General features: G+C 57.0%; 47 protein-coding genes and 1 riboswitch (1 of these 48 running past the window's edge). Of the genes, 20 read left to right on the top strand and 27 right to left on the bottom strand.

Annotation, left to right across the window (positions count from 1 at the left end; translation table 11 throughout):
* Positions 1-219: the 3' portion of a PTS fructose transporter subunit IIBC gene (fruA, locus tag HFD94_RS13770; protein WP_062758575.1), read on the top strand. 1,494 nt of this gene lie to the left of the window's left edge; the window shows 219 of its 1,713 coding nt (coding positions 1,495-1,713); its start codon lies beyond the left edge, outside the window; the stop codon is at positions 217-219.
* A 639-nt stretch (positions 220-858) separates the two neighbouring features.
* Here fruA and nfo read toward each other — a convergent pair.
* Together nfo and HFD94_RS13760 are read right to left on the bottom strand one after the other, a co-directional pair.
* A complete protein-coding gene (gene nfo, locus HFD94_RS13765; RefSeq protein WP_167433214.1) occupies positions 859-1,704 on the bottom strand; it encodes a deoxyribonuclease IV in 846 nt (281 codons plus the stop codon).
* Between the two features lie 51 nt (positions 1,705-1,755).
* Positions 1,756-2,811, bottom strand: a complete 1,056-nt coding sequence (locus HFD94_RS13760; RefSeq protein ID WP_061902087.1) for a YeiH family protein — start codon at positions 2,809-2,811, stop codon at positions 1,756-1,758.
* Positions 2,812-2,917: 106 nt separating this feature from the next.
* Between HFD94_RS13760 and HFD94_RS13755 the strand changes: the two genes are divergently transcribed.
* The 5 genes from HFD94_RS13755 (at position 2,918) to HFD94_RS13735 (ending at position 7,825) form a co-directional block, all read left to right on the top strand.
* Positions 2,918-3,292 (top strand): YkvA family protein, encoded by a 375-nt coding sequence (locus tag HFD94_RS13755; RefSeq protein ID WP_031592072.1) that lies wholly within the window; start codon positions 2,918-2,920, stop codon positions 3,290-3,292.
* Positions 3,293-3,301: 9 nt separating this feature from the next.
* Positions 3,302-4,168 (top strand): DNA-binding transcriptional regulator YeiE, encoded by an 867-nt coding sequence (gene yieE, locus HFD94_RS13750; RefSeq protein WP_010248285.1) that lies wholly within the window; start codon positions 3,302-3,304, stop codon positions 4,166-4,168.
* A gap of 117 nt (positions 4,169-4,285) precedes the next feature.
* Positions 4,286-5,752, top strand: a complete 1,467-nt coding sequence (locus tag HFD94_RS13745) for an amino acid permease (protein ID WP_022625044.1) — start codon at positions 4,286-4,288, stop codon at positions 5,750-5,752.
* A gap of 208 nt (positions 5,753-5,960) precedes the next feature.
* A complete protein-coding gene (locus tag HFD94_RS13740; RefSeq protein WP_010248280.1) occupies positions 5,961-7,037 on the top strand; it encodes an iron ABC transporter permease in 1,077 nt (358 codons plus the stop codon).
* On the top strand, positions 7,037-7,825 hold the full coding sequence (locus HFD94_RS13735; RefSeq protein ID WP_167433251.1) for an ABC transporter ATP-binding protein: 789 nt from the start codon (positions 7,037-7,039) through the stop codon (positions 7,823-7,825). The genes HFD94_RS13740 and HFD94_RS13735 overlap by 1 nt, the downstream gene beginning before the upstream one ends.
* A 151-nt stretch (positions 7,826-7,976) precedes the next feature.
* Here the strand turns inward: HFD94_RS13735 and fghA are convergent, their stop codons facing one another.
* The 3 genes from fghA to HFD94_RS13720 form a co-directional block, all read right to left on the bottom strand.
* Positions 7,977-8,819 carry an S-formylglutathione hydrolase gene (gene fghA / locus HFD94_RS13730; RefSeq protein WP_083069094.1) on the bottom strand — a complete coding sequence of 281 codons (843 nt, stop codon included), beginning with the start codon at positions 8,817-8,819 and terminating at the stop codon, positions 7,977-7,979.
* Between the two features lie 12 nt (positions 8,820-8,831).
* Positions 8,832-9,956, bottom strand: a complete 1,125-nt coding sequence (locus tag HFD94_RS13725) for an S-(hydroxymethyl)glutathione dehydrogenase/class III alcohol dehydrogenase (protein WP_010248270.1) — start codon at positions 9,954-9,956, stop codon at positions 8,832-8,834.
* Positions 9,957-10,056: 100 nt separating this feature from the next.
* Positions 10,057-10,968, bottom strand: a complete 912-nt coding sequence (locus HFD94_RS13720) for a LysR family transcriptional regulator (RefSeq protein ID WP_167433213.1) — start codon at positions 10,966-10,968, stop codon at positions 10,057-10,059.
* 117 nt (positions 10,969-11,085) lie between these two features.
* On the opposite strand from HFD94_RS13720, the gene HFD94_RS13715 reads away from it, so the two are divergent.
* The 7 genes from HFD94_RS13715 to mglC all read left to right on the top strand — a co-directional run bounded on the left by HFD94_RS13715 (position 11,086) and on the right by mglC (position 19,328).
* Positions 11,086-12,213, top strand: coding sequence for a YbfB/YjiJ family MFS transporter (locus tag HFD94_RS13715; protein ID WP_129063010.1), 1,128 nt, complete (start codon positions 11,086-11,088; stop codon positions 12,211-12,213).
* Between the two features lie 125 nt (positions 12,214-12,338).
* A complete protein-coding gene (gene folE, locus HFD94_RS13710; RefSeq protein ID WP_010248259.1) occupies positions 12,339-13,004 on the top strand; it encodes a GTP cyclohydrolase I FolE in 666 nt (221 codons plus the stop codon).
* Between the two features lie 49 nt (positions 13,005-13,053).
* The gene (gene yeiB, locus HFD94_RS13705; protein ID WP_010248256.1) at positions 13,054-14,214 is read left to right on the top strand and encodes a DUF418 domain-containing protein YeiB; all 1,161 of its coding nucleotides are present in this window, start codon (positions 13,054-13,056) and stop codon (positions 14,212-14,214) included.
* 147 nt (positions 14,215-14,361) lie between these two features.
* Positions 14,362-15,402, top strand: a complete 1,041-nt coding sequence (galS, locus tag HFD94_RS13700; RefSeq protein ID WP_010248254.1) for an HTH-type transcriptional regulator GalS — start codon at positions 14,362-14,364, stop codon at positions 15,400-15,402.
* 311 nt (positions 15,403-15,713) lie between these two features.
* Positions 15,714-16,709 carry a galactose/glucose ABC transporter substrate-binding protein MglB gene (gene mglB, locus HFD94_RS13695; RefSeq protein ID WP_010248252.1) on the top strand — a complete coding sequence of 332 codons (996 nt, stop codon included), beginning with the start codon at positions 15,714-15,716 and terminating at the stop codon, positions 16,707-16,709.
* Positions 16,710-16,777: 68 nt separating this feature from the next.
* Positions 16,778-18,298 (top strand): galactose/methyl galactoside ABC transporter ATP-binding protein MglA, encoded by a 1,521-nt coding sequence (gene mglA, locus HFD94_RS13690; RefSeq protein WP_010248250.1) that lies wholly within the window; start codon positions 16,778-16,780, stop codon positions 18,296-18,298.
* Positions 18,299-18,317: 19 nt separating this feature from the next.
* Entirely contained in the window at positions 18,318-19,328 is a 1,011-nt protein-coding gene (gene mglC, locus HFD94_RS13685; RefSeq protein ID WP_010248248.1) for a galactose/methyl galactoside ABC transporter permease MglC, read from the top strand.
* A gap of 733 nt (positions 19,329-20,061) precedes the next feature.
* Here mglC and sanA read toward each other — a convergent pair.
* From sanA to metG, 6 genes are all read right to left on the bottom strand, one after another.
* Positions 20,062-20,781 carry an outer membrane permeability protein SanA gene (gene sanA / locus HFD94_RS13680; protein ID WP_010248246.1) on the bottom strand — a complete coding sequence of 240 codons (720 nt, stop codon included), beginning with the start codon at positions 20,779-20,781 and terminating at the stop codon, positions 20,062-20,064.
* A gap of 135 nt (positions 20,782-20,916) precedes the next feature.
* Positions 20,917-22,614 carry an NAD-dependent malic enzyme gene (locus HFD94_RS13675; RefSeq protein ID WP_010248245.1) on the bottom strand — a complete coding sequence of 566 codons (1,698 nt, stop codon included), beginning with the start codon at positions 22,612-22,614 and terminating at the stop codon, positions 20,917-20,919.
* 269 nt (positions 22,615-22,883) lie between these two features.
* Positions 22,884-23,774 carry a cytidine deaminase gene (gene cdd / locus HFD94_RS13670; RefSeq protein ID WP_167433212.1) on the bottom strand — a complete coding sequence of 297 codons (891 nt, stop codon included), beginning with the start codon at positions 23,772-23,774 and terminating at the stop codon, positions 22,884-22,886.
* A 120-nt stretch (positions 23,775-23,894) separates the two neighbouring features.
* Entirely contained in the window at positions 23,895-24,587 is a 693-nt protein-coding gene (locus tag HFD94_RS13665) for a CidB/LrgB family autolysis modulator (RefSeq protein ID WP_167433211.1), read from the bottom strand.
* Positions 24,580-24,972, bottom strand: a complete 393-nt coding sequence (locus tag HFD94_RS13660) for a CidA/LrgA family protein (protein ID WP_167433210.1) — start codon at positions 24,970-24,972, stop codon at positions 24,580-24,582. The genes HFD94_RS13665 and HFD94_RS13660 overlap by 8 nt, the downstream gene beginning before the upstream one ends.
* A gap of 233 nt (positions 24,973-25,205) precedes the next feature.
* Entirely contained in the window at positions 25,206-27,239 is a 2,034-nt protein-coding gene (gene metG, locus HFD94_RS13655; RefSeq protein WP_167433209.1) for a methionine--tRNA ligase, read from the bottom strand.
* A gap of 177 nt (positions 27,240-27,416) precedes the next feature.
* Here metG and apbC point away from each other — a divergent pair, with 177 nt between their 5' ends.
* Complete coding sequence (apbC, locus tag HFD94_RS13650; protein ID WP_010248231.1) at positions 27,417-28,529, top strand: iron-sulfur cluster carrier protein ApbC; 1,113 nt, start codon at positions 27,417-27,419, stop codon at positions 28,527-28,529.
* Here the strand turns inward: apbC and HFD94_RS13645 are convergent.
* Positions 28,526-28,981 (bottom strand): GNAT family N-acetyltransferase, encoded by a 456-nt coding sequence (locus HFD94_RS13645; protein ID WP_010248228.1) that lies wholly within the window; start codon positions 28,979-28,981, stop codon positions 28,526-28,528. The genes apbC and HFD94_RS13645 overlap by 4 nt on opposite strands.
* A 236-nt stretch (positions 28,982-29,217) precedes the next feature.
* Between HFD94_RS13645 and ahpC the strand changes: the two genes are divergently transcribed.
* Entirely contained in the window at positions 29,218-29,781 is a 564-nt protein-coding gene (ahpC, locus tag HFD94_RS13640) for an alkyl hydroperoxide reductase subunit C (protein WP_010248225.1), read from the top strand.
* 71 nt (positions 29,782-29,852) lie between these two features.
* On the top strand, positions 29,853-31,421 hold the full coding sequence (gene ahpF, locus HFD94_RS13635) for an alkyl hydroperoxide reductase subunit F (protein ID WP_010248223.1): 1,569 nt from the start codon (positions 29,853-29,855) through the stop codon (positions 31,419-31,421).
* 61 nt (positions 31,422-31,482) lie between these two features.
* Here ahpF and HFD94_RS13630 read toward each other — a convergent pair whose 3' ends face one another.
* Together HFD94_RS13630 and HFD94_RS13625 are read right to left on the bottom strand one after the other, a co-directional pair.
* Positions 31,483-32,442: an AEC family transporter gene (locus HFD94_RS13630; protein ID WP_163640025.1), complete on the bottom strand. Its 960-nt coding sequence runs from the start codon at positions 32,440-32,442 to the stop codon at positions 31,483-31,485.
* Positions 32,443-32,539: 97 nt separating this feature from the next.
* Positions 32,540-32,737, bottom strand: coding sequence for a hypothetical protein (locus HFD94_RS13625; RefSeq protein ID WP_010248217.1), 198 nt, complete (start codon positions 32,735-32,737; stop codon positions 32,540-32,542).
* Positions 32,738-33,044: 307 nt separating this feature from the next.
* Positions 33,045-33,145: riboswitch (TPP riboswitch) on the top strand.
* A gap of 34 nt (positions 33,146-33,179) precedes the next feature.
* Here HFD94_RS13625 and thiM point away from each other — a divergent pair.
* Both thiM and thiD read left to right on the top strand, forming a co-directional pair.
* Positions 33,180-33,977 carry a hydroxyethylthiazole kinase gene (gene thiM, locus HFD94_RS13620; RefSeq protein WP_089413997.1) on the top strand — a complete coding sequence of 266 codons (798 nt, stop codon included), beginning with the start codon at positions 33,180-33,182 and terminating at the stop codon, positions 33,975-33,977.
* Positions 33,964-34,764: a bifunctional hydroxymethylpyrimidine kinase/phosphomethylpyrimidine kinase gene (gene thiD, locus HFD94_RS13615; RefSeq protein ID WP_033778762.1), complete on the top strand. Its 801-nt coding sequence runs from the start codon at positions 33,964-33,966 to the stop codon at positions 34,762-34,764. The genes thiM and thiD overlap by 14 nt, the downstream gene beginning before the upstream one ends.
* A 52-nt stretch (positions 34,765-34,816) precedes the next feature.
* Here the strand turns inward: thiD and HFD94_RS13610 are convergent, their stop codons facing one another.
* The 13 genes from HFD94_RS13610 to HFD94_RS13550 form a co-directional block, all read right to left on the bottom strand.
* Positions 34,817-35,503 (bottom strand): GntR family transcriptional regulator, encoded by a 687-nt coding sequence (locus tag HFD94_RS13610; RefSeq protein WP_010248206.1) that lies wholly within the window; start codon positions 35,501-35,503, stop codon positions 34,817-34,819.
* A gap of 100 nt (positions 35,504-35,603) precedes the next feature.
* Entirely contained in the window at positions 35,604-37,064 is a 1,461-nt protein-coding gene (locus tag HFD94_RS13605; protein WP_167433208.1) for a mannitol dehydrogenase family protein, read from the bottom strand.
* Between the two features lie 67 nt (positions 37,065-37,131).
* On the bottom strand, positions 37,132-38,415 hold the full coding sequence (locus HFD94_RS13600) for an MFS transporter (RefSeq protein WP_010248200.1): 1,284 nt from the start codon (positions 38,413-38,415) through the stop codon (positions 37,132-37,134).
* Between the two features lie 82 nt (positions 38,416-38,497).
* Complete coding sequence (locus HFD94_RS13595) at positions 38,498-39,508, bottom strand: Zn-dependent oxidoreductase (RefSeq protein WP_033788256.1); 1,011 nt, start codon at positions 39,506-39,508, stop codon at positions 38,498-38,500.
* Between the two features lie 10 nt (positions 39,509-39,518).
* Positions 39,519-40,733 carry a D-mannonate dehydratase ManD gene (gene manD / locus HFD94_RS13590; protein WP_010670990.1) on the bottom strand — a complete coding sequence of 405 codons (1,215 nt, stop codon included), beginning with the start codon at positions 40,731-40,733 and terminating at the stop codon, positions 39,519-39,521.
* Positions 40,734-40,954: 221 nt separating this feature from the next.
* Positions 40,955-41,854: a lipid kinase YegS gene (gene yegS / locus HFD94_RS13585; RefSeq protein ID WP_033772226.1), complete on the bottom strand. Its 900-nt coding sequence runs from the start codon at positions 41,852-41,854 to the stop codon at positions 40,955-40,957.
* Between the two features lie 220 nt (positions 41,855-42,074).
* A complete protein-coding gene (gene yegQ / locus HFD94_RS13580; protein ID WP_033743970.1) occupies positions 42,075-43,457 on the bottom strand; it encodes a tRNA 5-hydroxyuridine modification protein YegQ in 1,383 nt (460 codons plus the stop codon).
* Positions 43,458-43,577: 120 nt separating this feature from the next.
* The gene (gene baeR / locus HFD94_RS13575) at positions 43,578-44,285 is read right to left on the bottom strand and encodes a two-component system response regulator BaeR (RefSeq protein WP_010248188.1); all 708 of its coding nucleotides are present in this window, start codon (positions 44,283-44,285) and stop codon (positions 43,578-43,580) included.
* 6 nt (positions 44,286-44,291) lie between these two features.
* Positions 44,292-45,680: a two-component system sensor histidine kinase BaeS gene (gene baeS / locus HFD94_RS13570; protein WP_167433207.1), complete on the bottom strand. Its 1,389-nt coding sequence runs from the start codon at positions 45,678-45,680 to the stop codon at positions 44,292-44,294.
* A complete protein-coding gene (locus HFD94_RS13565) occupies positions 45,677-47,083 on the bottom strand; it encodes an MFS transporter (protein ID WP_167433206.1) in 1,407 nt (468 codons plus the stop codon). Before HFD94_RS13565 ends, baeS begins: the two co-directional genes overlap by 4 nt.
* A gap of 52 nt (positions 47,084-47,135) precedes the next feature.
* Entirely contained in the window at positions 47,136-50,210 is a 3,075-nt protein-coding gene (mdtC, locus tag HFD94_RS13560; protein WP_167433205.1) for a multidrug efflux RND transporter permease subunit MdtC, read from the bottom strand.
* Positions 50,207-53,329, bottom strand: a complete 3,123-nt coding sequence (locus HFD94_RS13555) for an MdtB/MuxB family multidrug efflux RND transporter permease subunit (RefSeq protein ID WP_010248179.1) — start codon at positions 53,327-53,329, stop codon at positions 50,207-50,209. The genes mdtC and HFD94_RS13555 overlap by 4 nt, the downstream gene beginning before the upstream one ends.
* The gene (locus tag HFD94_RS13550) at positions 53,329-54,567 is read right to left on the bottom strand and encodes an MdtA/MuxA family multidrug efflux RND transporter periplasmic adaptor subunit (protein ID WP_033772217.1); all 1,239 of its coding nucleotides are present in this window, start codon (positions 54,565-54,567) and stop codon (positions 53,329-53,331) included. The genes HFD94_RS13555 and HFD94_RS13550 overlap by 1 nt, the downstream gene beginning before the upstream one ends.
* Before the next feature lie 240 nt (positions 54,568-54,807).
* Between HFD94_RS13550 and HFD94_RS13545 the strand changes: the two genes are divergently transcribed.
* Both HFD94_RS13545 and HFD94_RS13540 read left to right on the top strand, forming a co-directional pair.
* Positions 54,808-55,767: an aldo/keto reductase gene (locus tag HFD94_RS13545; RefSeq protein WP_122890127.1), complete on the top strand. Its 960-nt coding sequence runs from the start codon at positions 54,808-54,810 to the stop codon at positions 55,765-55,767.
* Positions 55,768-55,976: 209 nt separating this feature from the next.
* Positions 55,977-57,320: a carbohydrate porin gene (locus tag HFD94_RS13540; RefSeq protein ID WP_167433204.1), complete on the top strand. Its 1,344-nt coding sequence runs from the start codon at positions 55,977-55,979 to the stop codon at positions 57,318-57,320.
* Positions 57,321-57,671: the final 351 nt, after the last annotated feature.

The following is a 57,671-nucleotide window of genomic DNA, read 5'->3' as shown; positions in this document are numbered from 1 at the left end:
CTGCCTTGCTGTATCGTTGGCGGTGCAACCACCGGCGCGATCTCCATGGCAATTGGCGCAAAACTGATGGCTCCGCACGGTGGACTGTTCGTGCTGCTGATCCCTGGCGCGATTACCCCGGTTATCGGCTATCTGATGGCGATCATCATCGGTACTGCGATTGCGGGTCTGAGCTATGCGGTACTGAAACGTCCGGAAGAGCAGCTGGTGAAAGCCTGATTTGCTGAAGTGCATAATTTGCTGAAGTGAAAATAACAGGGAGCCGGATGGCTCCCTGTTTGCTTTTACAGACGGTTCCCGAAGTCAAAGCGACGGGAGCATACGACTGGAGTAAAGCATCGCGGGCCATGGACAAAAAGCCGGGAGCGTTTTTGAACAACGCAAAGCGTTGGCCCGGCTGCGGGCGCACCTCAGGGATGAGGTGCGTAATCGCCCGCGCTGCGCCTGCCAGGGATGGCGTTTTTTTGCGTCTTTACGGAAGGCGTATGCTCCCTGAGCCAGTGTTCTCTCTAAACGAAAAGGGAGCCATGCCAGCCAGTTAAGCGACAGGTGATAACGCAGTCTGGTGCCGCTCAGGGGCTGGCGGTCCTCGCGCCGCTGCGCGGTTCCTTCACTTCATTCGCCTGCCTGACGGACCGCCGGGGATGGCACATCCTGTGCCGCCCCGCCTTTCGCCCGCGTCCTGCGGGCTCTCCTGGCAGACTCATTCTGTTCAGCGCTTCGGATTGCCTGCTCCTGATCGCCACCGGCCCGCACTGCGGCTCGCTCGCACTGACAAAAAAGCGGCCACGTTTGACCGTGACAGCCTTTACAAATCTAATCTTAACTGACCAGCATTAAGCCAGCTGGCTCCCTTTTCTATCCCTGCTGTTCGGCTTTCAGCCAGGCAATCTCATCTTTCCAGATATCGGGATTAATGGTTTCCAGAATCAACGGGATGCTATCAAACCGCGGATCTTTCATCAGCCAGCTAAACGCTGTTTTGCCGATATTGCCTTCACCCAGGCTGTGATGGCGGTCAACGCGACTGTCGAAGGCGCTTTTGGCATCGTTAAGGTGCATGCCGCGCAGATAGTTAAAGCCGACAATGCGCTCAAATTCGGCGAAGGTCGCTTCGCAATCCGCTTCGGTACGCAGATCATAACCACCGGCAAACGCATGGCAGGTATCAATACAGACGCCGACACGCGATTTATCTTCAACATGCTCAATAATGGTGGCGAGATGCTCGAAGCGGAAACCCAGATTACTGCCCTGACCGGCGGTATTCTCAATGACGGCGGTCACGTTCTGGCTCTGGTCGAGGGCGATATTGATCGACTCCGCAATCCGCTTCAGACAGGCCTCCTCATCAATCTGATGCAGATGGCTGCCAGGATGGAAGTTCAGCAAAGTCAGGCCGAGCTGGTCGGCACGTCGCAGCTCATCAATAAAAGCCGCGCGGGATTTCTCCAGCGCCTCTTCAACCGGATGACCCAGGTTTATCAGGAAACTGTCGTGCGGCAGGATTTGCTGCGGACCGAATTTGTACGTCTCGCAGGCGGCGCGAAAAGCATCAATCACCTCAGTCGAGAGCGGGGCAGCCTTCCACTGACGTTGATTTTTAGTAAAGAGCGCGAAGGCGGTGGCTTCTATTTCATGGGCGCGGATCACTGCCTGATCCACGCCACCTGCCGCACTCACGTGTGCGCCAATATATTTCATGCCTTTCTCCTGGGGCTGTGCACGGATGAAACGGCATGATACCCGATGCCGCTAGCCCATGAAATGTTGCACCAGCAGATTGATTGCACCGCCGCCCGCGATTAACCAGACAAACACCAGCGCACCCAGCAGCAGCGGTTTAACGCCTGCCTCACGCAATGCCCCGAAACGGGTGGTCAATCCCAGCGCCGCCATCGCCATCGCCAGCAGCAGACCCGCCAGCTGATTCAGCGTCGCCACCACCATGGCAGGCAGCAGCTGCAGCGAGTTAAACAGTGCAACACCGATAAACAGCAGGGCGAACCAGGGAAATGTCACAGCCTGGCGCGCGTTGCTCCCTTGACGTTTACCGCGTATCACGGCGCTCAGGCAGAGCAGAAAGGGAGCCAGCATCATTACCCGCAGCATTTTGGCAATGACCGCGCTGTTCTCGGCTTCCGGGCTGATGCTGTGTCCGGCGGCCACCACCTGCGCCACTTCATGGATGGTTGAGCCGCTAAAAATCCCGAACTGTGCCGCACTGAGATCCGGGAACAGCTCATGCGCCAGCGGCCACAGCAGCGGATAGATAAAGATCGCCAGCGTGCCGAACAGCACCACAGTCGCGATAGCCACCGCAACTTTCGACGGCGCGGCTTTCACCACCGGCTCGGTCGCCAGTACAGCCGCAGCACCGCAGATACTGCTGCCCGCACCTATTAGCCAGACGGTATCGCGATCCAGCTTCAGCAGCCGCATGCCCAGCAGGCAGGTTATCAGGAAGGTACTGGTCAGGGTCAGCGCATCAATCAGGATGCCGCTGAAACCGACGTCAGCAATTTGTTGTAAAGTAATGCGAAAGCCAAACAGGATGATCCCCAGCCGCAGCAGTTTCTGCTTAGCCAGCAGCACGCCGTTGTCGCAGCGTGACGCCAGCGGCGAATAGATGCTGTTACCGACCAGGATGCCCAGCATAATCGCCAGAGTCAGTGAACCCAGCCCCAGCGCGGCAATCATCGGTTGCTGCGCCAGCCAGCTGGCTGCCCCGGCAATCACGGCGGTCAGCAGCAGACCCGGGATCCAGAGCGGAACGGGATGATGCGGTTTAGCGATGCTCAGTTCAGTCATGGTGGTCACTCCTCCTGGTTGAGACCCGATCATGACGGCGACTGGCTTAAAAGTGAAATTGATAATATATTTATAATTAACCAGAATAAACGATAAGGCAGCAATCATGATAGTTTCGCGTCTGCGCCGCTGGGCGACGCTGATCAAAAGAGATGTGTTTGTGCTGGGGTTTGCTTTCCGCGATCCCCGCACACCCTGGTGGAACAAGCTGGGGATGCTGGGGCTGGTCGCCTATGGCATCAGCCCGATCGATCTCATTCCTGATGTGATCCCCTTTGTCGGTCTGCTGGATGACGCGGTGATTATCCCGACGGGCGTCATGGTGCTGCTGCGTTTACTGCCGCGAGAGGTGCGCATCAGCAGCAGCGAGCGGGCGCAGTCTCAACGTTCGCGTGGCAAAAAGATTGCAGGCTGGCTGGTGGCGATAGGGCTGATCTGGCTGGCATTAATCATTTACCTGGTCAGGCAGTCACTGAGTTAAGAGGCAACGATGCACATTACGCTGCGGCAAATTGAAGTTTTCACCGAAGTGCTTAAGAGCGGTTCCACCACTCAGGCTTCGCAACTGCTGGCGCTGTCGCAGTCGGCGGTGAGTGCAGCGCTGGCCGATCTGGAGAGTCAGCTCGGCGTGCAACTGTTTGACCGGGTCGGCAAACGGCTGGTGCTGAATGAGCATGGACGGCTGCTCTATCCCCGTGCAGTAGGGCTGCTGGAGCAGGCGGGCGAAATCGAGCAGCTGTTTAAAGAGGATAACGGCGCGATCCGCATTTTTGCCAGTAGCACCATAGGGAACTATCTGCTGCCAGGCATGATGGCCGCTTATCGTCGCGATTTTCCCCGCCTGCCGCTGGAGCTGAGTGTCGGCAACAGTCAGGATGTGATTCAGGCGGTTTCCGATTTCCGCGTCGATGTCGGATTGATTGAAGGGCCGTGCCATATGACCGAGCTGGTCAGTGAACCCTGGCTCGAAGATGAGCTGGTGGTGTTTGCCGCGCCAGATGCGGCGATTCTGCAACAGCCGGTGACGCTGCAAACCCTGGCTGACGCCCCGTGGATCCTGCGCGAACGCGGCTCCGGCACCCGTGAAATTGTCGATTATCTGCTGCTGTCGCATCTGCCGAGTTTTCAGCTGGGCATGGAGCTGGGCAATTCCGAGGCGATTAAACATGCGGTGCGGCACGGCATGGGCATCAGCTGTCTTTCGCGCCGGGTGATTGCCGATCTGCTGGAGGCGGGCACGCTGGTTGAACTGACGATTCCGCTGCCGCGTCTTATCCGCACGCTCTATCGCATCCATCACCGGCAGAAGCATATTTCCAAAGCACTGACGCGGTTTTTTTCCTATTGTCGCGAGTAATTACTAATAATTCCGGCGCGATCATGAAGTTAACTAATAACAGGTTGGCATTCGCTATACAGAGGCGATCTGGCTGCTACAATCGCGCCTCATTTTTACCCAGCGTAGCGTTAACACATGCATAATGACTCAAATACAACACAACAACCTGCATTACGACGTGCGTTAAAAGCCCGTCACCTGACGATGATCGCCATCGGCGGCTCCATTGGTACCGGCCTGTTTGTCGCCTCCGGTGCCACCATCGCTCAGGCTGGCCCCGGCGGAGCACTGCTCTCCTATATCCTCATCGGCCTGATGGTCTACTTCCTGATGACCAGCCTCGGCGAACTGGCTGCGTTCATGCCGGTATCGGGTTCCTTCGCCACCTACGGCGCAAAATATGTCGAAGAGGGCTTTGGTTTCGCACTCGGCTGGAACTACTGGTACAACTGGGCGGTGACCATCGCGGTTGACCTGGTGGCGTCCCAGTTGGTGATGAACTACTGGTTCCCCGACACGCCTGGCTGGATCTGGAGCGCGCTGTTCCTGGGGCTGATGTTCCTGCTCAACTACATTTCGGTCAAAGGCTTTGGCGAGGCGGAATACTGGTTCTCGCTGATTAAAGTGGCCACCGTGATTATCTTTATCATCGTTGGCGTGCTGATGATCACCGGCATTATGCGCGGTGCTGAACATGCGGGCTGGCAGAACTGGCAGGTGGGCGACGCGCCGTTTGCGGGCGGCTTTGCGGCGATGATTGGGGTGGCGATGATTGTGGGATTCTCCTTCCAGGGCACCGAACTGATCGGTATCGCGGCGGGCGAATCTGAAGATCCGGCGAAAAATATTCCGCGCGCTGTGCGGCAGATTTTCTGGCGTATCCTGCTGTTCTATGTGTTCGCTATCCTGATTATCAGCCTGATCCTGCCATACACCGATCCGCAGTTGCTGCACAATGATATCGACGATATCAGCGTCAGCCCGTTCACCCTGGTGTTCCAGAATGCCGGTCTGCTCTCTGCCGCCGCCGTCATGAATGCGGTGATCCTGACGGCTGTGCTGTCAGCGGGTAACTCCGGGATGTATGCGTCAACGCGTATGCTTTATAACCTGGCCAGCGAAGGTAAAGCGCCACGGATTTTCGCGAAGCTCTCTAAAGGCGGCGTTCCGCGTAATGCCCTGTGGGCCACCACCGTGGTGGCCGGACTGTGCTTCCTGACCTCAAAATTTGGTAATCAGGAAGTCTATCTGTGGCTGCTGAATACTTCAGGCATGACCGGGTTTATCGCCTGGCTGGGTATTGCCATCAGTCACTATCGCTTTCGTCGGGGCTATGTCGCCCAGGGACGTGACCTGAACGATCTGCCTTACCGTTCCGGCTTCTTCCCGCTGGGTCCGATTTTCGCCTTTGTGCTCTGCCTGATCATCACGCTGGGTCAGAACTACCAGGCATTCCTCAACGACAGCATCGACTGGTACGGCGTGGCGGCAACCTACATCGGCATTCCGCTGTTCCTGATTATCTGGTTCGGCTACAAGCTGACGCGCGGCAGCCGTTTCGTGAAGTACAGCGAAATGGAGTTTCCGGTTCACAAAGATTAACTCTGCGTAATCGCCCGCACAAAACCCGCCAGGGATGGCGGGTTTTGCGTCTTTGCGAAAGGCGCAGGCTCCCTGAGCCATTCTCCTGCCTGCAACACCGTTTTTTACTGTTTTTTCACGTCTCGCTTATGTTCTCGAATTGATAATTATTATCACCTGCACTATTGTGGCTGCGTTTTCTGACGTGATAGCCACACAGGGTTCAAACATGACTACCGAAACTTCGCTGCTGGCGGGGGAAGAGACGCTTCACCACACCATGCAGAACTATCATCAGGTGCTGCGCCGCCGCTTAATCTGGATTGGCGTGCTGCTGCTGGCGATACTCGCCTCGCTGATCCTCGACTTCACGCTGGGTCCGGCGGGACTCTCACTTGAAACGCTGTGGAATACGCTGCTCAGCCCCGAGAGCGTCGATGCCGGCACGCGCGTCATTGTCTGGGACATTCGTCTGCCCTATGCGCTGATGGCGCTGGTAGTGGGCCTGTCGCTGGGGCTGGCGGGCGCAGAAATGCAGACCATCCTGAATAACCCGCTGGCCAGTCCGTTTACCCTCGGTGTCTCATCGGCGGCGGCGTTTGGTGCCGCGCTGGCCATCATCCTCGGCGTGGGTATTCCCGGCATTCCCGATCAGTGGTTAATTTCTGCCAACGCCTTTGTCTTTGCTCTGTTTGCCGCGCTGATGCTGGATGCCGTGACCCGCTGGACTCAGGTCTCTTCGGCGGGCGTGGTGCTGTTCGGTATCGCGCTGGTCTTCACCTTTAACGCTCTGGTATCCATGATGCAGTTCATCGCCAGCGAAGATACCCTGCAGGGCCTGGTGTTCTGGACCATGGGCAGCCTGGCGCGCGCCTCCTGGGAAAAGCTGGGCGTGCTGAGCGTGGCGCTGGCCATTCTGGTACCGTTTTCAATGATGAGCAGCTGGAAGCTGACGGCGCTGCGTCTGGGCGAAGACCGCGCGGTAAGCTTTGGCATTGATGTGCGTCGTCTGCGCCTGACTACGTTACTGCGCATCAGTATCCTCTCTGCCCTGGCGGTCGCGTTTGTCGGCCCGATCGGTTTCATTGGGCTGGTCGCACCCCATATCGCCCGCATGATGTTTGGTGAAGATCACCGTTTCTATCTGCCCGCCAGTGCGCTGGTCGGCGCGCTGGTGCTGTCGCTGGCGTCGGTCGCCTCGAAAAACCTGCTCCCCGGTGTAATCATCCCGGTTGGCATTGTCACCTCACTGATTGGCGTGCCGTTCTTCCTGAGTATTATTCTGCGTCATCGGGGGACGGTATGATGGAACAGGGTCTGACGTTACGCGGCTTCAGTGCCGGGTACCCAAAAAATAAAGTCATTGATAATCTTAATATCGCGCCGCTGCCGCGCGGCGAGATCACCGTGCTGCTGGGGCCGAATGGCTGTGGTAAATCGACGCTGCTGCGTTCACTGGCCGGGCTGAACAAAGGCCAGGGCGAGATGTGGCTCAACGGTGAGGATCTCATGACCCAGCCGTTTGCCCGGCGTGCGAAGAACGTGGTTTATCTGCCGCAGTCGCTGCCTGCGGGCGTGCATCTGCATGTGCTGGAGTCGATCATCGTGGCGCAGCGTGCCTCCGGTGGTCTGCACAGCGCCAGCAGCGAAGCGGAAATCATGCATCTGCTGGAGCAGCTGGGCATTGCCCATCTGGCGATGCGATATCTCGATCAGCTCTCCGGCGGACAGAAGCAGCTGGTCGGGCTGGCGCAGTCACTGATCCGTCGCCCTAAGCTGCTGCTGCTGGATGAACCGCTGAGCGCGCTGGATCTCAACTACCAGTTTCACGTGATGGATCTGGTGCGGCGCGAAACCGCTCAGCGTAACATCGTGACGGTGGTAGTGGTGCATGACATCAATATTGCACTGCGTCATGCGCAACATGCGCTGATGCTGAAGCAGGGCGCGCTGGTGGCGGAAGGGCAGCCGGATAAGGTGATCACGCCTGCCACTCTGGCAAAGGTGTATGGCGTCGATGGTCGTATCGAACACTGCTCGCGTGGTATCCCGCAGGTGATGATCGACGGGCTGACCGGCCCGGCACTGGTCTGATATTGAGGAGGCGTCCGGTAGGGCGCTGAGCATCACTGTTCTGAGAAAGGAATTTTTACAGGGCAGGCTGGCAGGACGCTGGCTCTGTGACAGAGCGTTAGCCAGCAGAGCAGGCATAAAAGTTCAGGGCCGCGATTGCGGCCCTGATTGTTTACGCCAGAAGATGCTGCGCATGGAAGCGCAGATGATCTTCCACAAAGCTGGCTATAAAGAAGTAGCTATGGTCATAACCCGGCTGAATGCGCAGCGTCAGCGGGAAACCCACCTCATTCGCGACCTCTTGTAACCGCTCCGGTTGCAGCTGATCGGCCAGGAACTGATCGCTGTCACCCTGATCGATCAGCATTGGCAGCCGATGCGACACCTCCGCCATCAGCTGGCAGCTGTCATATTCCCGCCACGTCGCACGATCGTCGCCCAGATAGGCCTGAAACGCTTTCTGGCCCCAGGGTACCTGCATCGGATTCACAATCGGTGCAAAAGCGGAAGCCGAGGCAAAGCGGTTACCCAGACGCAGCGCCAGCATCAGCGCGCCGTGTCCGCCCATCGAGTGACCCATAATCGACTGACGTTCACTGACCTTGAAGTTATCCGCAATCAGGGCGGGTAACTCGCTGCTCAGATAATCGAACATGCGGAAATGGCTGGCCCAGGGCTGTTGGGTGGCATTGAGATAAAATCCCGCGCCCTGACCCAGATCGTATCCTTCATCATTCGCAACCCCTTCGCCGCGCGGGCTGGTATCCGGCATAATCAGCACCAGACCCAGTTCCGCTGCAACCCGCTGTGCGCCGGCTTTGCTGGTGAAGTTCTCATCGTTGCAGGTCAGCCCGGCCAGAAACCAGACCACCGGCGGCGGCGCATCACCGTGCGGCCCAGGCAGATAGATGCTGAAGGTCATCGGGCAGTTCAGCAGCAAAGACTGATGACGCCAGCGCTGCTGCCAGCCGCCAAAAATACGGTGTTCTTCCAGTAGCTCCAGAGTGGATGCCATAACGCCTCCTGATTACTTGTTAAAATGCACGACCGAGCGAATCGATTTTCCTTCGTGCATCAAATCAAAGGCGTCGTTGATCTCTTCCAGCGGCATGGTGTGAGTGATGAAGTCGTTCAGCGCAAATTTACCGTCGAGGTAATCCTGCACAATGCCAGGCAACTGCGAACGGCCTTTGACGCCGCCAAACGCGGAACCGCGCCAGACGCGGCCGGTCACCAGCTGGAACGGACGGGTGGAGATCTCTTCACCGGCACCGGCGACGCCGATAATCACGGACTCGCCCCAGCCTTTGTGGCAGCACTCCAGCGCGGAACGCATCACGTTGACGTTACCAATACATTCAAACGAGAAATCCACGCCGCCGTCGGTCAGCTCGACAATTACATCCTGAATCGGCTTGTCGTAATCTTTCGGGTTGATCAGATCGGTGGCACCCAGTTTGCGTGCCAGATCGAATTTGCTGGTATTAAGGTCGATGGCAATGATGCGGCCCGCTTTCGCCATCTTCGCGCCGATGACCGCAGAGAGGCCAATGCCGCCGAGACCGAAAATCGCCACGGTGTCGCCTTCTTTCACTTTGGCGGTGTTCATCACCGCGCCCATGCCAGTAGTCACGCCACAGCCCAGCAGACAAACCTCTTCCAGCGGCGCTTCTTTACTGATTTTCGCCAGCGAGATCTCCGGGATTACCGTGTACTCAGAGAAGGTTGAGGTGCCCATATAGTGGAAAATGGGTTTGCCATCTTTAAAGAAGCGGGTGGTGCCATCCGGCATCAGGCCTTTACCCTGCGTGGTACGGATCGCCTGGCAGAGGTTAGTTTTGCCTGAAAGACAATATTTACATTTGCCACACTCCGGGGTGTAGAGCGGAATGACGTGGTCACCCACTTCAACGCTGGTCACGCCTTCGCCCACGGCTTCGACGATGCCGCCGCCTTCATGGCCAAGAATCGCCGGGAAAACGCCTTCCGGGTCGGTGCCGGACAGGGTGTAGGCGTCGGTATGACAGACGCCGGTCGCGACGATACGCACCAGCACTTCACCTTTCTGCGGTGGCATTAAATCAACTTCTTCGATTTTCAGCGGTTCGCCAGCAGCCCAGGCAACAGCGGCACGGGTTTTGATCATATTCATGCAATCCCTCTTCCAGTCAGATTGTGACGCGCAGTGGCGCCGGGTGGTCGTGATGATTCAAAGCCTGGTGGGTCAGGCTCTTAAACATAGCGTGGAACGCTTATTCCGCCGCCTGTAATGGGTAAATCAGCTCATCGTTGAGCGGACGATCGTCAAATTGTTCAATAATCAGGTACTTCAGTGCTTCAACATTCGGCGTAAAGGCGTCGCGTCGCCACATCAGCCAGGTGGCGGTGTCGCGATAAGCGGGAGGTAACGTATGCGCCTGCACCCGTGACCGATCCGCCATCTGCTTCAGCACCGAGGCCGGGATCATCGCTACGCCCGCACCGCCTGCCACGCAAGCCAGCATGGCGTGATAGGACTGAATCTCCATCACACTGTTGGGCGCGGTCTGGCTGTCCCGATACCAGCTCTCTAGCTTCACCCGGTAAGAGCAGCTGTTGCGAAAGGCAAACAGGGTATCGTCCTGCACGTCGCGCGCGGTGGCGATTGGCGCATGATCGAGGCCGGTGATCAGTATCATCTCTTCGCGAAAGGCGATGCAGCCATTGAGATCGTCATGGGAGACCGGGCCATCCACCAGCGCGGCCGCCAGGGTGCCTTCACGCACCCGATCGATGATTTCGCCCGAGGTGCCGGTAATCAGCGACAGCGCCACTTTGGGGAAGCGCTGGTGATAGGCGGCGAGCAGGCAGGGCAGACGCGTCGCCGCGGTGCTCTCCATTGAGCCCAGCGCAAAGTTGCCCGCCGGTTCACCGGTGCGGGTCATGCTCATCGCTTCTTCACTTAATGCCAGGATACGCTGCGCATAATTCAGAAAATTATGGCCCATTGGTGACAGGCGAATGCGCTGTTTCTCACGAATAAAGAGATCCACACCTAATTCTTCTTCCAGCTGGCGCAGCCGCGTGGTGAGATTAGAGGGGACGCGATGCAGCTGTTCTGCTGCGCGCGCCAGTGAACCCGTTTCGGCGACGGAACAGAACATACGCAGCTGAACTAAATCCATATCTTCTCTTCCTGTAAGTAAGTTGGTTAAAATTATTCACTTTCCGTGAGTTTAATCATCCTGCATGCTGTTAGCAAGTCAGAAGAGATCTCAGGGCAGAACAACAGGAGTTCAGCAATGGCGTTACGCGTCGCGCTCAGCGCGTTTTTAACCTTATTTGTCGCGATGGGCATTGGCCGGTTTGCCTTTACGCCCCAGGTGCCGCTGATGATTCAGGCACACCAACTGACACTCACCAGTGCCAGCCTGGTCGCGGCACTTAACTATCTTGGCTATCTGTGTGGCTCATTTGATGCCATGCGCGCGCACCGGCGGGTTGAGCTGCGATTGCAGGCGGGCGTATGGGGCGCGGTGATCCTGACCCTGCTCTCAGCATTGGCCAGCGGACCGTGGCTGCACGGCGCAATCCGCTTTCTGATTGGCTGGGCCAGCGGCTGGGCGATGGTGCTGGTGGCGGCCTGGAGCAATGAACAGCTGCATCGTCATGGCCGGGCAGGGCTGTCGGCGGCCGTTTTTGCCGGGCCGGGCTGCGGCATTTTTGTCAGCGGTCTGCTGGGGGTAGCGCTGCACACATTGCAGGTTTCTGCCGGTCTGGCCTGGGCCGCTTACGGTGCGCTGGCGCTGCTGCTGATTGCGCTGATTACCCGTAATCTGCCGCGTCGGGGCGAACTGCATCGCCCGGATCAGGCACCCGAGCCGCTGGTGCTGGATCGCAACCTTAAACGGCTGGTACTGAGTTACAGTCTGGCGGGCTTTGGCTACATTCTGCCCGCCACCTTTTTGTCGCAGATGGCCGCCACGCGGTTTCCTGACGGCATCTTCGCGCAGTTTGTCTGGCCGATTTTTGGCGGCGCGGCGATGATCGGCATCCTGCTGGGGATCCTGACGCGACGCTGGGGGCACAGCCACGTCCGCCTGGCACTGGTGCTGTGGGCGCAGGCGCTGGGCGTATTTGCCGCGGCGCTGCTGCCAGGCTTTAGCGGCCTGCTGGCCGGTGCGCTGCTGGTGGGGGGCGGTTTCCTCAGCGTGGTGCAGCTGTCGCTGCTCTGCGCCCGTGAGCTGGCACCCAATCATCTGCGCTACATGGCTGGTCTGCTGACCACCGGCTATGCTATCGGGCAGCTGGTCGGCCCGCTGCTCTCTTTTCTCTCCACAGCCTTGTTACATCGGCTGGAGCCTGCCCTGTGGGTTGCAGGGGTTAGCCTGGTCTGGGCCGGCCTGCTGGTGTGGCGGCGAACCGGGTGAAAAGCTTTCATCACCAATCTGATTGATTGCTGGATTCCCCGCAAAGAAAGTTTCACAATACGCGCCTGATTACAGGGCCCGCTGGCAAAAGCTGGCGGGCGCAACACCAGCCGGAGAAGAGTAAGATGAGCACCCTAAGTCAGGAAGCTGCCCTGGTTCACGAAGCGCTGCTGGCGCGTGGACTGGAAACGCCGTTACGTGCACCGACGCGCGATATAGATGACAACACACGTAAAAGTCTGATTGCCGGGCACATGACCGAGATTATGCAGCTGCTGAATCTGGATCTTGAAGATGATAGCCTGATGGAAACGCCGCATCGCATCGCCAAAATGTATGTGGATGAAGTCTTTTCCGGTCTCGACTACGCCAACTTCCCGAAAATCACCGTCATTGAGAATAAAATGAAGGTTGATGAGATGGTGACCGTGCGTGATATCACGCTGACCAGCACCTGTGAACACCACTTTGTGATCATCGATGGCAAAGCGACCGTCGCCTACATTCCCAAAGAAAAGGTGATTGGCCTGTCGAAAATCAACCGTATCGTGCAGTTCTTCGCCCAGCGCCCGCAGGTGCAGGAGCGTCTGACGCAGCAGGTTCTGGTCGCATTGCAGACGCTGCTGGGCACCAACAATGTGGCTGTTTCTATTGATGCGGTGCATTACTGCGTGAAAGCGCGTGGCGTAAAAGATGCCACCAGTGCCACCACGACGACCTCTCTGGGCGGCCTGTTCAAGTCCAGCCAGAATACCCGCCAGGAATTTTTGCGCGCGGTGCGCCATAGTTGAGTCTACGGCGGGCGCATAACGTTGCCCGCCTCAATGGTGCAGGTGCCGCATGCAACGCTATCACGCGCTGGATTTCATTCGTGGATGTGCCATTCTCGGCATTCTGCTGCTCAATATTGTCGGCTTTGGCCTGCCTTCTGCCGCCTACCTTAATCCGGCATGGCAGGGCAGCGTCAGCCTGTCCGATGTCTGGACATGGGCGATCTCTGACGCCTTTGCCCAGCTCAAATTCCTCACCCTGTTTGCGCTGCTGTTTGGCGCAGGTCTGCAAATGCAGCTGCCACGCGGCAGTCGCTGGCTGACTGCCCGGCTCTCACTGCTGGTGCTGATCGGTTTTCTGCACGGCGTCTTTCTCTGGGAGGGCGATATCCTGCTGGACTACGGCATTATCGGGCTGGTGGTCTGGCGGGTGGTGCGCGATGTCCCTTCCACCCGCAGCCTGATGAATACCGGCATTCTGCTCTACCTGGTGGGCTGTGGCGTTCTGCTGGTGTTTGGGTCAATCTCCGATCCTGAACCGACCCGATCCTGGCTGCCAGGTGCTGCCGATCTGCAATATGAACAGTACTGGAAACTGACCGGCGGCTGGGAAGCGATACAGAACCGGCTGGATCATCTCTCTTCAGGATTGATGGCGCTGGCGGCGCAGTATGGCTGGCAGCTGGCGGGCCTGATGATGATCGGTGGCGCACTGCTGCGCAGTGGCTGGTTGATCGGCGAGTTTTCAGCGCAACATTACCGTCAGGCGGCGGCGCTGCTGCTGACTATGGGGTTGTTAATTGCGGTGGCCGGTGTGGCAGCGCAATGGCTGTTACATTGGGAATTCCGCTGGACCGCTTTTTATCTGCAAGCCCCGCGCGATCTCGCCAGCCCGCTGATTAGCCTGGGCTATGCCGCGCTCTGTCTGGCTTACTGGCCGCAGATAGCGCGCTGGCGCATCAGCTATGCCATTCAGTGCGTGGGCCGCATGGCGCTGACCAACTATCTGCTGCAGTCGCTGATCTGCACCACGCTGTTCTATCGCTTCGGCTTCTATATGCACTTCACCCGGCTGGAGCTGGTGCTGATGGTGCCTGCGGTCTGGCTTATCAATATCCTCTTTTCACTCATCTGGTTACATTTCTTCGCACAGGGTCCGCTGGAGTGGCTGTGGCGGCGGCTCACGCTGATCTCAGCCGGTAAATCGCGCATCACTGACAACGCCAGATAATGACCGCCATCACAAAGGTTACAGAATTGTATGTAACCGTTTTCATTGATGTGACGCAATTCACGCTGTACGCCTCCTGCCCCTGACAAAATAGCGCCGGTGTTCAACCCGGCGTGATGCCTTATTTTTCCTTTGTGGAACTGCTGCATGATAACAATTCGTGATGTTGCCCGTCAGGCTGGCGTGTCGGTGGCGACCGTGTCGCGCGTCCTCAATCAGAGCAGCGCCGTCACCTCTGACACCCGCGACGCCGTGTTACAGGCGGTGGAAGCGCTGGGCTATCGCCCCAACGCCAATGCGCAGGCGCTGGCGACGCAGGTCAGTGACACCATTGGTGTGGTGGTGATGGATGTTTCGGATCCCTTCTTCGGTGCACTGGTTAAAGCGGTGGATACCGTGGCGCAGCGCGTGCACAAACATGTGTTAATCAGCAACTCCTGGCATCAGGAAGAGAAAGAGCGTCATGCCATTGAAGTGCTGATTCGTCAGCGTTGCAGCGCCCTGGTGGTACACGCGAAAACACTGCCTGACGCTGAGCTGGCGGATTTTATGCGCCACGTTCCGGGCATGGTGGTGATTAACCGCATCGTGCCCGGATTTGAACACCGCAGTGTCAGTCTGGATAACGTCACGGGTGCGTTGATGGCTTCACGAACCCTGCTACAGCAGGGGCATAGCCGCATTGGCTACCTTTGTTCAAGCCATCCCATCGAAGATGTGGCGCAGCGCCGTGAAGGGTGGATTCAGGCGATGGCAGAGCAGGGCATCCGGCCCCAGGAGAGCTGGATAGCCAGCGCAGAGCCCGATATGCAGGGCGGCGAAGCGGCGATGGTGGAGCTGCTGGGACGCAATCTCAACCTCAGTGCGGTGTTTGCCTATAACGACGGCATGGCGGCTGGTGCACTCACTGCGCTGAAAGACAACGGCATCCAGGTGCCACAGCATTTTTCTGTCATTGGCTTTGATGACATCCCCATTTCCCGTTACACCGATCCGCAGTTAACCACTGTGCGCTATCCCATTGTATCTATGGCAAAAATCGCCACTGAACTGGCGCTGCAGGGCGCAGCCGGACTGCTGGATGACACGGCAACGCACATCTTTATGCCAACGCTGGTGCGGCGTCATTCGGTGGCGCAGCGGCAAAATGTGGAGTCCGTCACTAATTCAGGCGATTCAGTCATGTAACCGTTTTCAATCTGTGATTACATTCACAGTTAATTAACATTGCTCTCACTATGATGGCAGCGTCTTACCGGACTGAAACATTATGTAACGCCAGTGTAACGGCATCAGTTGTGGTCTCAGTAGCCGGTTAAAGGGTTTATACCCTCTTCATGGAAGCATTCTGGCACAGGGAAGTCAGGTTTTAGACGGTGTTCAATGGCTTAACATTCTCATTACGTTAACCGACGCGCCGATCTGTTTTACCGATTGCTCTCCCGCCTGTATGGCGCGGTAGCGCTAAAAAGACCCTGCATAATAAAACCGGAGATACCATGAATAAGAAGGTTTTCACGCTTACAGCACTGGTTGCCAGCATGATGTTTGGTGCAACCGCTCACGCAGCTGACACCCGTATCGGCGTGACCATTTACAAATATGATGACAACTTCATGTCAATGGTGCGCAAAGACATCGAGAAAGAAGCGAAAGCGATCGGTGGCGTGCAGTTGCTGATGAATGATTCACAGAATGACCAGTCCAAACAGAACGATCAGATTGACGTGCTGATGGCAAAAGGCGTGAAAGCGCTGGCGATTAACCTGGTTGACCCGGCTGCGGCTGCGGTTGTAGTAGACAAAGCGCGTGCCAACGACGTGCCGGTGGTCTTCTTCAACAAAGAACCTAACGCCAAAGTGTTGGCCGGTTATGACAAAGCTTACTATGTCGGTACCGACTCTAAAGAGTCAGGCATCATTCAGGGTCAGCTGATTGAGAAGCACTGGAAAGCCACACCCGCGTGGGATCTGAACAAAGATGGTCAGATTCAGTTCGTGCTGCTGAAAGGCGAGCCGGGCCATCCTGATGCAGAAGCCCGTACCAAATATGTGATCGATACCCTGAACAAAGATGGTCTGAAAACCCAGCAGTTAGCGATGGATACTGCAATGTGGGATACCGCGCAGGCCAAAGATAAGATGGATGCGTGGCTGTCAGGCCCGAATGCCAAAAAAATCGAAGTGGTGATTGCCAACAACGATGCGATGGCGATGGGTGCGGTTGAAGCGCTGAAAGCGCACAACATGACCTCAATCCCGGTCTTTGGCGTCGATGCACTGCCAGAAGCGCTGGCGCTGGTGAAATCCGGTGCGCTGGCCGGTACCGTGCTGAACGATGCGGAAAACCAGGCGAAAGCAACGCTGGATATTGCCAACAATCTGGCTAACGGCAAAGCCGCCACCGACGGAACAAACTTCAAGATGGTTGATAAGATCGTCCGCGTTCCTTACGTGCCGGTTGATAAAGAAAATCTGTCTCAGTTCGTGAAATAAGATCGATTACGGGCGCGACCGCTGTCGCGCCTTTTTTATGTCACCACCGTTTTTTAGCCAGGTAAAATATGGCCAGTGATAATACGACCGCGCAGCGAGAATATCTGCTGGAAATGACGGATGTCTCAAAATCATTTCCCGGCGTTAAAGCGTTAGATAATGTGAATTTAAAAGTGCGGCCTCACTCTGTTCATGCATTAATGGGCGAGAACGGTGCCGGGAAATCCACCTTATTAAAATGCCTGTTTGGTATTTATAAAAAAGATACCGGCAGTATCCTGTTTCAGGGTAAAGAGATCGACTATAAAAGTTCCAAAGAGGCGCTGGAAAATGGCGTGTCGATGGTGCATCAGGAATTAAATCTGGTCCTGCAGCGTACCGTGATGGACAATATGTGGCTTGGGCGTTATCCGCGCAAAGGCTTCTTTGTCGATCAGGATAAAATGTACCGGGATACCAAAGCGATTTTTGACGAGCTGGATATCGATATCGATCCGCGCGACAAAGTTGCCAATCTTTCTGTATCGCAGATGCAGATGATTGAAATTGCCAAAGCGTTTTCCTACGACGCGAAAATTGTGATTATGGATGAGCCGACCTCCTCGTTAACCGAGAAAGAGGTTAATCACCTGTTCACGATTATTCGTAAGCTGAAAGATCGCGGCTGTGGCATTGTTTATATTTCGCACAAAATGGAAGAGATTTTCCAGCTGTGTGATGAGATCACTATCCTGCGTGATGGTCAGTGGATCACCTCTCAGCCGCTGGAAGGGCTGGATATGGATAAGATCATCTCCATGATGGTCGGCCGTTCACTGAACCAGCGTTTCCCTGACCGTACCAACGTGCCAGGCGAGACGATTCTTGAGGTGCGTCATCTGACGTCACTGCGTCAGCCATCGATTCGCGACATCTCATTTGATTTGCGTAAAGGGGAGATACTCGGCATTGCCGGGCTGGTGGGCGCCAAACGTACCGATATCGTCGAAACGCTGTTTGGCATTCGCGAAAAATCGGGCGGCACCATTAAACTGCATGGCAAACCGATTAATAATCACAGCGCCAATGAAGCCATTAACCACGGTTTTGCGCTGGTGACTGAAGAGCGTCGCTCAACCGGTATTTATGCTTTCCTCGACATTGGTTTTAACTCGCTTATTTCCAATATCAAAAAATATAAAAACAGTATGGGACTGCTGGATAATAAACGCATGAAGAGTGATACCCAATGGGTGATCGATTCTATGCGTGTAAAAACGCCAGGCCACCATACTCAGATTGGTTCGCTTTCGGGCGGTAACCAGCAAAAAGTGATTATTGGCCGCTGGTTATTGACCCAGCCTGAAATCCTGATGCTTGATGAACCCACTCGCGGTATTGATGTTGGTGCAAAATTCGAAATTTACCAGTTAATTGCTGAGCTGGCGAAAAGAGAAAAGGGCATCATTATTATCTCATCCGAAATGCCGGAGCTGTTAGGCATTACCGATCGTATTCTGGTAATGAGTAATGGTCTGGTAGCAGGCATAGTTGATACCAAAACGACCACGCAGAACGAAATATTGCGTTTAGCGTCATTACACCTTTAATGAAGCAAGGGCTGTTAACATGAAAGCGACTACAAAAAAGAATGCGCTAACCTGGTTAAAAGAGGGCGGCATTTATGTCGTGCTGCTGGTATTGCTGGCTATTATTATTTTCCAGGACCCCTCATTTTTAAGTTTAATGAACCTGAGTAATATTCTGACCCAATCTTCGGTGCGCATTATTATTGCACTGGGTGTGGCGGGTTTGATTGTGACCCAGGGTACTGACCTGTCAGCCGGACGTCAGGTCGGTCTGGCGGCGGTGGTCGCCGCGACGCTGCTGCAGGCGATGGATAACGCGAACAAGGTCTTCCCGACGCTGGATACGGTGCCGATTCCACTGGTTATTCTGACCGTGTGCATCATCGGCGGCGTGATTGGTCTGGTCAACGGTGTGATTATTGCTTACCTCAAGGTAACGCCATTTATCACCACGCTGGGCACCATGATCATCGTTTACGGTATCAACTCACTCTATTACGACTTTGTTGGCGCATCACCGATTGCCGGTTTTGATACAGGGTTCTCGAAATTTACCCAGGGCTTCTTACGCTTTGGTGATTTCAAGCTTTCGTTCATCACCTTCTACGCCGTGATTGCCATTATTTTCGTCTGGGTGCTGTGGAACAAAACCCGCTTCGGCAAGAACATTTTTGCTATCGGCGGTAACCCGGAAGCGGCGAAAGTCTCAGGCGTTAACGTCAACCTGAACCTGATCATGATTTATGCCCTGTCAGGTGTGTTCTACGCCTTCGGCGGGATGCTGGAAGCGGGGCGTATCGGTTCGGCCACCAACAACCTTGGCTTTATGTATGAGCTGGATGCGATTGCGGCCTGTGTGGTCGGCGGTGTCTCCTTCGCCGGTGGTGTGGGTAGCGTGGCGGGCGTAGTGACCGGTGTGTTGATCTTCACCGTCATCAACTATGGTCTGACCTATATCGGCGTTAACCCTTACTGGCAGTACATTATTAAAGGCGGCATCATCATCTTCGCCGTGGCGCTGGATTCCCTGAAATATTCCCGTAAGAAGTAAGTCCAACTCCACGCTAAAGAAGCGACCTTCGGGTCGCTTTTTTTATGGGGAGTCAAGGGGGAGCTGCTATGAGGTCGAGGCTGCGAAGGGAACACGGTCAGATCGGAAAGACGCTAAGGCCAGTAAATGATCTGCCCGTGTCATTCCCCCCGCAGAACGCTTTTTATAGCGGAGAGTGCTGGGGTCGTTGCTGTGAGATCGAGTATGCGTAGGGAACACGGTCAGATCGGAAAGACGCAAAACCTGTCATCCATGACATGCTCGGCCCGCGTCGTCCCTGACGCGGGACGCTTTCCTCTTCTGACCGTGTTCCCTGCGCGTTGAGCTGATTTATTGCTGTTGGATTCACCCTAATTCAGACTGATAAGCAGTCAGCTTAAAAATCGCTGCGGAATGGTCTTCTGTCAGACGGCGACAAAAGCTAAAGCGATAGGAGCATACGCCTGTAGCAAAGCGTTGGCCCGTTTACGGACGCACCTCAGGGATGGTGTGCGTACTAAAAACGCCAGGAGCGTTTTTGAACAACGCAAAGCGTTGGCCCGTTTACGGGCGCACCTCAGGGATGAGGTGCGTAATCGCCCACGCTGAGCCCGCCAGGTATAGAGGTCTTGCGTCTTTGCGGAAGGCGTATGCTCCCTGAGCCAGCATATTACCGTCAGCTCCTAGAGCCCTGCACGTTACTGCCAGACCTCGACACAGCAGTAACCAGCATAAAGAAGCCGCAGCGCGTGAGCTATTTCCGCAGCTTCTGTTCCAGCTCCAGCAGCTGCTCCGGCGTCACTGCCGGGTAACTCTGCGCATCTTCAGGGACATCGCGTACGGCGGGGATCGGCACCAGTGGGCCCAGGAAGCGGGGTTCGCGCTTTAGCAGGAAGAGATCCACCAGCGCGCCCAGCCGGGCACCTACCTCACGGAAGCGCACGCTAAGCATGTTCTTCGGTGAGGGCACCGCATAACACTGCGCCTGAATACCCAGCTGTAAGGCGATAAACAGCGCACGCTCACAATGGAAACGCTGCGTGATAATAATGAAGTCGTTGGTATCAAACACTTTGCGGGTGCGCACAATCGAATCGAGCGTGCGGAAACCGGCGTAGTCCAGCACGATATCAGCCGGATCGACACCGGCTTTGATGAGATCGCGGCGCATCGTCATCGGCTCGTTATAGCTTTGCAGCGCGTTATCACCGCTTAACAGCAGATAATTGACCTTGCCGCTGTTGTAGGCATTCAGCGCGCCCTGCATACGATAGAGGTAATACTGATTGATGACGCCGGTGCGATAATATTTCGCCGTACCCAGTACCACACCGACCTGACGATGTGGCAAAGAGGCGACATTTTCGTAGATAAAGGGCGCAGTTTTCCAGCTGATCCAGCGATCAAGGCCGAGCGCCGTTGCCATCATCAGTAAGATGATGAAAAGCAGACCAATGAAAACGCGTTTCAGCATGCGCCTGGAGACTCGATGTCAGAATAGTGAGATGGGACAAGGCTACTTGAGCTGTCACTGTGAAGCAAGTTACTGCCGGCTGGCTGTGCTCTTTTTGAACACTGCCGGATCGGATGCAATCCGGCAGTCTGAAGATTAAATCGAGGTACGACGATAATGACGGTACTGCGGCAGCCAGAAGTTGTTGGCGATAGCCTGTGACAACACATCTTCAGAGGTCACCACGGCGACACCCGCCAGCTGAGCAGCTTTACCCACTTCCATCGCAATGATTTTCGATACACCCTGGATATCTTTAATCTCAGGCAGCACCGGGCCTTCACCTTCATTCACCAGCGGAGAGCAGTCAGCGAGCGCGCGGCTGGCGGTCATCAGCATGGTATCAGTAACGCGGCTGGCACCCGAAGCAATCACACCCAGACCAATGCCCGGGAAAATGTAGGAGTTGTTGCACTGCGCAATCGGATAGGTTTTACCGTTCCAGCTCACCGGCGAGAACGGACTGCCGGTTGCGACCAGCGCGGCACCGTCAGTCCAGGCGATGATATCGGCTGGCGTCGCTTCCACACGTGATGTCGGGTTCGACAGTGGCATCACAATAGGGCGCTTACAGTGCTTGTGCATCTCGCGGATGATCTCTTCGGTGAACAGGCCCGGCTGGCCAGAGACACCAATCAGAATATCGGGCTGCGCATTGCGCACCACGTCCAGCAGCGAGATGGAATCATTGGTGACATCCCACTGCTGCAGGTTTTCGCTCTTCTGCACCAGCTTGCTCTGGAAATCGAGCAGGTTAGGCAGCTTGTCAGTGAGCAGACCAAAGCGATCCACCATCATTACGCGGCCACGCGCTTCCTCGTCACTCAGACCTTCGGATTTCATCTGTGCGATGATCTGTTCAGCGATACCACAACCCGCGGAACCGGCGCCCAGGAACACCACTTTCTGCTCGCACAGGCGGCTGCCGGCGGCGCGGCTGGCGGCAATCAGGGTGCCCACTGTCACGGCGGCAGTGCCCTGAATATCATCATTAAAGCAGCAGACTTCATCGCGGTAGCGGTTCAGCAGCGGCATGGCATTTTTCTGGGCGAAATCTTCAAACTGCAACAGCACTTTCGGCCAGCGGCGTTTAACGGCCTGAATAAAATCGTTCACGAACGCATCATACTCTTCGCCAGTGATGCGCGGATGACGCCAGCCCATATAGAGCGGATCGTTCAGCAACTGCTGGTTGTTGGTACCAACATCCAGCACCACCGGCAGGGTGTAAGCCGGACTGATGCCACCACAGGCGGTGTAGAGTGAAAGCTTACCAATCGGGATACCCATACCACCGATGCCCTGATCGCCGAGGCCCAGAATACGCTCGCCATCAGTCACCACGATCACCTTCACATTCTGCTTGGTGGCGTTTTGCAGCATATCTTCGATATGGTCGCGGTTAGGGTAGGAGATGAACACGCCACGCGCACGACGGTAGATTTCAGAGAAGTGTTCACAGGCTGCGCCGACGGTCGGGGTGTAGATGATGGGCATCATCTCTTCGAGATGGTTATCCAGCAGGCGGTAGAACAGCGTTTCGTTGGTGTCCTGGATGTTACGCAGGTAGACATGCTTATCGTTATTGTTTTTGAAGTCCTGGAACTGACGCCAGGCACGCTGCGCCTGCTCTTCAATCGATTCCACTGCTTCTGGCAGCAGACCGTTGAGGTTGAATTCGTTACGTTCTTCGATACTAAAGGCGCTGCCTTTGTTCAGCAGGGGAAATTCCAGCAAAATCGGGCCAGCATAAGGGATATACAGCGGGCGTTTACTTTCGTAGTCGAGTTCCATGCGGTAATGCTCCGGTTGCAGTGTTGTCTGGCGTCACGCCGGAAAGGTAGCGCCAGTTTTCTTACCCGTTATAGCTCAGACTGCAGGCCTGGCAGCGGCAGGGGAACCGCTGCTAAAACATTCACGACCGTGCTGCTATCCTGCAACCTGAATTATTCAGAGTAATTTGTAATCACGTGAATTCTGGCGCCAGATCCTATGAAATTTCCCGCAGAAGTACAGCGTTTGTTAATAAAAGCTCACAAAACTGTGGCCTCTCTGACAGCGGGTTATGCTTTGTACAGCGTCACCTGTAGCAGCTCACCGCAACCAAATGTCTTAAGCGTCGCGTGTGTGGCGGCGAACTGGCTTAGCGTGGCATTTTCCACTTCGGTTAATACCGCTTTTTTTATCTGACGAACATCGCCACCCTGCATGTTGAGCAGGACCAGCGCCGCCTGAAGGGGCGGGAAACTCGGGTTAAAGGCGGCATTTTCCGCATAGCGCCCGGTGACAATCGCGCCGGTTGCGGTCAGCAGCGCAACACCGGCGTGTGACTGGCTGTAAGGCGCGTGGCTGGCATTGGCAGCGGCAACCGCGGCCTGCACCAGTTCATCGCCTTCGGCTACATAGCCGTGATCCACGCTGTCCATCAGAAAGGTCGTGATGTCCAGATCGCGCGGTCCAAAGGCATCCGGCAGATAATCTGCCAGGGTGCTGATCGCGCGTTGTGGCAGGCTGATGCGAATGTTCGTACCGCTGTTCAGCTCGTTCATAAACTGACGGCAGTGACCGCACGGTGTGTAGTTAACGGTGATCGTCTCAAGCTGACTTTCGCCACGCAGCCACGCATGGGTAATGGCGCTCTGCTCGGCGTGAACCGTCTGTTGCAACGGCGTACCGATAAATTCCATGTTGGCCCCGAAGTACCAGTTGCCGCTGACGCCACGGGCGATAGCCCCGACGTTAAAATGCGACACGGTAGCAACGGCACAGGCCGCCGCCAGGGGCAGCAGCGCCAGCGCCAGAGCATCGGCATCCATCTGCGTCTGTTGCTGCAGTGAGGCGACCTGGTCGGCGCTCAGCACCGCCTGAAAGCCAGGATCGTCCAGCAGCGGAGCGAGTGCGGTTTGCAGCGTTGACGGCAATGCCTCAAAGGCAGAGAGGAAACGGGATTGCATGTGAGCCTCATTAGATTCAGCAGGGCGATGTGCCAGTCACCGGTTTATATGTGATCCACATCGCTCTGACAATGTAACCTGTGTTGCATGTTTCAACTTTGCGAGATCTCTCGCAAACTTTCAGCGAAACCAGTGCAGCAGCAGCGGAAAAATAAACGGCGCCAGCAGTGAGGTGATGATGCCGCAGATCACCAGCGCCAGTGAGCTGAATGCCCCTTCCTGATAGTCGAGTTCAGCGGCGCGCGCTGTGCCGAGTGCGTGCGACGCGTTACCTATCGCCAGTCCGCGCGCTGCCTTAGATTTCACGCCAAGCAGATTCAGCACGGTATGTCCGAACACCGCACCCAGTACTCCGGCAATCAGCACGCAGATGGCGCTGATGGCGGGAATGCCGTGCAGCGAACCGGAGACGGCCATCGCAATGGGCGTGGTAACGGATTTAGGAACAATGGTAGCGGCGATTTCAGGCGTGGCACCCATCCACAGAGCAATAGCGGTGCCAGAGGTCATGGCGGTCACACTGCCGATAAAGCAGACGCCAATAATCGATTTCCAGCGGGCTCGGATCTGGTGCATCTGCTCATACAGCGGCAGTGCCAGCGCGACAACTGCCGGTTGCAGCAGCTGATTAAGAATCTGACTGCCCGCGAAATAGCGCGAATAGGGCAGCTGCAACAGCAGCAGAATCGGGATAATAATCGCCATCGCGACCAGCAGCGGATTAAGCAGCGAGATTTTCAGCCGTATCGCCAGTTTGCGCGCCAGAAAAAATGCCGCCAGCGTCAGTGGCAGTGACCACCATATTTCACTCATCGCCTGACTCCACGGCCGGACGGCGACTATGAAGCTGGTGGGCGCTTACGCCGACAATAGAGAGAACCAGGAAGGTGCTGACGACGCAGGAGATCACGATAGGGCCAAACTGCGCGGTCAGAATATCGGTGTAGCTCATTACCCCGACGCTGATTGGCACAAATAGCAGCGCCATATAGCGAATCAGCAGATGGCAGCCCGGTTTAACCCAGCTGACAGGCAGGATCTGCGAGGCGAGCAGGGCAAACAGAATTAACATCCCAAGGATGCTGCCAGGCAGTTTGATGGGCAGCAGCGAGGCGATGCCGATTCCGGCGTATAAACAGAGATAAATGATGATAAAGGCGCGAAGATAGCGCCCGCAGACAGACAGCACGGTGAGCATGGCAGGCTCCTGTTTTCACTGAGCTTCATCATACGCATTAACCGCTTAGCGTGCTAGCGATCACATTTATGCAGCGGTGTGGCCGTAGCAGATACAGATTTTCAGGGGCGGGAGTGGAATGGAAGCGGTGCACATTCAGAGCGAGGAGTGATAGCCCTTCGCGCCCGTGATGAGGCACGAAGGGTTTAAGAACGGCACTGCGCTAAGCGGTTAAAGCCGCAGAATGCAGAGTGTTACTTAACGGGCATTCCCGGTACAGCACCGCTGTCGACGGACAGCACAAACAGATCTTTGCCGCCAGGACCCGCTGACAGCACCATGCCTTCAGAGATACCAAAGCGCATTTTACGCGGCGCGAGGTTGGCCACGATAATGGTCATTTTACCGACCAGCACAGAGGGATCGGGATAGGCGGCGCGGATACCCGAGAAGATCTGACGCTTTTCACCGCCAAGGTCGAGCTGCAGGCGCAGCAGCTTGTCTGAACCCTCAACCAGTTCAGCCTGCTCAATCAGCGCCACGCGCATATCAACTTTGGCGAAATCGTCGATGGTGATGGTGTCACCTACCGACGAATCTGCCAGCGGGCCGCTTGCGGCCGGTGCATCGGCGGCAGCGGCATCCTCTTTCGAGGCCTCAATCAGTCCTTCAACCTTTGCCATCTCAATGCGGCTGTAAAGCGCTTTGAATGGCGCAACCTGGTGGTCCAGCAGCGGTTGCGCGATAGCATCCCAGCTCAGTTCGCAGTTCAGGAAGCCTTCTGCACGGGCGCTCAGTGACGGCAGCACCGGCTTCAGCCAGGTCATCAGAATGCGGAACAGGTTAATGCCCATTGAGCAGATCGCCTGCAGATCGGCATCACGGCCTTCCTGCTTCGCCACCACCCACGGAGCCTGCTCATCGACATAGCGGTTCGCCAGGTCAGCCAGCGCCATGATCTCACGAATAGCCCGGCTGTATTCACGACCGGCCCAGGCTTCACCAATCTTCTCTGACGCGTCCACAAAGGTCTGATAGAGCGCCGGATCGGCCAGCTCAGCCGCCAGTTTGCCGTCAAAGCGTTTAGTGATAAAGCCCGCGTTACGTGACGCCAGGTTAACTACTTTGTTGACGATGTCGGCGTTTACGCGCTGGACGAAATCTTCCAGATTCAGATCGATATCGTCGATACGTGAAGAGAGTTTCGCCGCGTAGTAGTAACGCAGGCTGTCCGCATCCAGATGCTGCAGCCAGGTGCTGGCTTTAATAAAGGTGCCGCGCGACTTCGACATCTTGGCACCGTTGACGGTGACATAGCCGTGCACAAACAGGTTGTTCGGCTTGCGGAAGTTGCTGCCTTCCAGCATCGCTGGCCAGAACAGGCTGTGGAAATAGACAATATCTTTACCGATGAAGTGATAGAGCTCGGTAGTGGAGTCTTTACGCCAGAATTCATCGAAGTCGATGTCGCCGCGCTTGTCGCACAGGTTCTTGAACGAGCCCATGTAGCCGATAGGCGCATCCAGCCAGACATAAAAATATTTGCCTGGCGCATCCGGAATTTCAAAGCCGAAGTAGGGCGCGTCGCGGGAGATATCCCACTGCTGCAGGCCCGATTCGAACCACTCCTGCATTTTGTTCGCCACCTGATCCTGCAGCGCACCCGAGCGGGTCCAGGCCTGCAGCATGGCGCTGAAGGATGGCAGATCAAAGAAGAAGTGTTCAGAGTCGCGCAGAACCGGCGTCGCGCCAGAGACCACCGATTTTGGCTCGATCAGCTCGGTCGGGCTGTAGGTCGCGCCACACACTTCGCAGTTATCGCCATACTGATCGGCAGATTTACATTTCGGGCAGGTGCCTTTTACAAAACGGTCCGGCAGGAACATCCCTTTTTCCGGATCGTAAAGCTGGGAGATGGTGCGGTTTTTAATGAAACCGTTCTCTTTCAGACGGCCATAAATCAGCGCAGAAAGCTCACGGTTTTCGTCGCCGTGGGTCGAGTGATAGTTGTCATAGCTGACGTTGAAACCGGCAAAGTCGGCCTCATGCTCGCTTTTCATTTCTGCAATCATCTGCTCCGGTGCAATCCCTAACTGCTGAGCTTTCAGCATGATAGGCGTGCCGTGCGCATCATCGGCGCAGATGAAATAAACCTGATTGCCACGCATTCGCTGATAACGCACCCAAATGTCGGCCTGGATATGCTCGAGCATGTGGCCGAGATGGATTGATCCGTTCGCGTAAGGCAGTGCGCACGTTACCAGAATTTTTTTAGCGACTTGAGTCATAGTTTGCGTAGCTTTCTGTTGATTGAAAAAACGGGCTTAGATGGTAACTGAAGGCTTCTCCTGCGTAAACACAAGGGATTCACCCCCTGCGGTCACCGCAGATCCACGGGCATCTGATATCATTGACAATACATCGCTGAAACACAGCGTAAGCACAGCAGAAATAAGGAGTAGGGGATGACAGCACAATCCCGGGAACCGCAGACGCCAGAAGGCCTGCGCGCCATCGTGGCTGGCGTATTGAGAAGCTTTGAGCATCCGACCCTTAAGCAGAATCTCACCGCCCTGAAGGCGTTACATCACGTGGCACAGCTTGACGGTACGCTGCATGTGGAGCTGCTGATGCCGTTTGCCTGGGCCAGCGGATTCGACGTACTGAAAGAGCAGGTCAGCGCCGAACTGCTGCGTCAGACCGGCGCGGGTGCCATCGACTGGCGACTCAGCCATGACATTGCCACCCTGAAACGGGTGAAAAACCAGCCGGGCGTCAACGGCGTGAAAAATATTATTGCGGTCAGCTCTGGCAAAGGCGGCGTGGGTAAATCCAGCACCGCCGTGAACATGGCGCTGGCGCTGGCAGCAGAGGGGGCGCGGGTCGGCATTCTTGACGCCGACATTTATGGCCCGTCAGTGCCGAACATGCTTGGCACCCAGGATCAACGGCCTACCTCGCCGGATGGCACCCACATGGCGCCGATCATGGCGCACGGGCTGGCAACCAACTCTATTGGTTATCTGGTCACGGACGATAATGCGATGGTGTGGCGCGGGCCGATGGCCAGCAAAGCGCTGATGCAGTTGCTGAACGAGACGCTGTGGCCTGAGCTGGATTATCTGGTGCTGGATATGCCACCCGGTACCGGTGACATTCAGCTGACGCTGGCGCAGAACGTACCAGTCACCGGCGCGCTGGTGGTGACCACGCCGCAGGATATCGCCCTGATTGATGCCCGCAAAGGGCTGGTGATGTTTGAAAAGGTCAATGTGCCGGTACTTGGCGTGGTGGAAAACATGAGCCTGCATGTCTGCAGTCAGTGTGGCTTCCATGAGCCGATTTTCGGCACCGGCGGCGCACAAAAACTGGTAGAGGATTACCAGACGCAACTGCTGGCCCAACTGCCGCTGCACATTGACCTGCGCGAAGATCTCGATGAAGGTCAGCCGACAGTGATTCGCCGGCCCGATAGCGAGTTTACCGCGCTTTATCGCCAGCTGGCCGGACGCGTTGCTGCCCAGCTTTACTGGCAGGGCGAAGTCATCCCCGGCGACATCGCCTTCCGCGCGCTTTAAGCCCGACCCGACCCGCTGGCATATTGCGAGGCCAGCGGGTAGTGCATTAACACGTAGCCGCCATGTTCGCCTTCGCCCTGTGAAATCATCTTCCAGCCATGTTTCAGGTAAAAGGCCTGCGCCGCTTTATTCTTCTGCAGGCACTTCAGCGCACCGGTTGAGGTAAAGTGCGCCTCTGCCGCCTTAAGCAAAGCGCTGCCCACGCCGCGCCCCTGCCAGTCAGGATCGACATAGAGGCTGTGCAGGAAGTTATCGTTCTCCAGCAGGCCGGCAAATCCGACCCGCTGTCCATCAGCTTCCGCGACCAGCACGGTTTCACCCAGGATTACCCCATCAAAATCTTCCAGCTGCCACTCGCTGCCGTCCAGCCAGCGCCAGTTATGCCGACGCGCCGCCAGAAACAGCGTACGCAGAAAAGGACGATCGGCTTCAGTAAACGGACGAATCTCCACAAGTCAGCTCCCTTTTAATCCGGTCTTACAAAACTAGCAGCGATTCGCGGAGAGGGGCGGAAAAGATAAAGCGGGTTAAATGTCACGTAAATCGCTGTACACTGCCTGCCGGGCCAGAGAGCATCAGGCTCTTAGCGTTTGATAGCTTTCGTTAATCAAATTGATAACGACTGCATATTAGATGTTGGCCCGGAAATTATGTAACCTGCATCACATATTTTAACGGAGGCCACCAGATGTCTATTATCAATACCAAAATCAAGCCGTTCAAAAACGCAGCATTCAAAAACGGCGAATTCATCGACGTAACCGAGAAAGACGTTGAAGGTAAATGGAGTGTGTTCTTCTTCTATCCAGCTGACTTCACCTTCGTCTGCCCGACCGAGCTGGGCGACGTGGCTGATCACTACGAAGAGTTCCAGAAACTGGGCGTAGATATCTACTCCGTTTCTACCGATACCCACTTTACCCACAAAGCCTGGCACGGTTCTTCTGACACCATCGCGAAAATCCAGTACACGATGATCGGTGACCCGACTGGCGCGCTGACCCGTAACTTCGAAATCATGCGCGAAGACGAAGGTCTGGCTGACCGTGGTACCTTTATCGTTGACCCGGAAGGCGTTATCCAGGCAATCGAAATCACTGCTGAAGGCATTGGCCGTGACGCCTCTGACCTGCTGCGCAAAGTGAAAGCGGCTCAGTACGTGGCTTCTCACCCAGGTGAAGTGTGCCCGGCTAAATGGAAAGAAGGTGATGCAACACTGGCTCCGTCTCTGGACCTGGTTGGCAAAATCTAATTCCGCTTCGGCCTTTCGACCATTCTCCAATCGGGTGCTGCGGCACCCGATTTTTTGACCAGGATATCACTATGCTCGACACAAATCTGAAAACCCAGCTCAAGGCTTACCTTGAGAAATTAACCAAACCTGTTGAGTTGATTGCCACGCTGGACGAAGGTGCAAAATCAACCGAGATCCGTGAACTGTTGGTTGATATCGCCGGTTTGTCTGACAAAGTCAGCTTCCGCGAAGAGAACGATCGTCAGGTGCGTAAGCCCTCATTTCTGATCACCAACCCAGGTTCGAACAGCGGCCCGCGTTTTGCCGGTTCACCTCTGGGTCACGAATTTACCTCACTGGTGCTGGCACTGTTACAGACCGGTGGGCATCCGTCGAAAGAAGCACAAAGCCTGCTGGATCAGATTGCCGCGCTGGACAGCGACTTCCATTTCGAAACCTACTATTCACTCTCATGCCATAACTGCCCTGACGTCGTACAGGCGCTGAACCTGATGGCGGTGATTAACCCGCGCATCAGCCACACCGCTATCGACGGTGGCCTGTTCCAGAACGAGATTCAGGAACGTAACGTGATGGGCGTGCCAGCGGTTTACCTCAATGGTAAAGAGTTTGGTCAGGGTCGCATGAGCCTGGCGGAAATCGTCAGCAAAGTGGATACCAATGCCGACAAACGTGCAGCGGAAGAGCTGAACAAGCGTGACGCGTATGAAGTCCTGATTATCGGCAGCGGCCCGGCGGGCGCAGCGGCAGCCATCTACTCAGCACGTAAAGGTATCCGTACCGGCCTGCTGGGTGAGCGTTTTGGCGGCCAGGTGCTGGACACGGTCGATATCGAAAACTATATCTCCGTACCGAAAACCGAAGGGGCCAAACTGGCCGGTTCACTGCGCGCACACGTGGATGATTACAACGTAGACGTCATTGAAAGCCAGAGCGCCATCAAACTGATCCCGGCAGCGAAAGAGGGCGGAATGCACGCCATCGAAACCGCCTCCGGCGCAGTATTGAAATCACGCAGCATCATCCTGGCGACCGGCGCACGCTGGCGTAACATGGGTGTGCCGGGTGAAGAAGAGTATCGCACCAAAGGCGTGACCTACTGCCCACACTGCGATGGCCCGCTGTTTAAAGGCAAACGCACGGCGGTGATCGGCGGCGGTAACTCCGGCGTGGAAGCCGCTATTGACCTGGCCGGTATCGTTGAACACGTTACGCTGCTGGAGTTTGCCGGTGAGATGCGCGCCGATCAGGTGCTGCAGGATAAGCTGCGCAGCCTGAAGAACGTGGATGTGATTCTGAACGCGCAAACCACCGAAGTGAAAGGCGACGGCACCAAAGTTACCGGCCTGCACTATATCGATCGCACGACGCAGACCACTCATGAGCTGCCGCTCTCCGGTATCTTCGTTCAGATTGGTCTGTTGCCGAATACCCCATGGCTGGAAGGTGCGGTTGAGCGCAACAAAATGGGTGAGATCATCATCGATGGTAAATGCGAAACCAGCCTGAAAGGCGTGTTCGCCGCGGGCGACTGCACCACCGTACCGTACAAGCAGATCATCATCGCCAGCGGCGAAGGTGCTAAAGCCTCACTGAGTGCTTTTGACTATCTGATTCGTACCAAATCGGCTGAGTAACATTTAGTTAGCCAGACAATAGCCCTTCAGCACGCCTGCTGAGGGGCTTTTTTTTAGCCTGTTAATAGCCCGCCAGCGTCATCAGCATCATCCAGATTGGCGTCGTCACCGCCGCAAACACGGTAGAAAAGAGCATGCTCGCCGCCGCCGGGCCGGTAATGACATTGAACTTCTGCGACATCAGATAGACGTTAACCCCGACTGCCATCGATCCCAGCAGCACCACCACTTTACTCTCCAGCGGCGGCAGATCGGTCAGCCACGCGATAGCCCATACCGTCATCGGTTGCAGCACCAGCTTCAGCAGGCAGATGGTATAGCTCTCTTTTAAGCCATCCCGCACCCGATAGTGTGCCAGGCTCATGCCCAGCGTCACCAGCGACAGAGGTGCAGCCAGTGAGGCCAGCATCTTTAGCGGTTCAGCGGCCAGCAGCGGCAAGGGACGTTGCAGAAAGCTCCAGGCTGTACCGCTGAGAATACCGATGATCAGCGGATTCTTCAGCACGCCGAGCAGGGTGCGCCAGAGTCCTTCCAGCGAGAAGCTGCCCTGTTTTGCCCACTCGACCGAAACGGTCAGTAAGGTCCAGAGGATCAGGCTGTTAAACACCAGCACCAGCGCCACCGGGGGCAGGGCTTCTGGCCCCAGCAGTACCGTGGCCACTGGGATCCCCAGCATGACGTTGTTGGAAAAGATGCCGCCCAGCGCAAAAACCGACGCCGCTACGCCATCCAGATTAAACAGCCTTGTTGCCAGCAGTCGCCCCACGATAAACACCAGCAGGCAACTGCCGAAAAAGGCCAGCAACAGGCGCGCATCCACCGGCGGACTTTGCGAGAAGGTGCTCATTACCCGAAACAGCATGCAGGGCAGAGCAACGTTAAACACAAAGCGGTTCATCCCTTCACTGATGCTGGCGGGCCATTTCCCCATGCGCGTCAGGCAGTACCCCAGCAGGATCAGGATAAACAGCGGGGCTGACAGGTAAATTTGATGGCTTAAGCTTTCAAACAGCAGTGGCATAGAGAGAGTCTGGTCAGACGATGATTAGTTACCAGACTAACAAATTGCTAACTAACTGTTAACCTGTACTGTGTCCGGAATGACCGTTGCCGGGACGCTAACCTAACCAGCGGCGCGCCTGCCGATCGCTGATGTCGCGATAATAGACACGGTGAATAATTTCGCCACAGCCTGTGCAACGGGCGGAGATATAGGTGGAGAGGTACTGTCTGCCATTGGGTGCCACGGCACCCTTGCGTTCAATATTAATATCCTGCCATCGATGGCGGTGTGGAATAAGCGCTAAAAATCGCATCATACATCCTGAATAGTATGAAGTTCCGCTTCAGGAGTTTTCTAACTCCATGAAATAAAGTGTTTTTTACGATGATGCTGCGAGCAGGTTAATTATTATGGGGTAACCAGAGTCACTGCGGGAAATATTACCCATCCGGGTAATAAGCGGGGCTACCTATAAAGAGGTATCTCGTTAACCCGCAGCATTAAGCCTTTTTTTGCACCCTCAGGCGTTGATCGGGATCATGTGAATTGTTTCAGCTCTGATTATTTCCCAGGCGGGAGTCGCTTGCTTTCGCTGCGCGGCTTGCCTATGCTGCAAGCCGTAATACGACTCGGGGTGCCGCTTTCCACACGGAAAGGGCTGAGAAAAACCCGCTGACCTGAACTGGATAATGCCAGCGTAGGGAAGTCTGATGCCTGACCGCATTCGCCTTCTTGTTCGCCGGTTGGGAGCTACGATGACACATCAATCTCAACACCTTTCTGCCGCGCACTTCGCGCCCATTCTGCACGCTTTCCGGCGCCAGTCACCGCTGGTGCACTGTATGACCAATGACGTGGTCCAGAACTTCACCGCCAACGTGTTGCTGGCACTCCATGCCTCACCGGCGATGGTGATCGATGCCGCTGAGGCTGCCCAGTTCAGTAGCATGGCCGATGCACTGCTGATTAACGTGGGCACCTTAACCCGCGATCGCCAGCAGGCGATGCAGGCTGCCGTCACCGCGGCTAATCAGGCGGGCACGCCCTGGACACTCGATCCGGTTGCCGTCGGCGCGCTGACGCTGCGCAGTGACTTCTGCCAGCAGTTGTTAAACCAGCAACCGGCGGTGATTCGGGGGAATGCGTCAGAGATTCTGGCGCTGGCACAACAGGCCAGCGGCGGGCGCGGTGTCGACACGCTGCATCAGGCGGATGCAGCACTCGATGCGGCCCAACAGCTCGCGGAAACCTGGAGCACGCTGGTGGTCGTCACCGGTGAAGTGGACTACGCCACCGATGGTCAGCGACTCCTTGCTGTACACGGTGGAAGCCCCTTAATGACACAGGTAGTCGGGACCGGCTGCGCCCTCTCGGCAGTGGTGGCGGGTTTCAGCTCTCTGCCTGGCGATCGGCTGATGAATGTCGCGGCCGCCTGTCAGGTGATGGCGCTGGCGGGTGAAAAGGCGGCGGCGCAGGCTGCCGGACCCGGCAGCTTTGCCACGGCGTTTATTGATGCACTCTGGACGCTGGAGGGTAATCATGAAACGTATTAACGCTCTGACGATTGCGGGTACCGATCCCAGCGGCGGCGCAGGGATTCAGGCCGATCTCAAGACCTTCTCCGCTCTGGGAGCCTATGGCACCAGCGTCATCACCGCGCTGGTGGCACAGAACACCTGCGGCGTGCAGTCGGTTTATCGCATTACGCCTGACTTTGTGGCCGCCCAGCTCGATTCGGTGCTCAGTGATGTGCGCATCGACAGCGCAAAAATTGGCATGCTGTCAGAAACGGCTATCGTGGAGCAGGTTGCGGCCCGGCTGAGCAATGCGGCAATCCCGTTTATCGTGCTGGACACGGTCATGGTTGCGAAAAGTGGTGATGCGCTGCTCTCGCCAGACGCCGTAGCCAGTGTACGAGAGCTGTTATTGCCGCAGGTCTCGCTGATCACGCCTAATCTGCCGGAAGCGGCGGCGTTGCTGGATTGCGCCATTGCGGCAGATGAAGAGGAAATGCGCGAGCAGGGACGGGCATTGCTGGCACTGGGCTGTCAGGCCGTGCTGATGAAGGGCGGTCACCTTACGGCGGCGGAGAGCCCGGACTGGCTGATCACGCACTCAGCAGAGCAGCGATTCAGTACGCCGCGCGTGAATACCCGTCATACGCACGGCACCGGCTGTACGCTGTCGGCAGCCTTAGCCGCGTTGCGACCACGTCATGCTGACTGGGCAGAGACGATTGGGGAAGCCAAAAACTGGTTACAGCAGGCGCTGCTGCAGGCGGATTCGCTGGAGGTCGGGAAGGGTATCGGGCCGGTTCACCATTTTCATCAATGGTGGTAACGACGAAGGCCCGCATCGACCTGGTAATCAGGTGGTGCGGGCGGTTTCAGGTTCAGGGTGCTTCAAACCAGGCGCTGTTACGCTCGGCAATCGGGGTGATAGAGAAGATCATCTCCTGCAGATGACGACGCATTGCCGCTTCGGCTGCATCGGCGTCATGACGCTTCAGCGCCGCAAAAATCTCTTCATGCTGCTCAATCAGCTTGTCCGGTGGAGAGACTTCACTCAGCGTCAGAAACCGCACCCGGTCCATGGCCGCTTTGATGTTCTCCACCGTTTCCCAGGCCAGCTTACAGTCGATGCTTTCAGCAATCAGGCGATGAAACTCATCGTCCAGAGTGAGAAAAGCCTGGCTGTCATGCCGTTCAGCGGCCATGCGCTGCAGCTGCAGGTTATGCTCCAGCGCCATCAGAGCCGGATCATCAATCTCCAGTGCCGCACGGCGAACCACCGACACCTCGACTGCCTCCCTGATAAAACGGCCATCCGCCACCCGCTTAGCGGAGATTTTGCGCACGAAAGTGCCACGCTGCGGCAATACCTGTACCAGTCCGGCTTCGGCCAGCTTGATGAACGCTTCACGCACCGGCTGGCGTGAAACGTTGAAGCGCGCGGACACCTCTTTTTCCGAGAGCAGCGAGCCCGGCTGAATTGCGCAGGTGACGATATCTTTGCGCAGATACCGGTAAATCTGCTGATTTACCGGTTCGCTGGTAGTAATGGTATAGGCGATCGACATGCAGCAATATCCATATTACGGCTGGCAGGGGCCAGCGCGATGGGAAAGTGTCAGTCTAATCAGCGCGCTGCATCTGCGCCAGCGCTTTGTCACCAGGCTGTTATGCCTGACTCATACACTGTTGCACCGTCGCCCGCGCGCCCTGAGTCGTCAGTTGCTGGTAATACGTCGTCAGTCGGGCCACCAGATCGGCGTTCTGCGCTAAATCTTCGCCAAAGATGTCGCGCAGACCCAATAGCGCACGGACACGCGCTTCGCCTTCTTCGCTACCGGCAACCGTCTCTGCCAGCGTGGCTTTCAGCGGATCGCGGATCTCAATCGGTTGACCCTGTTCATCGACGCCACCGACATAGCGCATCCAGCCCGCCACGCCCAGCAGCAGCAGGTCGCAGCGGCTACCGCGCTGCAGATGCCAGCGCAGACTGTCGAGCATGCGTTGTGGCAATTTTTGCGATCCGTCAGTGGCGATTTGATATGTGCGATGTTTAATGGCACGGTTTTCGTAACGGGCGATCAGCGAATCGGCATAGGCGTTGAGATCCACGCCCTGGGTACGCAGCGTCGGCGCCTGCTCATCGATCATCAGTGAACGGGCGGCGGCGCGGAAATGGGGATCGGCCACGCAGTCGCTGATGTACTCATAACCGGCCAGAAAGCCGAGATAGGCCAGGAAAGAGTGGCTGCCATTCAGCATGCGCAGTTTCATCTCTTCATAGGGCAGAACGTCTCTGACCAGTTCTGCGCCCGCTTTTTCCCACGCCGGACGGCCATTGACGAAGTTATCTTCAATCACCCACTGAAAGAAGGGCTCCGCTTCAACCGCAACCGGGTCATCGGAACCCAGACGCGCGCCTAGTGCCGCAAACGCTGCATCGGTCATGGCCGGAACGATACGATCCACCATGGTGGAGGGGAAGGTTATGTGTTGCTGAATATAGTCTGCCAGGGCCGGATCCTGATGCTGTGCCAGTTGCACAACAACGTTGCGGGTCACGTGACCATTTTCCGGCATGTTGTCACAGGACATCACGCTAAAGGCGGGTAAGCTCTGATCTCGTCGGCGGCGAATCGCGGCCAGAATCAGACCGGGCAGCGAACGCGGCGAATGCGGATTCTGCAGGTCATGCACGATATCAGGGTGATCGGCATTTAAATTGCCACTGGCAGGCTGGTGGCAATAGCCTTTCTCGGTGACGGTCATGGAGACAATCGCCACCTCAGGCTGGCTCATGGCATTGATCACCGCCTCAATACCGTCACTTTTGCCGTGCAGTGCCTGAGTAATGACGCCAATCACCCGGGTATGCAATGAATCATCGGCCATCTCGGTGAGGGTATAAAGCAGCTGCTGCTCTCGCAGGGCCTCAATCAACGCGCCGCTGTTGAGGTTCACTTCACAATAACCCCAGTCGCTGCCCTGTTCAGCCAGCTTATCGCTGCAGAGCGCCTGATGGGCGCGGTGAAATGCACCAAAACCGATATGTACCATGCGGGTTTTTAACTGGCTGCGGTCGTAAGCGGGGCGCTTGACCTCCGCGGGCAGGCGATCAATCTGTAACATAGTCCATCCTTATGGCACACGGGGCGCAAAGCGCCCCGAAATCATACATCTGTTAACGAAACAACACTCAGACCGAAACCGGTTTATCCTGGGTTTTCGGACTGCGAATCACAAATAACACCAGGAAGGCACCCAGCGCGGCGACACAGCCCGCCAGGATAAAGGCGCTATCGAATTTACCGGTGTGATGAACAATAAACCCGGTGACGATGGGCCCGATGATGCCGGAGAGGCTACCCACCAGATGGATAAAGCCGCTGATGCTGCCGATACGGCTCTTGTGCACCACATCCTGAATAATCGCCCAGTAGATTGCGCCGGTGATATAGAGAAAGAAAATCGACACCGACATCATAATTACCGCAGGCACCACATCTTTTATCGTACCCGCCAGCGCCACACAAATTGCGGCGGCCAGCAGTGAGACCACCAGCACAATTTTGCGGGACAACAACAGCTTGCCGGTGATGTTAAAGATCTTATCGGAGATCCAGCCACCCAGCGCCAGGCCAACGAAACCGACGATCCACGGGATCATGGTGGTGATGCTCATCGATTTGATATCCAGGCCGTGCGCCTGCACCAGGTAGGCCGGGAACCAGCTCAGGAAGAAGAACAGAATGTAGTTGTAGCAGAAGAAGGCAAAAGCGGTGACCAGGATAATCGGCTGGCGCAGGTAGTAGCCAAACGGATGTGACGTTTCCGACAGATCAACTTCATCATTCGGGTTCGTTGCTTTCAGGCGATCAATCAGCAGACGTTCCTCTTCGCTGACGCGCTTGCTCTTCGCCGGATTGTCAGCGGCGAAGAAGAGCCAGAACGCCATCCACACCAGACCGATGCAGCAGACAATCACGAACGCCGGACGCCAGCCATAGGCGAGCGCCAGATAACCAATGATCGGGCCAGCGACCGCACCACCTAAAGGTGATCCGGCACTCAGTAAGCCCATGGCCGTCGCGGCCTGTTTTTTCGGGAACCAGCCGTTAATCGCTTTGTTGGCCGAGGAGCAGATCGGGCCTTCAGCCATGCCGAACAGCACACGCAGGATCAGCAGTGACCAGAAGCCGGTGGCCAGTGCGGTCATGCCGCAGAAAATGGACCAGGCACCTACCGCCACGGCCAGCACGATTTTAGGGCCATAGCGGTCAGTGGCAAGGCCGCCAAGGAAGTTAAACAGGGCATAGCCAAAGAAAAAGCTGCCGAAGATCATGCCAAACTGCTCAGCATTGATCGCCAGATCTTTTTCCACCAGCGGCACCGTCAGCGACAGGGCGACACGATCGAGGTAGTTAATCATGTAAACCAGGAACAGCAGCAAAACGAGGGTCCAGCGCAGATTCTTGAACATACAAACTCCGTGATCTGTTTTATCTTTATAGTCATGCCGGCGGGTACGCACCGGCTGAGGAGACCTGGTGTTCAGCGGATAATTAACCCATCTGAAGTATGACTTTGCAGCAGGTGCGCGGATCTTTTTCAAACAGGGTCATCGCACGCTCAATCTCCTGCAGCGGGAAGTAGTGCGTGACCAGTTTCTCTGGCTGGATTAACCCTTTTTCCATCCATTCGATCACCTGGGGGAAACGATTGCTGTTAAGACGTGAGGTAAACAGCGACAGCTCCTTGCTGGTCAGGCTCTGCTGAGTAATGCTGCACGGCTCGCCGGAGAAACCCAGCAGGCCAATGCGCGCGGCCGGTGAGGCGAGGGCAGCTGCTTCAGCCAGAATGGTGGGATGGCAGGCCGCGTCGATAATCAGCGTAGGCTGCACGCCCTCAAGCTGTGCCGCCAGCGGGATTTCGCTGTTATCGAACAGTTGATCCGCACCGCTCTGCTCTGCAAGTGCCAGCCTTTCCGGCAGGCGATCCACCACCATCACCTTTTTAACCTTATAGACGCCCTTCAGCACCTGAATCGCAGTGAGCCCCATCGGACCGGCACCGTAAATCAGCGCCACATCGTCTGGCTGCGGTTTGAGAAACGCGGTGATATTGGCGGCGATAGTGAAAGGCTCAACCAGACTGGCGAGCCGATCGGGGATGCTGTCCGGCAGGGAAAAGGCATTTTTTGCCGGAGCCAGCGCAAACTCGCTGAAGCCGCCATCACGGTGCACGCCAATCACCTGCAGTGTGGTACAAACATTGGGACGGCCCACCGAGCAGGGATAGCAGCTGCCGCAGCTCACCACCGGATCCACCGCCACGCGGTCGCCCAGCCGGGCCGGATCAACACCGTCGCCCACCGCGTCAATGACGCCGAAAAATTCGTGACCAATTACCCGTGGATATTTCGCGAACGGGTTATGCCCGTGCCAGATATGCACATCAGAGCCGCAGATACTGGCATAAGCCACTTTGACCCGGACTTCGCCCGCCGCAGGTTGTGGCAGTGGACGTTCAGCCACCACCAGTTCACCCGGCTGTTCAATAACAACGCTTTTCATCAGCTTCTCCTTACCAGTTCCACAGGGTGCCATCTTCAAGACGGGCGACCGGGAGATAGGCAGGTTCATAGGGATATTTCGACGCCAGTTTCTCGTTGAATTCAATGCCGAGACCGGGTTTGTCGCCTGGATGCATGTAGCCCTGGTCAAAGGTCCAGTTAGCATCAAACAGCTCCATCATCTGTTCGGAGAAGCCCATGTACTCCTGCACACCGAAGTTCGGCACCCAGAGGTCAAAGTGCAGTGCAGCCGCCATGCAGACAGGGGAGAGATCAGAAGGACCGTGCGAGCCGGTGCGCACCTGATAGAGCGAGGCAAAATCAGCGATACGCCGCATACCGGTAATGCCGCCCGCATGCGTAATGGTGGTGCGGATGTAGTCGATCAGCTGTTCTTCAATCAGCTGCTTACAATCCCAGATGCTGTTGAACACTTCACCCACGGCAATCGGCGTAACGGTATGCTGGCGGATCAGGCGGAAGCACTCCTGATTCTCAGCAGGCGTCGGATCTTCCATCCAGAACAGGCGATAATCTTCCACGCTCTTGCCAAAACGCGCCGCTTCAATCGGCGTCAGGCGATGATGCATGTCATGCAGCAAGTGCTCGTCGAAACCAAACTTGTCACGGATGGCGGCGAACAGTTTCGGGGTGAAATCGAGGTATTTCTCGGTTGACCAGAGCTGCTCTTCGGGCCAGTTACCTTTGGTTGCAGGCTCATAGGCCAGACCTTTGCCTTTCGCCATGCCGTAAGTGGTTTTCATGCCCGGAACGCCGCACTGCGCGCGAATCGCTTTGAAGCCCAGCTCTTTGTGCTTCGCGTAGTCATCCATCACTTCATCAATGGAGTGACCGGTGGTGTGGCAATAGACCATCACGCCGGTACGGGATGCACCACCCAGCAGCTGATACACCGGCATATTGGCGGCTTTGCCTTTGATATCCCACAGTGCCATATCGACGGCCGAGATAGCGGACATGGTGACCGGGCCACGACGCCAGTAAGCGCCCTTGTAGAAATATTGCCAGATGTCTTCGATCTGATGCGCATCGCGGCCAATCAGCTGCGGGCAGACGTGATCTTTCAGGTAGGAGGCGACCGGTAATTCACGGCCATTCAGCGTTGCGTCGCCAATGCCGGTCAGACCCTGATCGGTGGTGATCTTTACGGTGACAAAGTTTCTGCCTGCGCAGGTTACAAATACTTCTGCCTTAACAATTTTCATCCTGGTTGCCTTAAGTCAGCGTTCAATGATGAAAAAGTACGCTCTTTAATACTACCATACAAGTTAGGGTGGCAGAGTTGTGAACGGAATCACAGAGTGTTTACATTGCCTGAAAACGCCCGTTAAGGCGTGATAAAGCGAGGCAGCAGGAGGAATGTTACGGAGAAAATGGGCGCTAATGGGAGCAGAAGAAAAAAGGGGCTTTCGCCCCTGATGTCGGTTCAGGCAAGCAGCGCGCACTGCGGCGGCAGGCGGCAGCTCAGCGCGCCCGCCATCACCTCAATCACGAATTCGCGCCCGGAAAGCGGCTCGCCATCGAGGTTAAAGGTCATCTCATGCGGAGAACGGATCGTCAGTGACTCCAGTTGCGTGGTGACGATGCCGGGATTGTCATCGTCGCCGGTCAGCGAGTGCAGCAGGGTAGGCAGCAACTCCTGCGCGGTAACAACACTGACGTCAAGTCTGCCATCGTTGATCAGGGCAGAAGGGCATAACCGCTGACCGCCGCCCGCCTGACGACCATTACCGATACCGATCACCAGCGCATCACCCTGCCAGGCGAAATCGGGGCCGCTGATCTCGCAGGTATCCGGTTTCAGCGTATCCATGCGCATCAGGCCGTGAATAAAGTAGGAGACGCCACCCAGCGCCGACTTCAGCTTTTCCGGGGTTTCAGTCGTGATACGGGTGCCAAATCCGCCGGTCGCCATATTGATGAAGTAGTGGCTCTGATTTACCCTGGCCAGATCGATGGCACTGGCTTTGCCCTGAATCGCCAGTCGCAGTGCCGGTTCCATCTCTTCCGGGATGCCGACGCTGGTGGCAAAATCGTTGGCGGTACCCAGCGGCAGGATGCCCAGCACCGGGCGATGATCCGCTTCAGAAGAAGCCAGCGCAGTCGCAATTTCATTGATGGTGCCATCGCCACCACCGGCCACCACGGTCGCGGCCTGCAGCGCAATGGCCTCTTTAACGTACCGATCGCCGTCACCTTTTTCAAACGTGACACGCACCGCAATGTCGAAGCCTTCTTCACGCAGGGTCGTAATAGCTTCGCGCAGATCATCATTACCCGCGCCTTTCCCATTCAGGATGAGCAGCGTAAGCGGTTTATTATCCATTTTGCGTTCCTTGAAGATCTACAGAGTAAGAAGGGATTTATAACACAGCTGCCAGCAGTAAATTATTGGCGAAAGAGAGAAAAAAGAAAACCCGCACGGGGGAGCCGGGCGGGTAAATGAGGTGGTTCCTGGTAAATCTGCCGTTTGTTGTTACTCGTTAGCAGCAGGCGGGACTATAAAGCAGCACCGCGCAAGGGTCTGTGATCCTGTTCTGATTTCCTCAAAATGTTTCCGTTGGTAAACGATTATGAGGGTCCCGGGTATCTTCACCATGATCAAAGTTGCGCAGCAGCAGTGCAAAACGCAGATCCACCTCCTCTGGCACCCGCAGCCAGACGCGATGGCCATCGCCCGGCGCAACTTCAGTGGGCTCACCACGTGCATTCTGCAGCGCGTCCAGCTGGCAATTCAGGTTCCCCTGAGGCGTCATGATCTCCACGCTGTCGTGCAGCATAAACTTATTCTTCACCGCCACTTCAGCCCATTCGCCCCGGCGTTCGCCGGTGAATTCGCCGACAAACTGCTGGCGGTCGGACACCGAAAAGCCCTGCTGATAATTCTGGTAGCTGTCGTGAGTGTGGCGGCGCAGGAAACCTTCGGTATAGCCACGATGTGCCAGGCCTTCCAGGGTTAACAGCAGTGAGGGATCAAACGGCTTACCGGCAGCGGCATCATCAATCGCCCGGCGATAAACCTGGGCGGTGCGGGCGCAGTAGTAGTAGGACTTGGTGCGTCCCTCGATCTTCAGCGAATGAACGCCCATCTCGCTGAGCCGCTCCACGTGCGCGACCGCGCGAAGATCCCGCGAGTTCATGATGTAGGTGCCGTGCTCATCTTCGAACGCGCTCATCACCTCGCCGGGCTTCATCTTCTCTTCCAGCAGAAACACCTTGTCGGTGGGCTGACCAACGCCCAGCGTTGGCGTCACATCCTGTACGGCGACAGGCGTGTGGATACCTACGATATTCCCCACCTCATCCTGCTGACCCTCCGCCACTTTATACTCCCAGCGGCAGGCGTTGGTGCAGGTTCCCTGATTCGGGTCGCGTTTGTTCATATAGCCGGAGAGCAGGCAACGACCGGAGTAGGCCATGCAGAGCGCGCCATGGACAAAGACTTCCAGCTCCATCTCCGGGACCTGCTGGCGGATCTCGGCGATCTCCTCCAGCGACAGCTCGCGTGACAGAATCACCCGGCTCAGCCCCATCTGCTGCCAGAACTTTACCGTGGCCCAGTTGACCGCATTGGCCTGCACCGACAGATGAACCGGCATCGTCGGGAAAGCGTCGCGCACCAGCATGATCAGGCCGGGATCGGACATGATCAGCGCGTCGGGCTGCATCGCCACTACCGGCGCTAAGTCACGAATAAAGGTTTTCAGCTTGGCGTTGTGCGGCGCAATGTTCACCACCACGTAGAATTTTTTACCCAGCGCGTGCGCTTCACTGATGCCCAGTGCGAGGTTTTCGTGGGTGAATTCGTTGTTGCGCACCCGCAGGCTGTAGCGCGGCTGGCCGGCATAGACGGCATCGGCACCATAAGCAAACGCGTAACGCATGTTCTTCAGGGTGCCAGCGGGGGAAAGCAGTTCGGGTTTCATGATTTTCTCACTGATGTCAGGTCAGCATGTCGCCTCAGGCGGCAGGTGCAGGGCAGTTAAGCCCTGCAAAAGGTGCGGAATTGTAGGCAGTGAGAAAAGGGAAGTAAATTGATCGGGATCAAACTAGATCAAATGACAGGCATCGGCTTCCCAGCGATAGCCCATGCCGTAGACGGCGCGGATAAAAGGTTGCTCGCTGTCGAGAGTCTCCAGCTTGCGCCGCAGGTTCTTTATATGGCTGTCGATGGTGCGGTCCGTGACCACGCGGTAATCATCATAGAGATGGTTAAGCAGCTGTTCGCGTGAAAAGACCTTGCCCGGCTCCAGCGACAGCGTTTTCAGCAGACGGAACTCCGCCGGCGTGAGATCCAGCGGCTTGTCGCGCCAGCTGGCGAAGAAGCGGCTCTCATCGACGCGAAGTAACGAGGCGCTTTGCGGCTCTTCCGCCGACCGTTTTACCCGGCGCAGAATCGTTTTAACTCGCGCCACCACTTCACGCGGGCTGAAGGGTTTACAGATGTAGTCATCCGCGCCCAGCTCCAGCCCCAGCAGCCGATCGATCTCCTCGGTGCGGGCGGTGACCATAATAATCGGCAGTTCGGAATGACGACGGATTTCACGGCACAGCGTTAAACCGTCGGTGCCTGGCAGCATCAAATCCAGCAGCATCAGGTCGGGTGGCGTCTGGCGCACATACTCCAGCACCGCGTTGCCGTCGGCGATGTGATGGGTACGGTAGTTCGAGGCATGCAGATAATCGATCATCAGCTGCGCCAGTTTCGGCTCATCTTCGACCACCAGAATCAGCGGGTCGTGGTTTTCCAGGCTCATAAGCGTCTACACAAGGGGAACATAGCGCAAGTGTAGCGCGATTTTCAGTCCACCTAAATCAGAGTGCGCCGCATGAATATCGCCGCCATGCGCGTCAGCGATATTTTTACAGATGGCCAGGCCCAGGCCCGAGCCACCGCTGGCGCGATTGCGCGAGCCTTCGGTGCGGAAGAAGCGCTCAAAAATCTGGGCCTGATGTTCCCCATCCACGCCCGGTGCGCTGTCATCAAACTCGATGCGCCAGTTGGGTGCCTCATAGTTCAGCGTCACTTCAACCCGGCCCCCGCTGTCGGTGTAGCGCAGGCTGTTCTCCAGCAGATTAGTGAACAACTGCATCAGGCGGTCGGGATCGCCAAAGAAGGGGGCGTTATCGGGCAGATTGAGTTTCAGCGTCAGCCCGTGTGCACGATAGCGTTCGGCAAAGCTGCCTGCCGTCACTTCCAGCAGCTGCACCAGATCGGTTGCCTGTTTGCGGTAGGCAAGGGCGCCCTCATCGGACAGCGACAGCTGATGCAGATCGTCGACCAGCTTGGTCAGCACCACCACTTCGCTCTGTAGCGAGGCGATCGCTTCCGGCGTCAGTTTGCGAACTCCATCCTGCATCGCTTCCAGTTCACCGCGCAGGATCGCCAGTGGTGTGCGTAACTCATGGGAGATATCGGCCATAAAGGCGCGGCGCATGCTCTCATTTTTCTCCAGCGAGCTGGCAAGGAGGTTAAAGTCCCTGGCCAGTTGGCCCAGCTCATCCCGGCTGCTGACCTCAACGCGGGTAGCAAAATTACCGGCCGCCAGATGATGGGTGCCGTCGACCAGTCGTTTGACCGGAGCCAGCAGACCGCGCCCCATCAGCCAGGTCGCCAGCGCCGCCAGCAGCGTAGACAGCCCGACGATAATCCAGCTGGTGCGGCGCTGCTGCTGATCAAAGTTAATGTCGGTGCTGCGCGTCAGCCGCTCCGGCGGCGAGCCGATGACCCAGCCGACCACTTTATTATTGATGGTGGTGATATTGCGTCGCGTGCCTTCGGGCGGCACCGGCGATTTTGGCCCGGCCAGCACTTTATATTGCTGATCGAGGATCCAGAACTGGGTGCGCCAGCCGTGCGGCGGCAGCTGACTGTTACTGTCGGGATTCTGCTCCAGCGAGCGCAGCATGGTGAACACCAGCCGATCGTTGTGGCGCAAAAAATCCCAGTTGCCGTGCTGCTCATACTGATCGGCCAGGGCATCGCTGAGCAGATTTAACCGCTGCTCGTTGCCGCGCTTAATGTAGTCGACAAAGCCATGCTCGAAACTGAGGCGAACCCCCCAGTGCATGGTAATCAGCACCAGCATGCAGGTGGCGAAAATCGCCATAAACAGTTTGGCCCCGATGCCCAGGCGCAGGTTATCTCTCATTTTTTTCTCCGGCGTCGCAAATCAACGTTGGTACTCACCTGTGGCGGCACGCGCCAGAACACCAGCGCGGGCAGGATGATAATCAGCGACATGCAAAGGTAGGTATAAATAAACATCTGATGTTCCGCCGTGCTGTTCGCTGCGCTCTCCTGAGCAAATGCCCCCAGCAGCAGCCCGGCCACGGTAACGCCAATACTCATCGACAGCTGCATAATCATCGACAGCAGGCTGTTGCCGCTGGACGCCAGCTCATCGGGCAGCTCCTTCAGCGTCAGGGTATTCATTGAGGAGAAACGAATGGCGTTGACCATGCCCTGCAGAAACAGCACCAGTGGCAGCAGCCAGACCCAGCCCAGAATTGCCACCAGCGGGAACAGCAGGACCACCAGCGCCAGCGCCACGGTCGACATCACCAGCACGTTGCGGTAGCCATAAAGATTGACGATGCGCACCACAATGCGTTTCATCCCCATATTCCCCAGCACCATCGGAATCATCATCAGACCGGCGTGAAACGGGCTGTAACCCATGCCGAGCTGCAGAAAGATAGGCGTCATAAAGGGCAGCATGCCGCTGCCGATGCGGCCGGTAAAACTGCCGAGCAGGCCGATAGAGTAGATGCGATTATCAAACAGCTTCAGGCTGAACAGCGCATTATCATTGCTGCGCGCATGCATCAGGTAGAACAGCAGAGAGAACATACCAATGAGGATCATGGCACCCAGCAGCAGCGGAGAGCCGCCACTGCTGCGCTGACCATCCAGCGCCAGCGTCAGGGTTGCCATTCCGGCGGCCAGCAGGATAAAACCGCCGAAATCAAAGCGCCGCGTCTGCATGCTGTAGTTGGGCATCAGCATCAGGGTGGCGATAGCGCCTGCAATGCCGACCGGGATATTGATCAGAAAGATCCAGTGCCAGCTGGCGTACTCCACCAGCACACCGCCCAGCGCCGGACCCAGCAGCGGGCCAATCTGGCCGGGCAGAGTGACAAACGTCATGGCGGACATATACTGCTCGCGCGGCACGATTTTCATCACCGTCAGGCGACCCACCGGCACCATCATGGCCCCGCCAATCCCCTGAACCACCCGCGACAACACCAGCTGATCCAGCGTGGCGGAGAGGGCGCACAGCAGTGATCCCAGGCTGAACAGTACAATCGCGCAGAAGAAAATGTTGCGCACGCCAAAACGATCGGCCAGCCAGCCGCTGACCGGCAGCATGACGGCGACCGTCAGCACGTAATAGACGATGACCGAGTGCATGTGCAGCGGGCTGACACCCAGATCGTGCGCCATCGATGGGATCGCGGTATTCACGATGGTGGTATCCAGCGTCTGCATAAAGAAGCCGATGGCAACAATCCACAGTTGCCAGCGGACGTTAGTGCTTTGCGTACTCATCGATCCCCCCCGATAAAGGCGTCACGTCCGATGCCTGCTGCCGCCATACCTGTTACGGCTGCTGCGCGGCGGCCAGCGGGCGTTTTTTACGGCGCAATTTATCCATCATTAAATAGACCACCGGCGTGGTGTAGAGCGTCAGCAACTGGCTCATCACCAGCCCGCCGGCAATGGTAATCCCCAGCGGCTGACGCAGCTCTGCGCCGTCGCCGCTGGTCAGCACCAGCGGCAGCGCGCCAAACAGCGCCGCCAGCGTCGTCATCATAATCGGCCGGAAGCGCAACAGGCACGCCTGGAAAATCGCTTCCCGCGCGCTGAGCTGGCCGTTGCGCTCTGCCTCCAGCGCAAAATCGACCATCATGATGGCGTTCTTTTTCACGATTCCGATCAGCAGCAGAATACCGATCAGCGCAATCAGGCTGAAGGGCGTATCGAACAGCTCTAGCGCCAGCAGCGCACCGACACCCGCCGAGGGTAGGGTAGAGAGGATCGTCAGCGGATGGACATAGCTCTCATAGAGGATCCCCAGCACGATATAGACTGCCGCAATCGCCGCCAGCATCAGCCAGAGCTGATTGCTTTGTGACTGCTGAAACACCTGCGCCGTACCGGCAAAGCTGCCGCGCACGCTGGAGGGCACGCCAATCGCGGTCATGGTGCGTTCAATTGCCTCCGACGCCTGCGACAGCGACACCCCTTCCGGCAGGTTAAATGAGATGGTCGAGGCGGCAGACAGCCCTTCATGATTGACCGAGAGCGGCGCATTCGCGGGCTGCCAGTGGGCGAACCACGACAGCGGAATCGCTTTACCTTCCCTGTTTATCACGAACATCTGCGACAGGGCGCTGATATCCTGGGTGTAGCGCGGATCGACCTCCATCACCACTTTGTACTGGTTAAGCGGCTGATAGATGGTGGAGATCTGACGCTGACCAAAGGCGTTATTCAGCAGGGCATTGGCCTGAGAGACATCGATGCCAAGCCGCGCCATGCTTTCCCGGTCATAGGTCAGCGCCATCTCGCTGCCTTTATCCTGCTGATCGGAGTTCACATCCGCCAGCTGCGGCAGGGCAGAGAACGCCTGACGGATTTTTGGCTCCCACTCACGCAGGGCGTTAAGGTCGTCCGACAGCAGGGAATATTGATAACCGGCATTCGATTCCCGACCGCCGACGCGCAGATCCTGCACCGCATTCAGATAGAGACTCGCCCCGGGTTCTTTCGCCAGCTTATTGCGCAGGCGGGCGATAATCTCCACTGCGCTCTCTTTCCGCTCCGACAGCGGCTTCAGCGAGATAAACATAGAGCCGCTGTTGGTACGCATCCCGCCGGTGAAGCCCACCACGCTCTCTACCGCCGGATCGGCCCCGACAATCTCCATAAAATCCTGCAGCTTACTGCGCATCGCCTGAAACGAAATGCTCTGGTCGGCAGAGATGAAACCGGAAAGTCGTCCGGTATCCTGCTCCGGCATAAAGGTTTTCGGAATATGGACAAACAGCCAGCCGGTCAGGACGATGGTGGCGAAAAACAGCACCATCACCCAGCGCGCATGGTTCAGTACCACGCTAAGCGAGCGGCCATAGCCCTGCTGGATCGCCATCAGTAACCGGCCCGCGCCGCGCTGACGCGGCTGACTGCGCGGCGCGTGCGGCTTCAGCAGATAGGCGCACATCACCGGCGTCAGGGTGACCGAGATAAACAGCGAGATTACGATAGCCACCGACAGCGTAATGGCAAATTCTGAGAAGAAGCGGCCAATCAGTCCGCCGATCATCAGCAGCGGCAGGAACACGGCAATCAGTGACAGGCTCATCGACAACACGGTAAAACCGACTTCCCGCACCCCTTTCAGCGCGGCGGCCAGCGGCTTCATGCCCGCTTCCACGTGTCGGGCAATGTTCTCCAGCACCACAATCGCATCATCCACCACAAAGCCGGTGGCGATGGTCAGCGCCATCAGCGACAGGTTATTCAGGCTGAAGCCGCACAGGTACATCGCGGCAAAGGTGCCGATCAGCGAAACCGGCACCGCAACGGCCGGGATCAGCGTGGCGCGGCCCGATCGCAGGAAAACAAACACCACCAGAATCACCAGCGCCACGGCGATCACCAGCGACTGCTCCACCTCATGCAGCGAGGCGCGAATGGTGGGTGAACGATCCTGAGCGATCTGCAGATCGATGGCGGCCGGGATCACCTCATGCAGCAGCGGCATTTCGGCGCGGATGCGGTCCACCGTATCGATAACGTTGGCTTCAGGCGTTTTGCGGATCAGCAGCAGCACCGCCGGTTTACCGCGCGACATCCCTGCGTTGCGTACGTCCTGCACTGAATCTTCGACTGTCGCCACATCCGACAGCCTGACCGCCGCGCCGTTGTTGTAATGCACTATCAGCGGCTGATACTCACTGGCGGTTTGCAGCGCGTCATTGGTACGCAACTGCCAGCGCTGCTGCGAATCATCCAGTGCGCCCTGCGGCCGTCGCTGATTGGCGTTGGAAATGGCGGTGCGCACCGCATCCAGCGAGACGCCCTGATTAAACAGCGCCTGTGGATTCAGGGCCACGCGGACCGCAGGCAGCGAGCTGCCGCCCACGGTGACGTCGCCCACGCCCTCAATCTGTGACAGTTTCTGCGCCAGCTGGGTCGAGGCGTAATCGTAGAGCTGACCCGGATTATAGGTATCCGAAGTCAGCGTCATGATCATAATCGGCGCATCTGAAGGGTTCACTTTGCGATAGGTCGGGCGCGACGGCATCCCGGTAGGCAGCAGGCTTTGCGCCGCGTTAATCGCGGCCTGGACATCGCGCGCGGCTCCGTTGATGTCGCGATCAAAATCAAATACCAGAATGATGCGGGTGCTGCCCAGCGAACTGGTGGAGGTCATTTCACTCACGCCCGCGATGCGTCCCAGCGAGCGCTCCAGCGGCGTGGCCACCGACGACGCCATGATCTCCGGCGCGGCACCCGGCAGCGAAGCCGAGATAACGATCACCGGAAAATCAACCTGCGGCAGCGGCGCCACCGGCAGCAGCCGGAAACCCAGCATCCCCGCCAGTGCGATGGCCAGCGTCAGCAGCGTGGTGGCGACGGGTCGGTTGATGAACAGGGCAAAGAACTTCACTCTGCGGCCTCCGTGCGGGCAAAGCGGCGGCGGGTGGCGTGCGCCAGTCGATCAAACAGCAGGTAGATCACCGGGGTGGTAAACAGGGTCAGCACCTGGCTCAGAATCAGCCCGCCGACCATGGCAATCCCCAGCGGATGACGCAGTTCGGCACCGACGCCGGTGCTGAGCATCAGCGGCAGCGCGCCGAGCAGGGCGGCCAGCGTGGTCATCAGAATCGGGCGGAAGCGCAGCAGGCAGGCCTGATAAATGGCATCAACAGGCTTCATACCTTGTTCACGTTCGGCCGCCAGCGCAAAGTCGATCATCATGATGGCGTTCTTTTTCACGATGCCGATCAGCAGGATGATGCCGATTATCGCCACGATATCCAGCTCATTGCCGCTGAGCATCAGTGCCAGCAGCGCGCCGACACCCGCCGTGGGCAGCGTTGAGAGAATCGTGATGGGGTGAATAAAGCTCTCATAAAGCACGCCCAGCACGATGTACATCGCCACAATGGCCGCCACAATCAGCCAGACGGTGCTGCTCAGCGCCGCCTCAAACGCCAGCGTGCTGCCCTGGAACTGCGTCATCAGCTCTGCGGGCATGCCAAGCTCGGCTTCAGCCTGCGACACCGCTTTCACCGCATCTTCCAGCGAATAGCCGTCAGCCACGTTGAAGGAGAAGGTCGCCGACGGGAACTGGTCGAGATGATTAATGCTGAGCGGCGTGTTGCGCTGTTCAATGCGGGCAATGGCGCTCAGTGGTACGCTGCCGCCATCGCTGCTGTTAAGGCGAATCGCCTCCAGGCTCTCCATGCCTGGAGTGGCACTATTGTCCTGCTCCAGCACCACCCGATACTGGTTCGCCTGGGTATAAATGGTGGAGATGAGCCGCTGACCGAAGGCGTTGTACAGCGCGTTATCGACATCCGCCATGCTGATGCCGAGGCGGCTGGCGCTGTCGCGGTCCACTTTGACATAGGCTTCCAGTCCCTGATCCTGCCAGTCACTGCTGACATCGCGCAGCTGTGGCAGGGTGCTGAGCCGGGTCAGCAGCGCCGGAACCCAGGTGCTGAGTGAAGACAGTGAACCCGATTGCAGCGTGAACTGATAGGGCGTGCGGCTCGCCTGGGTATCGATGGTGAGATCCTGCACCGCCTGCAGCCACAGCTGCACGCCCGGTACCTCACTGACCTGCTGTTGCAGACGCTGCTGAATAGCAGGAATGCGGTCGTCGCGTTGATCCAGCGGTTTGAGGTTGATCTGCAGACGCGCGCTATTCAGCGAGGCATTGGTGCCATCCACGCCGACAAACGAAGTCATGCTCTCCACCGCCGGATCTTTCATGATGATGGAGGCGACGTCGCGGGTGCGCTGCGCCATGCTGGCATAGGAGACCGACTGCGGTGCCTGCAGCGTGCCCTGAATAATGCTGTTGTCCTGCTGCGGGAAAAAGCCTTTCGGGATGATCATCCACAGCACCAGCGTCAGCACCAGGGTGCCAAGCGCCACCGACAGCGTGAGCCAGGGATGATTAAGTACCCGTTTCAGGCCGCGGCCATAGGCGGCCACGATACGATCAAACATCGCTTCGCTGGCCCGCGAAAAGCGGTTCTGTTTGCGCAGCGACTCCGCGCTCAGCATCCTGGCGCACATCATCGGCGTCAGGGTCAGTGAGACCACCGCTGAAATCAGAATCGCCACCGCCAGCGTCACGGCAAATTCGCGGAACAGACGGCCGATCACGTCGCCCATAAACAGCAGCGGGATCAGGACCGCAATCAGCGAGAAGGTGAGGGAGATGATGGTAAAGCCGATCTCGCCGGCACCTTTCAGCGCGGCGGTCAGCGGCTTTTCCCCTTTCTCGATATAGCGTGAGATGTTCTCAATCACCACGATGGCATCATCGACCACAAAGCCGGTGGCGATGGTCAGCGCCATCAGCGTCAGGTTGTTAATTGAAAAGCCGAGGAAGTACATCGCCGCGAAGGTGCCGATCAGCGACAGAGGCACCGCAACCGCCGGGATCAGCGTGGCGGGCACGTTGCGCAGAAACAGATAGATAATCATCACCACCAGCGCCATCGCCAGCATCAGCTCATACTGCGTGTCGTTGACCGAAGCACGAATATTGGTGGTGCGGTCGGTGAGCAGCTTTACCTCTACCGACTTCGGCAGGGCTGCGGTCAGGGCGGGCAACATGGCACGGATATTATCTGCTGTGGCGATGATATTGGCACCAGGCTGACGCTGAACGTTGAGCACAATCGCCGCATCGCGGTTGGCCCAGGCACCGAGCCAGCTGTTTTCTGCTCCCTGTTCTATGGTCGCCACGTCGCCAAGGCGCACCGGTGCGCCGTTTTTGTAGCTGATAATCAGCTGGCGATAATCCTCCGCTGATTTCATCTGGTCATTGGCTGACAGGGTAACTGAGCGGGTCGGACCATCCAGGCTGCCTTTGGCGGAGTTAACGTTGGCATTGCTGATGGCGGTCCGCACTGTTTCGCTGGTCAGACCCAGCGCAGCCAGCGCCTGCGCATTCATTTTCACCCGCACCGCCGGACGCTGACCGCCCGATAGCGTCACCAGTCCGACGCCGCTGACCTGAGAGATTTTCTGCGCCACCCGCGTTTCCACCATGTCCTGCACCTGCGTCAGCGGCATGCTGCGCGTGGTGACGGCAAGCGTCATGATCGGTGGATCGGCAGGATTCACTTTGCTGTAGACCGGCGGATTAGGCAGGTCGTTGGGCAGCAGGTTAGTGGCGGAGTTAATGGCAGCCTGCACCTCCTGCTCTGCCACATCCAGCGGCAGCGTAAGCTGGAACTGCAGCGTCACCACCGAGGCACCGCCGGAGCTTTGCGACGCCATCTGTTTCAGGCCAGACATCTGACCAAACTGGCGCTCAAGCGGCGCGGTGATGGAGGAGGTGACCACATCCGGGCTGGCACCCGGATAGAGCGTGACGACCTGGATCGTCGGATAGTCGACTTCCGGCAGCGCCGAGACCGGCAGGAAGCGGTAGCCCAGCACCCCGGCCAGCAGGATCGCAATCATCAACAGCGTGGTGGCGACCGGCCGCAGGATAAACTGGCGTGACGGTCCGCCACTATGATCGGGAGGCATGACCTGCATTACTCACGCTCTCCTTTTGACGGCAGGGTGGCGCGGGTAGCGCGCGGTGCGTTGCTCTGCGGCGCGACCACCTCGACTTTTGCGCCTTCCGTGAGGCGATCCAGCCCATCGGTCACGACGCGTTCTCCCGCCTCCAGACCGGCGCTGACCACCACTTTCTCGCTATCCTGCAAGCCGGCAATCACGCTTTTCTTGCTGACCTTGTTGTCACTGTTAACCACCCAGACAAAGTTGCCTTCGTTGCCCATCTGCAGCGCGGCAGGTGGGATAACAATCGCATCCTGCAGGGTGTTGACCTTCAGCCGCACATTCACGAACTGATTGGGGAACAGCGTGTCGTCCTGATTATCAAAACGCGCTTTGATTTTGATGGTGCCGGTGGTGACATCAATCTGGTTATCAAGGCTTAGTAGTTTGCCGCTGGCGATCAGATTCTGATTACTGCGATCCCAGGCCTCCACCAGCAGCGATTCACCGCTTTTCTGCGCCTTGAGAATGGAACTGATGCTGTTCTCAGCCAGGGTAAAAACCACATCAATCGGGTGCGTCTGGGTGATCACCACGATACCGGTGGTGTCGCCGCTGGTGACGTAGTTGCCGACGTCCACCTGTTTCAGCCCGACCCGGCCGGCAATCGGCGCAGTGATCCGGCTGTAGGTAAGATTGAGCTGCGCACTGGCGACGCTTCCTTCATCCGCTTTCAGCGTGCCGAGCGTTTCACTGACCAGTGAGCGCTGGGTATCCAGCTCCTGTTGCGACACCAGCGAGGTTTTTGCCAGCTTCTCGAAGCGCGCCAGGTCACGACGGGCGTTGGCCAGCGTCGCCTGATCTTTTGCCAACTGGCCCTGCGCCTGCGTTAACGCCACCTGATAAGGCCGCGGGTCGACTTCTGCCAGTAGCTCGCCCGCTTTCACCTGCTGCCCTTCGGTGAAGTGGATTGCCAGCAGATCGCCATTGACCCGGCTGCGCACCGTGGCCGTGTTAGCCGCGGTCACCGTACCCAGTCCACTCAGATAGTGCGGCACGCTCTGGCTGGTAGCCGTAGCGGCCTGAACCGGCGCGAGGGGACGACGGGCACCGTCACCGCCGCCTTTGCCGCCACGTGGCGCAGGTGCGTCACTCTGACTGCTGCTCTGCGGCTGGGCATGGCGCTGCCAGGCATAATAGCCGCCAGCGGCCACGGCGATCAGGGCCAGCACGATAAGGGTTTTCTTCATAACAGGATGTCGGGTGCTCATGATTGTTGGTGCTCTCCAGCAGTGACGTAGTCCCAGGCGCAGGCATCAAATGGGTAGCCTGCAAACGACAGAGTGTAGCCGCCTCTGACGGGCAGAAGTTGAAGGAAATAAGGATATCTGTCAGGGCGGGGTAATTATGCCTGTTCTTTCATTAATCGCATCACAATCGTCATAAAGCCGTGAAATCACTTTGCTATGCTGAAAGACAGACGGTTTTTTCAGGCAAATAAGGAGCAGGAAATGAGTCAGAATCAAACCCGGCAGTTGGGTGACAGTGGTATCGCGGTGCCGTTGCTGACGTTTGGCGGCAACGTGTTTGGCTGGACAGTGGATCAAACCACCTCCTTTTCGCTGCTGGATGCGCTGGTGGATCGAGGCCTGTGGTTTATCGATACCGCCGACGTCTATTCCCGCTGGGCACCGGGCAATAAAGGCGGTGAATCGGAAACCATTATGGGTGAATGGCTGAAAAAAAGCGGCAAACGCGACCAGATCGTGCTGGCAACCAAGGTTGGCATGGAATTGTCGCCGGAGAAAACCGGCCTGAAACCGCAATATATCCGTCAGGCAGTTGAAGATTCACTTCGCCGGTTGCAGACCGACTATATCGATCTCTACCAGGCGCACCGCGACGATCAGGATACGCCGCTGGCGGAAACCCTGAGCGCCTTTGACAGCCTCATCAGAGAGGGCAAAGTGCGGGCGATTGGTGCTTCCAATTACAGCGCGGCACGGCTGCAGGAGGCGTTGCAGGTCAGTGAAACGCAGGGGCTGGCGCGCTATGAAACCCTGCAACCTGAATACAACCTTTATGACCGCCAGCCCTATGAATCGGAGCTGGAGCCGGTGGTGATGGCGCAGGGTCTGGGCGTTATTAACTACTATTCACTCGCCAGCGGCTTTCTCAGTGGCAAATACCGCGAGGCGGCGGATGCCGGTAAAAGCGCGCGCGGTCAGGGTGTCGTAGATAAATACCTTAACCCGCGCGGTTTGCGGATCCTTGACACACTGGATGCTATCAGCGAAGCGCATCAGGTGACGCCGACGCAGGTGGCGCTGGCCTGGCTGATCGCCCGTCCCGGTATCACCGCACCGATTGTCAGTGCCACCTCGCTGAAACAGCTCGACGATCTGACTGGCGCGATGCAGCTGACGCTGACCCCGGCGCAGATTGAACAACTGAATCAGGCAAGCCAGTAAACACAAGGGGCGATAGCGCCCCTTTTTACGCTGCACCTGTCAAAAAAGACGCACCCCGCCCAGAGAATAACCAATCAGCGATCCCGATCACAAATGCGTGAATAAACGGATGTTACGGGAAATTATGCGCACGTATTTACAAAAAACAGAGGTTATCCAGCACTATCCTCTGCGCGTCATTTTCCGTAACTTACATAAGAATAAGCAAGATGAAAAACAGAAAAGCAGTGCAGCGTTTCCCGCTGTGCCGTGTGGCAACCGGCACCCTGATCCTGGCCATGTTTTCCGCGCAGGCGTTGGCCGCTGACGCCCTGAGCCCGGACTCCGAATGGATGTTTGGTGACTGGGGCGGTTACCGAACGCAGCTGCAGGACGACGGCATTAAGTTTGACGTTAACTACACCATGGAAAGCGCCGCGAATTTAGGCGGCGGGGCAGATACCAATACCACCATGCGCTACAGCGATCAGTGGTCGTTTGGCACCAATTTCGATCTGCAGAAGTTGCTGGACTGGCAGGATGCCGAGTTCCAGATGACCGTGACCAGTCGTAACGGACAGAATCTTTCTGAACAGGTCGCGGATCAACGCACCGGTATGCTCTCCTCGGTGCAGGAGGTTTACGGTCGCGGCCAGACCTGGCGTCTGACCCAGTTCTGGTTGCGCAAAGGATTGTTTAACGATGTGGTCGATGTGAAAGCCGGGCGGGTGACGGTAGGGGAAGACTTCGATAACTTCGATGGCAATCTGTTCCAGAACCTGGCGCTGGGCAGCGGGCAGGCGGGTAACTGGCGCGGCGATCGCTGGTTTAACTGGCCGGTCTCGCAGTGGGGCGGCCGGGTGAAATTCAATATCACGCCGGACGTTTTCTTCCAGGTCGGTTTCTATAATCAGAACAGCGCTAACTACGATCGCGGTGATGGTTTCCGTCTGGATACCAGCAATTCAGAAGGGAATCTGGTGCCGGTCGAACTGGGCTGGAAACCAACCTTCGGGCCGGAGAAATTACCGGGTAACTACCGCATCGGCTATTACTATTCCTCAGTGGATGGCGATGTTTATGGCAGCTGGCGCAACGGCGGCTATCAGGATCAGGCCCATTCCTATGGCGGCTATCTGCTGTTACAGCAACAGCTGACCGCGCAGGATGGCGATGTGAATCGCGGTCTGGGCGTGCGGGTGCAGGCGGTGATGAACGATCACAAGACCTCAAAGACCGACAACTACCAGTCTATTGCGTTTACCTGGACAGGCCCGTTTGATGCCCGTCCTCAGGATGAGATCGGCGTGGGCGCATCACGTGTTCATGTGAACAGCGACTATACCCGCTCACTGCGTCAGCAGAATCAGGCTAATGGCGAGAGCCGCTTTGACAGCCCGACCTATCTGCCGATTCAGGAAGGTTCAGAGTACAACTATGAGGTTTACTACAACGCCAAAGTAACTAACTGGATGTCACTGCGACCTAACCTGCAGTATGTGGTTGCACCAGGCGCAGTCAGTGAAGTGAAAGATGCGTTTATCGGCGGTATCAGCGCCAATATTGCATTCTGATCCTACGTTAAAAGCGGCACCGGGACGTGCCGTTTGGGACGGAAACAGCGAGCATACGCCTTCCGCAAAACCGCCATCCCTGGCCCGCGATGCTTTGCTCCAGGCCGTATGCTCCCATCGCTTTAAGTTTGTGAGCCGTCTGTACGGCGCATGTTAGTGCGCTAACATTGCAGACACTGAGCCTGCTCTCTGTTATCCGCAAAAAAAACGGCACTCACCAGTGTAATGCCAGTCAGTTAAGCGACGGGTGATAACGCAGTCTGGTGCCGCTCATGGGCTGGCGGTCCTCGCGCCGCTGCGCGGTTCCTTCACTTCATTCGCCTGCCTGACGGACCGCCGGGGATGGCACAT

The organism is Pantoea sp. EKM20T, assembly GCF_011800485.1.
In the GTDB taxonomy this organism is placed as follows: domain Bacteria; phylum Pseudomonadota; class Gammaproteobacteria; order Enterobacterales; family Enterobacteriaceae; genus Pantoea; species Pantoea agglomerans.
Note: the sequence above shows the minus strand (reverse complement) of the source record. Positions and strands in the feature narration are given on the sequence as shown.

Bases quoted from the DNA above. Each gene is read 5' to 3' on its own strand.
- nfo (WP_167433214.1), bottom strand. From the start codon at position 1,704: ATGAAATATATTGGCGCACACGTGAGTGCGGCAGGTGGCGTGGATCAG.
- HFD94_RS13760 (WP_061902087.1), bottom strand. From the start codon at position 2,811: ATGACTGAACTGAGCATCGCTAAACCGCATCATCCCGTTCCGCTCTGG.
- HFD94_RS13755 (WP_031592072.1), top strand. From the start codon at position 2,918: ATGATAGTTTCGCGTCTGCGCCGCTGGGCGACGCTGATCAAAAGAGAT.
- yieE (WP_010248285.1), top strand. From the start codon at position 3,302: ATGCACATTACGCTGCGGCAAATTGAAGTTTTCACCGAAGTGCTTAAG.
- HFD94_RS13745 (WP_022625044.1), top strand. From the start codon at position 4,286: ATGCATAATGACTCAAATACAACACAACAACCTGCATTACGACGTGCG.
- HFD94_RS13740 (WP_010248280.1), top strand. From the start codon at position 5,961: ATGACTACCGAAACTTCGCTGCTGGCGGGGGAAGAGACGCTTCACCAC.
- HFD94_RS13735 (WP_167433251.1), top strand. From the start codon at position 7,037: ATGGAACAGGGTCTGACGTTACGCGGCTTCAGTGCCGGGTACCCAAAA.
- fghA (WP_083069094.1), bottom strand. From the start codon at position 8,819: ATGGCATCCACTCTGGAGCTACTGGAAGAACACCGTATTTTTGGCGGC.
- HFD94_RS13725 (WP_010248270.1), bottom strand. From the start codon at position 9,956: ATGAATATGATCAAAACCCGTGCCGCTGTTGCCTGGGCTGCTGGCGAA.
- HFD94_RS13720 (WP_167433213.1), bottom strand. From the start codon at position 10,968: ATGGATTTAGTTCAGCTGCGTATGTTCTGTTCCGTCGCCGAAACGGGT.
- HFD94_RS13715 (WP_129063010.1), top strand. From the start codon at position 11,086: ATGGCGTTACGCGTCGCGCTCAGCGCGTTTTTAACCTTATTTGTCGCG.
- folE (WP_010248259.1), top strand. From the start codon at position 12,339: ATGAGCACCCTAAGTCAGGAAGCTGCCCTGGTTCACGAAGCGCTGCTG.
- yeiB (WP_010248256.1), top strand. From the start codon at position 13,054: ATGCAACGCTATCACGCGCTGGATTTCATTCGTGGATGTGCCATTCTC.
- galS (WP_010248254.1), top strand. From the start codon at position 14,362: ATGATAACAATTCGTGATGTTGCCCGTCAGGCTGGCGTGTCGGTGGCG.
- mglB (WP_010248252.1), top strand. From the start codon at position 15,714: ATGAATAAGAAGGTTTTCACGCTTACAGCACTGGTTGCCAGCATGATG.
- mglA (WP_010248250.1), top strand. From the start codon at position 16,778: ATGGCCAGTGATAATACGACCGCGCAGCGAGAATATCTGCTGGAAATG.
- mglC (WP_010248248.1), top strand. From the start codon at position 18,318: ATGAAAGCGACTACAAAAAAGAATGCGCTAACCTGGTTAAAAGAGGGC.
- sanA (WP_010248246.1), bottom strand. From the start codon at position 20,781: ATGCTGAAACGCGTTTTCATTGGTCTGCTTTTCATCATCTTACTGATG.
- HFD94_RS13675 (WP_010248245.1), bottom strand. From the start codon at position 22,614: ATGGAACTCGACTACGAAAGTAAACGCCCGCTGTATATCCCTTATGCT.
- cdd (WP_167433212.1), bottom strand. From the start codon at position 23,774: ATGCAATCCCGTTTCCTCTCTGCCTTTGAGGCATTGCCGTCAACGCTG.
- HFD94_RS13665 (WP_167433211.1), bottom strand. From the start codon at position 24,587: ATGAGTGAAATATGGTGGTCACTGCCACTGACGCTGGCGGCATTTTTT.
- HFD94_RS13660 (WP_167433210.1), bottom strand. From the start codon at position 24,972: ATGCTCACCGTGCTGTCTGTCTGCGGGCGCTATCTTCGCGCCTTTATC.
- metG (WP_167433209.1), bottom strand. From the start codon at position 27,239: ATGACTCAAGTCGCTAAAAAAATTCTGGTAACGTGCGCACTGCCTTAC.
- apbC (WP_010248231.1), top strand. From the start codon at position 27,417: ATGACAGCACAATCCCGGGAACCGCAGACGCCAGAAGGCCTGCGCGCC.
- ahpC (WP_010248225.1), top strand. From the start codon at position 29,218: ATGTCTATTATCAATACCAAAATCAAGCCGTTCAAAAACGCAGCATTC.
- ahpF (WP_010248223.1), top strand. From the start codon at position 29,853: ATGCTCGACACAAATCTGAAAACCCAGCTCAAGGCTTACCTTGAGAAA.
- HFD94_RS13630 (WP_163640025.1), bottom strand. From the start codon at position 32,442: ATGCCACTGCTGTTTGAAAGCTTAAGCCATCAAATTTACCTGTCAGCC.
- HFD94_RS13625 (WP_010248217.1), bottom strand. From the start codon at position 32,737: ATGCGATTTTTAGCGCTTATTCCACACCGCCATCGATGGCAGGATATT.
- thiM (WP_089413997.1), top strand. From the start codon at position 33,180: ATGACACATCAATCTCAACACCTTTCTGCCGCGCACTTCGCGCCCATT.
- thiD (WP_033778762.1), top strand. From the start codon at position 33,964: ATGAAACGTATTAACGCTCTGACGATTGCGGGTACCGATCCCAGCGGC.
- HFD94_RS13610 (WP_010248206.1), bottom strand. From the start codon at position 35,503: ATGTCGATCGCCTATACCATTACTACCAGCGAACCGGTAAATCAGCAG.
- HFD94_RS13605 (WP_167433208.1), bottom strand. From the start codon at position 37,064: ATGTTACAGATTGATCGCCTGCCCGCGGAGGTCAAGCGCCCCGCTTAC.
- HFD94_RS13600 (WP_010248200.1), bottom strand. From the start codon at position 38,415: ATGTTCAAGAATCTGCGCTGGACCCTCGTTTTGCTGCTGTTCCTGGTT.
- HFD94_RS13595 (WP_033788256.1), bottom strand. From the start codon at position 39,508: ATGAAAAGCGTTGTTATTGAACAGCCGGGTGAACTGGTGGTGGCTGAA.
- manD (WP_010670990.1), bottom strand. From the start codon at position 40,733: ATGAAAATTGTTAAGGCAGAAGTATTTGTAACCTGCGCAGGCAGAAAC.
- yegS (WP_033772226.1), bottom strand. From the start codon at position 41,854: ATGGATAATAAACCGCTTACGCTGCTCATCCTGAATGGGAAAGGCGCG.
- baeR (WP_010248188.1), bottom strand. From the start codon at position 44,285: ATGAGCCTGGAAAACCACGACCCGCTGATTCTGGTGGTCGAAGATGAG.
- baeS (WP_167433207.1), bottom strand. From the start codon at position 45,680: ATGAGAGATAACCTGCGCCTGGGCATCGGGGCCAAACTGTTTATGGCG.
- HFD94_RS13565 (WP_167433206.1), bottom strand. From the start codon at position 47,083: ATGAGTACGCAAAGCACTAACGTCCGCTGGCAACTGTGGATTGTTGCC.
- HFD94_RS13555 (WP_010248179.1), bottom strand. From the start codon at position 53,329: ATGCAGGTCATGCCTCCCGATCATAGTGGCGGACCGTCACGCCAGTTT.
- HFD94_RS13550 (WP_033772217.1), bottom strand. From the start codon at position 54,567: ATGAGCACCCGACATCCTGTTATGAAGAAAACCCTTATCGTGCTGGCC.
- HFD94_RS13545 (WP_122890127.1), top strand. From the start codon at position 54,808: ATGAGTCAGAATCAAACCCGGCAGTTGGGTGACAGTGGTATCGCGGTG.
- HFD94_RS13540 (WP_167433204.1), top strand. From the start codon at position 55,977: ATGAAAAACAGAAAAGCAGTGCAGCGTTTCCCGCTGTGCCGTGTGGCA.